The organism is Allomuricauda sp. F6463D (assembly GCF_023015965.1).
Lineage (GTDB): Bacteria > Bacteroidota > Bacteroidia > Flavobacteriales > Flavobacteriaceae > Flagellimonas.
The window spans coordinates 943,502-1,001,172 of record NZ_JALKAN010000001.1 but is presented as its reverse complement, the minus strand read 5'-3'; the positions used below and the strand labels follow the sequence as shown (position 1 = coordinate 1,001,172).

The following is a 57,671-nucleotide window of genomic DNA, read 5'->3' as shown; positions in this document are numbered from 1 at the left end:
AAATATAAAATTTATTTATAGCTGTAAAAGTCTATCCCACTACCTAGCTTTACAAGATATTATTAATTTCTATTCAGTACTTTATATTCTTCATAACAGCTGGAGATAGCATCCAAGATTTGAAGGTCATTGGCTGTTTTAATAAACGATTTGGAGTAATTGCAGTTATTAAGAATATCCTCAATATCCACTTTTTCCAATTGCAAAAGCTCAGTGAGTGTTTCCCTATCAAACTTGGAGGCCAATAAATCCCTAATATTATCATCTTCTTTTATCTGGCGCAACTTACGTAGCTGCCGAGGTTTTTTTCCAAAAAGATTTCGTAACAAGTCGGCTGGGTTGAGAATGGCTCCTAATACTTTGGTTACCGCGCTGGGGCTTTTGTTTCCGGCCTCATAACTGGTGGATAGACCGGAAATACTATATTGGTATGCGTTGTTCACCGGAAGGTTTTTAACATCGATTTCCAAATACCCAGTAAGCTGGTATGGTGTTACAATTACTTCTTCAAGAGCATACGCCAACTCTGTAAGGGCAATCTCAGTGTTTCCGAACCTGAACATATCGTTGGTGACCCTAACTTTCTGGGTCTTAAAACCCAAATAAGACAGGTACAGGGTATCATTTACAGCAGCAGGAATGGAGAATTTACCATTCTGATTGGTAATTGTACCTTTTACCTGATTAAGGTTCACCACGTGCACACTTTCCAAAGGAAATTCCGTCTGGGCGTTGATTACCGTTGCGGTAAACTGCTTTATTTCTTGGGTTTCTTCACCTTCAATTTGAGCAAAACCTAGTGATGATACCAAGGTCAGTAGTAAAAGTAGTAATCTTCTCATGCAACCTTTGTAGCTATAAAAGTACTAAACAAAGAAAAATAAATAGTAGAGGCTTACCATTTAATATAGAATTAACTAATAAAACCCCTGTTTTTTCTTGCCACCTTTTTTTCCATAACTCCCTTTTTTGCCACCTTTATAGGATTTATTACTGCTTCCTCTGTGACCTCCACTTTTTCTGCCGCGACGTTTTTTGCCTCCTTTTCCGCCACCACTACCACCAGGGTTTTTGGAAACTTCAACATTGATAAAACGCCCATCTATCTTAAACTCGGTAAAGGTTTGAAGGATAAACTCGGTTAGTTGTGCATCAGAATTAAAGAAAGAGAACGTGTCTTTTGTGTCAACATTATAAATATCTTCTTTCTCCAGTTTTAAGGTGTCACGTAGAAAATCTTTTAAGGACATCCAATCGTAACCATCTCGCTCACCAACATTGATAAAGTATCTAACAGAACCGTTTGATGGGATATCGCCTTTGGAATTTCCTCGTTCCTTACCGGAATCCTGGCTATTTAGGTCTTTGGTTTTACTATAATAGTTGTAGAACTGTGTAAATTCTACGGAAACAATTTTCTTGATGAGTTCGTCCTTATCAATGCCTTCCAAAACATCGTTTATGGCAGGGAGATAGCTTTCAATCTCGTTGTTTATTTCTGTTTCCTTGATCTTATTGGCCAAATGATATAATTGTATCTCACAGATTTCTATTCCATCTGGAATCTTTTTGGCCAAAAACTCCTGTTGGATCTTCTTTTCTATGGCTTTGATCTTGCGTATTTCAGATCGAGTAACAATAACCATTGAAATTCCAGATTTCCCTGCGCGTCCTGTACGGCCACTTCGGTGCGTATAGGTCTCGATTTCATCTGGCAATTGGTAGTTAATTACGTGAGTGATATCATCCACATCAATACCGCGGGCAGCAACATCGGTGGCCACTAACATTTGAACCTGTTTTTTTCTGAACGAGTTCATGACCAAATCTCTTTGATTCTGGCTTAAATCTCCATGAAGTGCACCTGCATTGTATCCATCTTCAATAAGTTTTTCAGCAACACGTTGGGTATCTCTTTTGGTTCTACAGAACACTACGGAAAAGATTCCAGGATTGGCATCGGCCAAACGTTTAAGTGCTGCATAACGGTCGCGACCACCTACTACATAATACTCATGCTGTACGGTAGATGCTCCTGCGTTTTTGGACCCGACCGTAATTTCGATGGGCTTATCCATGAACTTTTTGGCAATCGTGGCCACTTCTTTGGGCATAGTAGCCGAAAAAAGCCAAGTAAATTTTTCTTTGGGTGTATTGGAAAGAATATCCTTGATGTCTTCAAAGAAGCCCATGTTTAACATTTCATCGGCTTCATCCAGTACACAATAGTCAATTTTAGAGATATCGACCATTCTTCGGCCGATCATATCTTTCATACGACCCGGAGTAGCCACAATAATCTGTGCTCCTCTTTTTATTTGCCGGGCCTGTTCCGTAATGCTGGCGCCACCATAAATGGCGACTACATTCAGTCCTTTTACGTATTTGGAATAGAGTTTTAACTCGTTTGTAATCTGTAAACACAACTCTCGGGTAGGAGAGAGGATCAATCCTTGTGTAGTTCTGCTTTCCGATTGTATTTTTTGGATCATCGGAAAACCAAAGGCAGCGGTTTTACCCGTTCCTGTTTGTGCCAAGGCCACCAAATCGGTTTCTTGGTCCAATAAAATTGGGATTGATTTTTCTTGTACTTCAGAGGGGGATTCAAATCCGAGGTCGGAAATAGCATCCAATAGGGGTTGATCTAACCCCAAGGCTTCAAATTTTGTCATAGCGGTGTATATACCTTAAATCGCAAATATGTTTGTGTCGCACAGAGCGATTTTCGTATAACCCGTTTTAGCCCATCACAACACCTTGCCCATACCGGCGGCGTTAATAAAGCGGCAAAGGTACATTAATTTTATTCGGTAGGAGTTACAACTCTTTATTTTTTAAGAATTCAACCAATTTTGCCATGGCCCTACCTCTATGGCTGATCGTATTTTTAGTGGTTGAGGGCAGTTCACCAAAGGTTTTATCGTATCCGTTGGGTTTAAAAATAGGGTCGTAGCCAAAACCACCATTTCCATGTTCTTCGTGGGTTATGTGGCCCTCGACAATACCATCAAAAGTGTAACTATCTTCCTTTAGGTTTAAATACACAACGGTTTTAAAATGTGCCGACCGATTGTTGGCCCCTTTTAGTTCAGATAATAATTTAACCATATTGTCCTTATCGTTTTTTTGTTCACCTGCATAGCGTGCTGAAAACACCCCTGGAGCCCCGTTCAATGCATCAACGAGCAATCCCGTATCGTCCGAAAAACAATTAAGACCATAGGTCTTGGTTACAAAATCTGCTTTTATTTTAGCATTTTCTTCCAATGTGGTTCCTGTCTCTGGAATTTCATCAAAACAATCAATGTCTTTTAAAGACAATAATTGAATGCTTTTCGGAAGCAATTGCTGGACTTCTTTCAGCTTATGGTCGTTATGGGTGGCAAAAACAAGTTTCAAATCAAAAATGGTTCTAATTTATATTCAAAAATATTAGGGTTCGACTAAAATATGATTTTCCTTGGAAAGGGTCATTGAGCCTAACAGACCGTTTTGTTTTTTGTTTGGGCCATTAGCATGAGAACTTTAGAACAATATCAGTTGTTTATCCGGCGGTTTTGTTGTCAGGTACTCCCAAGTATGGCCAGGGTTTTTCAAGAATTTGAACAGGTCGATGTAGGTCATCAGATGGATCCGTTCCATTGATACCATATGGGGGTATGCCCACCTGCGCCGTGTCCTTCGCTGTACCACCAACATGAGCAACTGTATGATAAGGCCGCACCATATCTGGATTTCGATGGCGTTTTGGTTGTTGCCCAGGAAATACGTAAGCGGAAAGTTCTGTTTGAGCCTCTTGAACATGATCTCTATCTGCCATCTGTGTTTGTAAATGGCAGCTATTTTATCGGGAGAGATCAAAAAGTTGTTACTTATGAACCCAAAGATTTTGTTTTTAGCGGCATCCCAATATGCGATACGTCTCAGTTCAATGTCCCTGCCTCGTTTTTTGAACGCTGATACGCTCATCTTTCAAGACCGCATCACCCGTGGTATCAGATTGGTCAAATTCTTCAATGCCGGTGTAGACCGCATTTTCCTTTTGTCTGGTCACGAAATAGATGTCATCCGCCGTCCATTGCAGGTATTGCCCGTAATCATTGTACGCTTTGTCGAAAACGACAAAGGAACCTTTTTTCAGGTCGAGCTCTTTTAAGAAGGTATGGTCGTGGGTGGCGGCACTGGTAAAGTGAACCAAACAAGGAACATCTTCCAGTGCGTTTATCATCGCATGCATCTTTATGCCGCCCTTTCTTTTTCCATTGATGGGGTTGCGGCCGACCCGTTTCAAGATATCACTGAAAAGGCTTATGGTGATGGAATCAACAATTTTCAGATTTCTTATCGGTAAAGAGAGCGGACTGCTGTCCGATAAAAACGAACGATACCTGTCAAACAACGAATAATAGATCTTGGCGAACACCTCGCTGCTACGGTTCTTGTTGGCATCGGACAATGTACTCCGCTTTGGAAAATGTTTTAGGTTCAAATGCCCAATTCTGCCTTCACAGGCCAATAGTACAGTAGGCGGTTCCCTTAAGGAACTTACCCCGCTCAAGGTCGCATAGGGCATCGTTGCCAAATGATCGTAGGTCTTGAACCGCTTATAGTATCTATCACTGTTGTGAAGGAATTATATTCCAATTATGAGCTTTCGTTGGAATGAAGGATAGTTAGAAACGGGAACAGTGGGGTTTTTATCAATATATTAGGAACTACCCGAGGTGCCAACTGCATGGCAAAGTGGCTCGGAATATCAAGTTTTGGACGCGGACCACATGGATTATGATGTTCCTGAAAAACGACCTGGGTGCCTCTATATTTTCTCGCCCCAACTAAATTAGGTTGAGATAAAACAAGGGGAGTGGAACAGAACACGGAAGGCAAAATAGCATTACAATCTTGGTATTTTGAAACATGGTTCCGTAACATAAAGATTAGGGAGTTGTAATCTATTGTTGAATCCTATGAAATGTTCAGTATGTTCTTGCTACTTTCTTTCCGCACTTGAACAGCTTAGAGATATAAAACGTGTGTATGGTATTGGGGTGTGAGTGGATATACATTGATGTCCATATCAAGACAGTCAATCTACAGCTACGGTACGTTTACAATGGCTCTCAAAAAAGCATACGCCCTTTTAATCTGGGTTTTTACCGTATTGACCGAAATTCCATTCGCTTCGGCAATTTCGGAATAGCTTAGGCCGTTCAAAACGGATGACTTGAATATTTCCTTTCTTTTATCAGGTAAACGATCAAGTAACTTGATAATATCATATTCATTTTGGGCGACCTCGGTAGAGGGATAGGTTATGGTTTCCTCCTCCGAGCGAAGCTTTTGCAGCATGGATTGTTCCCTGTCCATTTTTTTTAAAAATGTGTAGCTCATATTTTTTACCGCACGCACCGCATAAGCTTGGAAAGAAGTCCTTATGGCAATAGACCTTTTTCGATTTATATAATATTCAAAAAAATCCTGAACAATGTCGCGGGCGGTATTTATATCCTTAACAATTGAATATGAGGTAATCAGCAACAATTCATAATTTTCTTTGAATTGAAGTTCAATTTCGGTTCTGGCAATTTTGGATTCTTCTTTCACACTTCAAGAAACATCGGTGATGAAATTAAAAAAAATCTTTAATAAAAATAAAGATCACCAATGAAATGTGTGAAAAAGTTAGTGTGATTGTATGGTTTATTGAATAAAATTCAAAAAAATACAAACAACTGTCACCCGAGGATAAAAGTTTACTTACTTATTAATAGGATAACATTAAAATGGTGAAAAAAGAGAGACTTAGAACTATACTTGAACAGATTGAATCTTCTCAAATTATTGAGCCAGAATTATTTAAAAATCTGACTTATCAGGAAAAAGAGCTGGTAGAAAATCTTTACGAGAAGGGATTGGTGAAAAGCTATTTAGAGGCCACAAAATCGCTCAATGTTGATGAAGAGTGGTTAAAGTTTACAGATGGCTTGGACCATAAACAAACGCCAATTGTTCCTTTATGGAAAAATGTATTTAGATATGCAGCAGCAGTTGTAATACTGATTACAACTGCATTTTTGGTTCAATCACCTCCAACCATAGTGAAGCAGGGACAACAAATTAATGATGGAGAGGTAATTACTTTAAGGAGGGACAATCAAGATGTTCAAATCATAGATGAAGACGGGAATGGGCAATTACGCTCTACTTCTGGGGAAGTCATTGCTGAACAAGATGGAAACAGGCTAAAATACCTTTCAGAGTACAAGTTGGATACAATTGTATATAATGAATTGAGTATTCCCTATGGGCAAGTTTTTGAACTAGAGCTATCGGATGGTACTTTGATTCATTTGAACTCTGGCACAACTATAAAGTACCCCATACAATTTATAGAAGGGAACAAAAGGGAGGTGTACATTGAAGGTGAAGGCTTTTTTAATGTTGCCAAAGATAAGGCCCATCCATTTTTAGTGCGTTCAGATGCAGTCACGGTGGAAGTGCTTGGCACAGAATTCAATGTGTCATCCTATCCCGAAAACCCAGAAATCCAGACGGTTCTTGTGGAAGGTGCGGTTGCAATGCGAAATTCAAAGACAGATGATGGAGACATAATTCTTAAGCCTGGGACCAAAGGGTCATGGAACAAGGCTACACTTTCTTCGGATATATCAGAAGTCGATATAGAGCTTTATACCAGTTGGATAGGTGGTGAATTGGTTTTTCAGGATACCCCGTTTAAAGAAATTTTAGTGATGTTGGAACGGAGATACAATGTTCAAATAAAAAATATGAACCCAGATTTGGACCATAAAAAATTAAATGCCCGGTTCAGCGTCCAAATTGAAACGATAGAGCATGTCCTGAAATCAATGAGAAAAATCCTTTCTTACGATTACCAAATAAATGGAAAAGAAATACTAATTAAATAAAAATGTGATCGAAAAAATAAGAGCTAAACCTAAAATTTAAATTATGCCACTCTTTTTTAGAGAAATATTGTTAGCATAGATTACCAATCAAGATTACTTATAACTAACCTCAAACTCAAATAGCATGAAAGAAAAACTAACTAAGAATTTTATGCCTAAGAATCTTTCTTTTCAAAGGCCAAAAGTACTTCTGTTTTCATTTTTTTTGGTGTTGACTTTTTACCAGCTCCAAGCAAATTATAAACCAGCCAGTGCTCCACTAAGTTTAAATGTAAAAAACGTGACTGTTGAACAGGTATTCAAAAAAATTGAATCCCTGACTAATTATCGGTTTTTATATGAAAGTGATATTGCGTTACTCAATAAAAAAGTCACTGTAAGCATAGACAGTAGCGATATATCAGAAGTTCTCAATACGGTGTTAAAGGGTACCCAATTGACTTATTCAATAGAAGGGAGACAGATTATTGTAAATAAGGCTGTGAAATCTCAAACAGTTGAAGAACCTTCTGTTCGGGATGATATTCAATTACTACAACAAGAAATTAGAGGTGTTGTTTCTGATAATATGGGGGTTCCCTTGCCAGGAGCAAATGTTGTGGAAAAGGGTTCATCAAACGGAACCCAAACGGATTTTGATGGAAATTTCTCGTTGACTGTTCCCCCAGATGCCATATTGGTGATTTCATATTTAGGATTTAAACCCCAGGAAGTTGAGGTGAACAACCGAACCAATATAAATATTACAATGGTTGAGGATTCAGAGCAACTTAAAGAAGTTGTTGTTGTTGGTTATGGTGAGCAGAATCGCGAAACATTGACCAGTAATGTTTCTTCTGTAAAGGCGGAGGAAATTGAGAATCTGCCAGTGGCCAGTTCAGATCAGTTACTACAAGGTCGTGCACCAGGGGTATATGTATCGACTAATTCAGGAGATCCAGGTGGTGGGGTTTTTGTCCGGATTCGTGGTTCTTCTTCCATTAGTGGATCAAGTGACCCTCTCTATGTAGTGGATGGAATTCCAATTCAAAGTGGAAACCTGTCTCAAAATGATGTGGGGGGAGCTACCGTAAGTCCAATAGCTGACATCAATCCTGCAGATATCGAGTCAATAGATATATTAAAGGATGCATCCGCAACTGCTATTTATGGTTCCAGAGCGGCAAACGGAGTAGTATTGATTACCACTAAAAAAGGTACTAGGGACAAGGCAGTTGTCAGTGTTGGAGTTTATGGCGGGTTACAGAGCTTCGTTAAAAAACCTTCTTTGGTGACAGGGGAGCAGTTTGAGATGTTAAAGAATGAAAGTGCCAGAAACAACGGAAATCCTGAGCCCTATTTAAGCCCTGAAAATGCGGTCAATACCGATTGGAATGACCTGGTTGTAAATGACAGCGCACCTATCCGTAATATTGATTTGTCTGTAAAAGGCGGAGGGGAGAAAGCAACATATTATGTTTCTGCCAACAATTATTCTCAAGAAGGATTGATCAAGAACTCTGGATTTGAACGTTTTTCTGGGCGTGTAAACTTGGATTTTCGTGTAAATCCCAAACTCAATATAGGAACAAGTATGCTATATTCTCGTTCCAATAGAGATATAATTCCCAATAGTGACCAAATTGCCGGAGCATTTTCTGGATCATATTTTTATCCATCCAACATGCAGATATATGATGAAGAAGGGAATTATAACCGTATCCCCACAATTGACCATCCTTTGGCAACGATCAATGATGTGGACATAGCTATGGAGACAGGTAGGTTTTTAGGCTCTATATATGCAGAGTATTCAATACTGCCTGGAATGCGCTTAAAGTCATCTTTTAGTGCTGACTATACCAACAACAGAGAGACCGAATATAGAAATACCAATACCAATGAAGGTAGTGCCGTACAGGGAAGTGCAGAGCTCTTTACTCTTGACGACTACAACTGGATACAGGAAAATGTACTGAGCTATCAATTTAATTTGGAGAAGAACTCTTTTAATGTCCTTGTTGGGAATTCCATGCAAAAGTCAATTCGAAGATATGGGTTTGCTAGTGGTACCGGATTTCCCACTAATGATTTTAGGGAAATTCAATCCGCTGCCATATTGGATGCTAGCTCGGGAAGTACTAGTTATGGTCTTGCATCCATATTTTCAAGGGTGAATTATAATTTTGAACAAAAATACTTGGTAACCTTGAATCTTCGGGGAGATGCCTCATCCCGTTTTGGAAAAGACAATCGTTGGGGGGTATTTCCTGCGGTAGGACTGGGATGGGTTATATCAAAGGAAAAATTTCTTAATGAAGTGAAGTTTTTGGATAATTTAAAATTGATGGTTGGATATGGTATTACTGGAAACCAAAGTGGAATCACCAATTTTAATTCCGTTGGATTATGGGAAGGTGCCTCTTATACATCAAATCCTGGTGTGAGTCCGATGCAACTTGAAAACCCAAAACTTAAATGGGAAACTACCAAACAGACAGATATAAGTATGGATATGGCCATGTTTAATAATCGGGTAACTTTCAATGCTGGATATTACTATAAGAAAACAGAAGATTTGTTGTTGGAAGTTCCTGTTCCCACCACTTCAGGGTTTGAATCTGTTATCCAAAATTCCGGAGCTATTCAAAATCAGGGGATAGAAGTAGGGCTAGGCGTGGAAGTTTTCCCTTTAGATAATGACCTTACATGGTATATTAATGGGAATATTTCTGGAAACAGGAATAAGATATTGGATTTGGTAGCTCCTTTTAATGTATATAACAGGGATTTGTTCCGTTATGAAGAAGGTGCTCCTATGTATTCCTATTATATGCATAAGCAACTCGGTGTGGATCCCCAAACGGGTGATGCCATATTTGAAGACCATGATGGCGATGGGGAATTCTCCACTAGCTCCGACAGGTACTTGGTAGGAGATGCTAATCCCGACTTTTTTGGGGGACTTACCAATACTTTGAAGTATAAAGGAATAGACCTTAGTTTTTTCTGGCAATTCTCTTACGGAAACGAGCAGCTGAACTTTACTCGTTTTTTCATGGAACATGGAGGAAGCCGTGGAACCAACTTTACCACTTCTCAGTTGGGAAGATGGCAACAACCGGGTGATATTACCGATATTCCTAGGATGAGTGCGGCCAATTATGCATCGGATTTAAGGCCTTCACGTTTTGTTGAAGATGGATCATATCTTAGGCTTAAGAACATATCATTGGGATATGAGCTTCCCTCGAAAATTACAGAAGCATTAAAAGTGTCTTCCGCTAGAGTATATGTCTCCGGTCAGAACATAATAACCATTACAAATTATACTGGATTGGATCCAGAAGTGACAGCAACGGCAGATACTGCCTTGACCCAAGGTGTGGAGTTTTTTACTACTCCATCGCCTATGACGATTATGGCAGGAATTAATTTGAGCTTTTAATAAGGAAATCCCAATGTTTGGAATAATAAACTTAAAAAATAGAAATCCTATGTATAAGATCTTAATAATGAATGGAAAGAACTTTTCAAAGTTTCTCCCATTTCTTGGATTGTTGATTATAACTGCCTGCGATGACATTCTTGAAAGGACGCCGGAAAACCAGGTAGAAGAAGCAGCTGTGGTAACTGATGAGACAAGTGCAAACGCTGCAGTTAATGGAATGTACAATGAACTACAGAGTTCTGATTACTACGGAGATAACTTTTTGATCATGAGCGATGTATCTTCTGATATTGCCCAAAGTATAGGTACCTGGGATTTTTACAGGGAAATGGACACTTATGAAGTGTCGGCCGCGGGAAATACGGAAAATGACAATTTTTATAAAAGAGCCAATTCCACGATAAACATGGCCAACAATGTTTTAGATAAAGTTGCAGCTTTGGAGGATATACCCGAGGATAGTAAAGATGCCATGTTGGGAGCGGCTTATTTTGTGCGTGCTTTAGCCCTATTTGATTTGAATCGGGTATATGGAGGTGTTCCTGGGGTTGTAGGGACCATGGGGATGCCGGTAATTCGTGAAGCTACCGGATCTATTGAGGATATAACCTACCCGGAAAGACCAGCGCTTTTGGACTCCTATTTGGCCGTTGAAGAGGATCTGTTGAGTGCCGAGGAATTATTGCCGGAAACAGATGACAAGACCGTTGCATCAAAAGGAGCTGCGAGAGCTTTATTGTCCCGTTTGTACCTTTATTTGGGATATTATGAGGATGTGATTACCTATTCATCAGATGTTATAACTGATTCAAACTATACTTTAAACCCAGATTTCTTTGATATTTTCGATACAAAATCAAATCAAGAATCAATTTTTGAATTGGATTTTAATTCTTCAGATCAAAGTGGTATCAGAAACTGGTACAACCCTAATGGCGGTAGGGGTGATTTAACCTCGCATGAAGCTTTTTATTTGGAAGCTACTGCAGATCCTTTGGATGTGAGGGGACAACTTTTTGGGTTTTCAGAATCTAATGGACATTTTCAAACTAAATACCAAAAAGCAGGAGGTCTGGACAATATATATATCATACGTATTGCTGAAATGTACCTTAACAGGGCAGAAGCCTTGGCTCAAATGGAGGAACTTGACGATGCAATAGATGATTTGAACGAGGTGCGTACACGAGCAGGAGTTGATGAAATAACCACAACTCCAAGTACCAAGGAAGAAGTATTGGAACTTATTTGGAACGAACGTAAATTGGAATTCGCTTTTGAAGGTCATCGCTTTTTTGATTTGGCCCGTACAGGACAAATTATGGATGTATTGCAAAATATTGATCGGATGAACGGACCCGCTGTAAGCATTCCTGAAATAGGCAGGGCAGTTTTCCCTATTCCAAGGTTCGAGCTTGATGCCAATCCGAACATGGAACAAAACGAAGCCTATCGTTAATTCAATAACCTTAAAGTCAATAATTATGAACCAAATTAAATATATGAAAAACTATGCAGTTGCTCTTTTGAGTATGTGTATATCACTTTTCGTTTCTGATCTATCAGCACAGAGCGAACCGGTGGATACTACACTTTTTAAATCAATGGAATACAGGCTTGTGGGGCCTTATAGAGGTGGTCGTTCGATAGCTGTTGCCGGCCACAAGGATAGAGTTAATGAATATTATTTCGGAGCCACCGGTGGAGGACTCTGGAAAACTACAGATGGGGGAAATACCTGGGATCCCGTAACCGATGGGCAGATAAATTCATCTTCTGTGGGTGCCGTGGATGTTGCGGACAGTAATCCGGACATAGTCTATATTGGCACGGGGGAATCCCAGTTCAGAGGCAATATTATGCAAGGCGATGGAGTCTATAAATCAACAGACGCCGGAAAAACTTGGAAACATGCTGGATTGAAAAATTCCCAGACTGTTGCACGTATACGTGTTCATCCTACGAATCCCGATATTGTATACGCTGCTGTTTTGGGACATCCTTTTGGTCCTAATGAAGATAGAGGGGTTTACAAAACAACAGATGGAGGCGATACTTGGAAAAAAATTCTGTACAAAGGTCCTAAAGCAGGAGCTGTAGACCTGATTATTGATCCATCAGACCACAATACTATTTATGCTTCCACTTGGGCAGTTTATCGAACTCCATGGAAAATGTGGGGTGGAGGTGGAGCCTCAGGTTTGTTCAAGTCCACTGATGGAGGAGAAAACTGGGAAGAACTGAGCAATCGCCCAGGAATGCCAGAAGCTCCAATTGGAAAAATAGGGGTTACCGTATCCCCAGTAGATTCCAATCGTGTATGGGCCATAATCGAGGCCAACAATGGAGGTGTGTTCCGTTCAGATGATGGCGGAAAGACCTGGGAACAGACCAATAGTGAAAGAAAACTTCGTCAACGGGCATTTTACTATACCCGTATTTATGCTGATCCGAAAGATAAGGAGGCTGTTTATGTTTTAAATGTGAATTTCTGGAAATCGACGGATGGCGGGAAGAAATTTGATACGGAAATCAAAGTTCCCCATGGTGATAATCATGATTTATGGATAGACCCAAGCAATCCGATGCGTATGGCAGAGGCTAACGATGGTGGGGGGACTATTTCTGTGAACGGAGGTAAGACCTGGACGGACGAAAATTTCCCGACGGCACAGCTTTACCATATCACAGCAACCAATGATTTTCCTTATTTTGTGGCAGGTGCCCAACAAGATAATAGTACTATTGCCGTTCCAAGTGAAGGTTGGAACTTTCTAACGGCAAGGACCAATACCTTAAAAAAATCAACGCCTCAATATGCTGTTGGAGGTGGTGAGAGCGGATATATTGCCCAAGACCCTAAAGATTTAGATATCTTCTATGCAGGGAGTTATTCAGGAGTGTTGACCCGTTACAACAGAAGAACAGGAGAAAGTAGAAGAATAGAGCCGTATCCTCGATATTTTATGGGAGAGCCCGCCGAAACACTTCCAGAACGAGTGCATTGGACTTACCCAATCGTGTTCTCTCCAGTTGACAGTGATAGGCTGTATGTTACGTCACAACATGTATGGACATCCAATGATCGGGGACAGTCATGGACGAAAATCAGTCCAGACCTTACCTATGCAGATCCTGAGACCATGGGTGAGAGCGGTGGCGTTATCACATTGGATATGAGTGGTCCGGAATTGTATGCAACTGTATATGCCTTGGCTCCATCACACCATGATGTAAACACTATTTGGGCAGGTTCAGACGATGGATTGATCCATATTACCAGAAACCATGGAGAATCGTGGGAAAATATAACCCCGCCAGATGTTCCGAAGCATTCTAGGATAAGTATTATCGATGTTTCAAGACATCATGCAGGAACGGCTTATGTCGCCATTAAGCGTTATCAAATGAACGACCGGGCTCCGTATATTTATAAAACAGATGATTACGGCAAGACCTGGAAAAAAATAATCAATGGAATTCCCCATGGTCATTATGTGCACGCTATTCGTGAGGATGTCAAAGTGCCTGGGTTGCTTTATGCTGGAACCGAGCATGGCATGTATGTATCCTTTAATGAGGGAGAAAATTGGAAATCATTCCAATTGAATTTACCTGATGTGGCAATTCGTGATTTGGTGGTTAACGAAAAAGATATCGCCATTGCTACACATGGAAGGTCTATGTGGATTTTGGATGATATTTCTCCAATTCGTGAATACAAAGAAGATATTGCACAAAAGGATTTGCACCTATATACACCATATTACGCAGTAAGACGTGTGCAGGATGCTGTTTTTCAGTATTATTTAGGAAAAGAATCTGACAATGTGACCATAGAGATCATGGATTCTTCCGGAAATACGATAAGGAAATTTGTCTACGAAGAACCTACGGAAGAAGAGACATCGGAAGAAGAGGCATCGGAAGAAGAGAAGGATAAAAAGGAAAAGGATAAAGATGTGCCATCCAATCATGTTGGCTTAAACACCTTTACTTGGGACCTTCGTTATCCTGGTGCTACGGTCTTTGATAAAATGATCTTATGGTCTGCCCGTCCCAAAAGAGGACCTATGGTGCTTCCAGGTGAATATCAGGTTAAGGTAACTGCTAACGGTAAAAGTGAGACCCGTGAGTTTGAAGTAAAAATGGACCCAAGAGTACAGGGTGTGACCCTGGCTGATTTGGAAAAACAATTCGACCTTTTGTTGAATCTAAGAGACAAATTTAGTGAAGCAAATGAGGCTGTCATCAGTATTAGGGAGTATAAGCAAGAAAAGGGTGATAAAATCAGGAAATCTATTCTGAAAAAACTGAATGCCATTGAAAGCGAACTATATCAGGTTAAAAATGAGAGTCGTCAAGATCCTTTGAATTATCCTATAAAGCTTAATAACAAACTTGCCAGTTTAAGCTTGATTGTTGATAGTGCCGAAGCAAGACCAACGGATGGTGCATACCAAGTCTATGAAGAATTAAGTCAAGAGCTTGGTAAATTAATGGACCAGCTCAATAGCTTGATTTTAAGTGATAAGAAAGGCAAGAGGATTAAAGGTTAAAATTGAATTAGCGTTATAGTATTTTGAAAACCTTGTTGAAGAGACAAAATATGACCTTTTATTTATTATTTAGCTAATGCCTATTGTATAATCCCCCTTTGTATCTTTACTGAGGGGGATTTGCTTTTATCAAGAATGATATGTTCTTGGTGTTAAAAGATGCCCCAACAAAAACAACAACGCAGTAAGCTTGAAGAGAACATACACTGCTATACTTTTATTATTTTCCCTCATAGCTCCTATTGGGGGTAGTTTTCTATTGCTCCATTTCCAAAAGCAACACCTACGCAAAGAAATCAGAAAAACAATCAATCAAGCAGTTGAGGAAGGTGAGTTTGTTGTGCTGGAATTCACAATGGAGCAAATCAAGACGGAACTTCGTTGGGAGCATTCCATGGAATTTGAATACAAAGGGCAGATGTATGATGTTATTGAAAAAGAAAACAAGGGTGGTTATATGGTACTCAAGTGTTGGTGGGATAAAGAGGAAACCGCACTGAACCAAGAAATGGACGAGTTACTTGCTAGGGCATTGGGTGCCGACCCGCTCCGCAAGGACAAACATACCAGACTGTTCGATTTTTTTAAGAAACTATTTTATCAACATCATAAACCTGACGTGGGCCAAGAGGAATTTTACCGTAAACTACTTTTCGCTCAGTGCCAGGAATGTTTTGATAGTTTATTCTTCAAACCCCTATTTCCCCCTCCCCGTATCTGCTGATTGTCCTTTCACTGATTTAAGTCCGTCATACATGTATTACGGACATACATTATATACAACCAATTCAAAAAAATCCAATGGAACACATTTTTGTGTTTCCAGTTTGGGCTCATAATTATGTTCTCTTTCTAAACTGTATTGGGATTTGATTGGTAAACAAATAAAACTTCAAACTTTTTGGCTTATTACAGGACCTTCTTGAGCTCTTGTGATGGGTCATATGATAAATATGAACAGAAAAAAACAAGCTTCTATTTTAAGAAGTACAAGAAACATACATAGAAAGACAGGGATTCTACTCTTTTTCTTTTTTATAATAGTTGGAATGACGGGAGCCTTTTTAGGCTGGAAAAAACATGTCGATGTGTTGCAATATCCCACAAAAAAAGGAATTTCTCAAAATGCACATGAATGGTTGTCCATGGATTCAATTATGACCATTTCGACCTCCGAAATCCAGGCTTGGAAGGGACCGGAATATTCATCTGAAATTGATAAAATTGATGTGCGTCCGGATAAAGGAATTGTAAAGATTATTTATAAAGAGCATTATTATAGCCTACAATTGGATGCTACCTCGGGTAAAGTGCTATCACATGAATATAGAGCTTCAGATCTTATGGAGCATTTACATGATGGAGCAATTGTAGACCGGCTTTTTGGGATTCCGGGCGAAATGTTCAAATTGGTTTATTCCTCCATTTTAGGCATTGCGCTGGTTGTTTTTTCAATTACTGGATTTTGGCTTTGGTACGGACCAAAAAGAATGAAGAGAAAATGATGATTCTTTAAATATTATCACTAGTGTGCAAAAAACGGTCATGGTATACCACTCGAAACGGGAAAAAGTGAGCATGATAAAATCACAAATAAGTGATTGATCCAGATTTGATTATTGCTAAAATTAAGGTGGTTCAATTTTTCCTTTTTTAGTGGTTCCAATTATCCGTCCCATCCAGGCTCAATGACCCTTTCCAAGGAAAACCATCTTTTAGTCAGACACTAATGATTCAAAAATAGTAATTTCGAGTTTTAAGCCGTCTTTATGAAAGTAAAAGTACCACCAGTTTTAGTAATGTTGATTTTTGGAGGGTTGATGTATATTTTAGATCGATTTCTGCCGGTAGGGGAGTTCGATTTTTTCGGAAGAAATGAACTGGCTGGGATACTTTTTGGCCTTGGCATATTGATTGGAGCCATATCGGTAATACAATTCTTATCGAACAAAACCACATTAGATCCATTGCATCCTCAAAAAACGACAAAATTAATAACCAAAGGCGTTTATAATTACAGCCGAAACCCAATGTATTTGGGACTTCTATTGGTTTTGCTAGCGTTGGGATTAATGCTGGGCAATGCTTTTAACACGCTCATAGCAGCTGGTTTTGTGTCGTATATGAACAAATTTCAGATTAAACCTGAAGAAGCGATGCTTTTGGAAAAGTTTGGAAAGGAGTACAGTATTTATTGTAAGTTGACCAGACGTTGGTTTTAATGGGTGGAATTCACCCTAATTATTGGTTTTAACATGCTAAATCCCATAGCTACCACCAGACACCTTATGGTTTCTGCTCATATTTTACATTTAGTACTGTTATTTGGAAATTCATAGACGGAAATGATTCGTGTATGATTGCAAAAAGATCGGTTTTAGGTGGCATTTGAAACAAATTGTAATGGATTTTTGATTTATCCGTAAATGTGTAACGTTTTTTAAAAGTTACGATTCCAAGGATGGAATTAATGTTTAATTTTATGCCTTAATTTTTTTGAAGCGAATCATGGTGGAAACAGGACGCAAATATGTGTTCGATTTTGATAGCACGCTTACAAGGGTGGAAGCGTTGGATGTTTTAGCGGAAATGACCCTGCAGAACAATCCAAAAAGAGATGAAATTGTAAGCGAAATCCAAAACATCACCAATTTGGGGATTGACGGGGATATTTCATTTACTGAATCCTTGGAACGTAGAATTAAGTTGTTGAGTGCCAACAAAAGTGATTTGGATGATCTAGTGGTCGAACTTCGTCAAAAAATATCCAAATCAATCGAGGCGAACAAAGACTTCTTTCATGAGTTCTCAGATCATATCTATGTGATTTCCTGTGGCTTCAAGGAATTTATTGATCCAATTGTTGAAGAGTACAACATTCCTTCTGAGCGCGTTTATGCCAACACATTTAAGTTTGATGAGGACGGAAATATAAATGGTTTTGACGAGACGAATGTACTGGCCACACATAATGGGAAAATAGAATGTTTAAAAAATTTGGACTTGGAAGGCGAAGTCCAAGTTATTGGCGACGGTTATAGCGATTATGTAATGCGCGAGGCCGGTATAGCCCATAAATTTTTTGCCTACACTGAAAATGTGCATCGTGAAAAAGCTACAGATAATGCTGACCACGTAGCACCAAACCTAGATGAATTTTTATTTGTGAACGATTTACCAAGAAACTTATCATATCCAAAGAACAGAATTAAAATCCTATTACTGGAAAATGTGCACCCTGCAGCTTTCAAAAATCTTTCCGAGGAAGGATTTTCCGTAGAGTTGATAAAGACAAGCCTTTCCGAGGAGGAACTTATAGAACGTATAAAAGGAGTTCACGTACTGGGGATACGCTCCAAAACGCAGGTAACCCAGAAAGTGTTGGATGCCGCTGATAAATTATTGGTGGTAGGGGCGTTTTGCATTGGAACCACCCAGATAGATTTAGAATATAGTAAAAATAAAGGAGTGGTTGTTTTCAATGCTCCATATAGCAACACACGTTCCGTTGTTGAGCTGGCTATTGGACAGATAATTATGCTGATGCGTAGTATTTTCCCCAGAAGTACAGAAATCCATAAAGGAGAATGGAACAAAACCGCCATTGGATCACAAGAAGTGCGAGGTAAAAATCTTGGAATCGTGGGTTATGGCAATATCGGTAAACAGATGTCTGTATTGGCAGAAGCTATGGGGATGAAAGTGTATTATTATGATGTAAATGACCAATTAGCTCTTGGAAATGCAGTAAAATGCGATACTTTGGAAAATTTGCTCAATGTTTCCGATGTAGTCACTCTGCATGTGGATGATAATAAATCCAATAAAAACTTTATCGGAGACCGTGAAATCAACCAGATGAAAGATGGTGCCAAACTCATTAACCTTTCCAGAGGATTTGTAGTCGATATTGACGCCTTGGCCAGTGCCCTTAAAAGTGGAAAATTGGGAGGTGCCGCTATAGATGTATATCCTTCTGAACCACGAAGCAACGGAGGTTTTGAAACGCCTTTGCAAGGTCTGTCCAACGTTATCCTAACGCCACATATTGGTGGGAGTACGGAGGAAGCACAACGGGACATTGCCGATTTTGTTCCCAATAAAATCATGGACTATATCAATTCTGGAAACACGGTCGATGCCGTTAATTTCCCAAATATTAGGTTGCCCAAACAAAACAAGGCACATAGATTTTTGCATATTCATAGAAATGTTCCTGGCATCATGGCAAAGATTAATGAGGTGTTGGCGCAATATGGCCTTAATATTTCAGGGCAATTTCTTTCTACCGATAGTGAGGTGGGCTATGTAATCACTGATTTGGACAAGGAATACAATAAGGATGTGATCAAGGCTCTCAAGAAAATCGAGAATACCATTAAGTTTAGGGTGCTTTATTAATTATTGGTGATGATAGGGTTCATTTCTTAGAATGGTATATCCGCGATAAATCTGCTCCACAATAAATAAGCGGACCATCTGGTGGGAAAAGGTCATTTTGGAGAGACTTATTTTTCCAGAACTTTTGGCATAAACAGCATCGCTAAAACCGTAAGGGCCACCAATGGCCAGAACCAGATTTTTTGTACCACCGTTCATCTTTTTTTGGAGGAACTGTGCAAAATCGACCGAGGTATATTGTTTTCCTTTTTCATCCAACAGTATAAGTGTATCGGTAGGCTTTAATTGTGCCAAGATCAATTCACCTTCTTTATCTTTTTGTTGGGCTTCGGAAAGATTTTTACTATTTTTTATATCGGGAACAATTACCATCCGAAACTTGATATAATGCTTTAGCCGCTTTTCGTAAACGGTTATAAGTTCTTCAAGTTCAGACTTATCGGTTTTTCCAATTGCAATCAAAGTAATTTGCATGCCCAAAAATAATCGATTCCATGTAAAATTAAGCATGTACAAGGCATGGACTTGGAACAATGTTTTTACTATTTTCGTTAAAACCACAATTGGATGATATCCGAAGAAAAATTTATAAACGAACTGGATTTGATTATTGCCAACGCTGTTAGGGAAGATGTTGGTGATGGTGACCATAGCTCCTTGGCCTGCATTCCAGCAGAAGCACAGGGAAAGGCAAAACTCCTCGTAAAGGACGAGGGTATTATTGCTGGTGTAGATTTTGCCAAAAAGGTGTTTAACTACGTTGACCCAGATTTGAAAATTGAAACTTTATTGGAAGATGGAGTTTCGGTAAAATACGGTGACATTGTTTTTTATGTGGAAGGAAGTTCGCAAAGTATCTTAAAAGCAGAACGATTAGTGCTCAATGCTATGCAACGAATGAGTGCTATTGCCACTAAAACACAAAGCTTTGTATCCATTTTGGATGGTACCGATACCAAGATATTGGATACACGAAAGACCACTCCCGGCATTAGGGCCCTTGAAAAATGGGCCGTAAAAATTGGGGGCGGTGAAAATCATAGATTTGCGTTGTACGATATGGTCATGTTGAAAGACAATCATATTGATTTTGCAGGCGGGATTACCAAAGCCATCCAAAAAACCCAGGAATATCTAAAAGAAAAGAAAAAAGACCTTAAGATTATTGTTGAAGCCAGGGATTTGAATGAAGTTGACGAAATTTTGAAATCAGATGGGGTATACCGTATCTTACTGGATAATTTTGATTACGAACAAACCCGCGAAGCTGTGAATAGAATAGGCGATAAGTGTCTCACCGAATCTTCTGGAGGAATTACGGAGGACACAATAAGAAAATATGCCGAATGTGGTGTGGACTATATCTCATCTGGAGCATTGACACACTCTGTTTATAATATGGACCTAAGTTTAAAAGCCGTTTAAATGTCCGTAGCCATAGAAGAGCAGTTGGAGAAAATACCCGTGGTCAATTGGATTGTACGGTTATTGAAAAAAATTAAGCTAAAAGCTTTTGAAGGACTCTCTTTTTATGATTTGATCGAAATGTATTTGGTGGGAATTGTGAAAGGCACCTTGTCTTCTAGAGCCAGCTCCATTGCCTTCAGTATTTTTTTAGCCTTGTTCCCTTTACTTATTTTTTTGGTCACCATGATTCCATTTATAATTCCATACGTAAGTGTGGGCAATGAGAATTTTGATGCCCAATTTTTGGATTTTCTGGAGTCTTTCCTTCCATCGGCAACAAGTGATTATTTTGGAGAGATCTATCAGCAGATCAAAGACCAAAAACAAGGAGGGTTGCTGTCCTCTGCTTTTATTCTGTCCATTTTTCTGATGGCCAATGGTGTGAATGCTATTTTTGGTGGATTTGAAAATTCCTATCATGTAGAGCTGACCCGTAATTTTTTTCGTCAGTATGCTTACGCGCTCATGGTTGGACTGGTGCTTTCCGTTTTATTGATCGTCGGTGCGGTCTTCTTTGTCTATTTTGAATTTTATATAGTGGAATATACCAGTGAATATTTGGGAAAAACATTAGGGTATGATGTGGAGAAAGGTGATACCGTAGGAATACAGATAGCCAAAGTGTTATTTTTCCTTTGTCTGTCTTATCTCACTACAGCTATATTATACTATTTTGGAACAGCAGAAGGCAGACAGGTGCGTTTTTTTTCCGCAGGAGCACTTATGACCACCCTATTATTTTTATTGACCTCATATCTTTTCGGAATCTATGTTGAGAAGTTTGCTCGATATAATGAACTTTATGGAGCATTGGGAGGATTATTGATTTTAATGGTGTTTATTTGGTTAAATTCCAATATATTATTATTGGGTTTTGAATTGAATGCAACACTAAATTCATTAAAAAAAAGACATGAAAGACAGAAAAATAGGCTATAAATGGATATATATAATATGTTTTCTGTTGTGTCAGATGACTTGGTCACAAAGCGTTTTTGGCAAGTGGAAAACAATCGATGACCGCAATGGAATCACCAAGGCCATAATCGAAATTTATAAAGAAGGAGATTTAATGCACGCCAAGGTTGTCAAAATATTAGAAGAAGGCAAAAAAGATGCCCTGTGCACAAAATGTAAAGGAGACCTGAAGGATAAGCCCATTCTTGGAATGAAGATCATGGAAGATTTTGAAAAAAACAGTAAAGGCATCTATAAAGGTGATAGACTTTTTGATCCCGAGCAAGCAATGACTTTTAAAGGAAGAGTTTGGCTTGATGAGGAAAACGAGGATCGACTAAAAGTAAGAGGCTATTTGGCATTTTTGTACAGGACCCAAACATGGCACAGGGTAGTAGAGAATTAACGTATGGACTATTTTTTGGATGTTGTTCTTCCCATTCCTTTGGAAAAATTGTTCACGTATAAAATCTCACAAGCAGAAGCTGATTTTATACAGGAAGGCATGCGGGTTGCCGTACCTTTTGGAAAATCCAAGATCTACACAGGACTAGCTTACCGAGTGCATCAAAATGCACCTCAAGCTTATGAATCCAAGGAAATTTATCAAATACTGGATGAAACTCCGGTTGTGACCCAAATACAGTTGAAACACTGGGAATGGGTGGCCAAGTACTATATGTGCACATTGGGGGAAGTCGTAAGAAGTGCACTGCCCAGTGCGTTTATGTTGGAGAGTGAAACCCTGATTTTACCAAATAAAGAATCTGACATAGAGGATAAGATGTTGACCGATGATGAGTTTTTGGTACATGAAGCACTTCAGCATCAAACAGCATTGAAAATTTCCGAGGTCAGCGATATTGTCGACAAAAAAAATGTATTAAAACTGATTAATACATTGGTCAGTAAAGGTGTTGTGCTTCAAAAAGAGGAACTGTACGAGCAGTACAAGCCAAAATTGGTACGTTACGTAAAACTATCAATACAGTATGAAGATGAAGAAAAACTTGCACACCTTCTCAATGAGTTAACAAGAGCGCCCAAACAAAGTCAGGTAGTGCTATCCTTATTTCAGTTGAAAACCAAGGGCACCAAGCCCATACCCATTTCGGAACTGGAAAAGCAGAGTGGTGGTTCACGAGCTGTAATAAAGGCGCTGATCGATAAAAATATTTTAGAAGAATACCATATTCGTAAAGACAGGGTGCAGTTTGATCAACGGTCAGATGAATCCAAAGATATCGCCTTGAATGAGTATCAGAAAAAAGCTTTGGAGGATATCAATAGCGGTTTTAATGAAGAGAAACCGGTATTGTTGCACGGGGTAACATCTTCAGGAAAGACCGAGGTGTATGTAAAATTGATTCAAAAGTGCCTGGACGAAGGCAAACAGGCCCTTTATCTATTGCCAGAAATAGCTTTAACGTCTCAATTGATCAATAGGTTGAGACGCTATTTTGGCCATCGGGTTTCTGTATATCATTCAAAATACAGCATACATGAAAGAGTAGAGGTTTGGAACAATCTTCTAAAAAATGCAGAAAAAGCCCAAATAGTTATCGGTGCACGATCATCACTCTTTCTTCCATTTACAAATTTGGGTTTGGTGGTCGTAGATGAGGAGCACGAGAGTTCTTTTAAACAATTTGACCCCGCTCCTCGCTATCATGCAAGAGACGCAGCCGTGGTTTTGGCATCCTTGCACAAGGCAAATATTGTTTTGGGTTCTGCTACGCCAAGTATAGAAAGCATGTACAATGCCAGGGCAAATAAATATGGTTATGCCTCCATAGCCCATAGATTTGGTGATGTTTTGATGCCCGATATTAATTTGGTGGATATAAAAGAAGCTACCCGTAAACGTAGAATGAAAGGACATTTTTCTGAAATTCTAATAAAGGCCATTGCCGAAGCATTGGAGGAGGGGGAGCAAATCATTCTTTTTCAGAACAGACGAGGATTTGCACCCGTAGTGGAATGCACCACTTGTGGGCATGTGGCCCAATGTCCGAATTGCGACGTTAGTTTAACCTATCATCAACATAGAAATCAGCTGCGTTGCCATTATTGCGGCTATCATATGGCCCTGCAACAAGCTTGTTTGGCCTGTGGCAGCCCTACTTTGGACAATAAAGGTTTTGGTACGGAACAGATTCAGCAAGAATTGGGACAATTGTTCCCAAATGTTCCCGTGGGACGAATGGATTTGGATACGACACGGGGAAAGTACGCCTATGAGAAAATAATATCATCTTTTGAAAACCAAGAAATGGATATTTTGGTGGGTACTCAAATGGTGACAAAAGGGCTCGATTTTAGAAATGTAAGCTTGGTAGGGATTATGAATGCGGATTCCATGCTCAATTTCCCGGATTACCGGGCCCATGAACGGAGTTTCCAAATGTTGACCCAAGTCGCAGGCAGGGCAGGAAGAACCCAAAAACGAGGTAAGGTGCTTGTGCAGACCTACAATCCATATCATCAAATATTGCAGCAGGTTACCACCAACAATTATGATAAAATGTTCGAGGAGCAGTTCTATGAAAGGGAACAGTTCAAGTACCCGCCTTTAGTAAGACTGATAAAAATAACCTTGAAGGATAAAGATTTCAATAAATTGAACGAAGCTTCGGAATGGTTGGCCAGTTCGTTGCGTAATGTTCTCGGGACGAACATTCTGGGGCCGGAGTACCCACCTGTGGCGAGAATTCGTAGGGATTACCTAAAAAACATAATGATCAAAATTCCCCGCAAACAACCCTTGGCCCAAACAAAAAATAGCATTAAAAGAATTGAAAATTCTTTTAATGCTATTTCAAAGTATAAAAGTATACGATTGGTCTATAATGTAGACCACATATAACTATACGTTGGCCAGCGCTTCTGCAAGCTCGGTCTTTTTATTTCTACTCAATGGAATCTGTCTGCCTCCAACTTCAACATTCTTGCTGTTGAATTTTTCAATCTTTTCCAGATTCACAATATAAGATTTGTGGATACGTAAAAACTTATCAGCAGGTAACTGCTTTTCGAAAGATTTCATGGTTGAAAGAATTACAATATTGGCTTCATCTGTAACCAATTTTATGTAATCTCCCAATGCCTCGATCCATTTAATGTCGTTTAGGATAACCTTACGTTTTTTAAGGTTGCTCTTTACAAAAATGTGTTCTTCATCTTCGTCGACCCTGTTCATTTGCTCGTATTTGGCAACAGCTCTCTTTACGGAGGCTTCAAAACGTGCCAAAGTGATGGGTTTGTGCAAATAATCGGTTACATCGTAATCAAACGCTTTAAGCGCGTAATCAGGTTTTCCCGTGATCAGAATAACCTGTGGTGGGTTCTCTAAAGCCTCTAAAAGGTCAAATCCACTTATTATCGGCATTTCAACATCTAAAAAAATCAAATCGATTTCGTGGTTTTTCAGGCCGTTCTTAGCTTCAATTGCATTGCTGTACTCCGCAACCAAAGCAAGATGTGGATGATTGTTGACCAACTTTGCAACAGCCATGCGTTGCATCGAGGAGTCGTCTACAATTATACTTTTTAATTTCATAGAATGGGGTGATTTGTAGGGTTTTAAATCATCGGCAAATTACATAAAAAAGACGTCTAACTGCAACAAAAGATGTAAACATGGTCTATTTTGTTGTGTAAATTACCATATGTGTTATTTAGGTTTATTGGGTTCGTCATTGTTGATAACTCTTGTACTTTAACGAAGTTTTTTTAGTTTTCTTGCAGGGTGAAAGAAATATTGTTAATTTTGCGCTCCTTTAAAAATATATTATAATGAACCATTACGAAACTGTTTTCATTTTGAATCCCGTTCTGTCTGAAACGCAGATAGAGGAAACAGTCAAGAAATTTGAAGATTTCTTGATTAAGAATGGTGCCAAAATGGTCTCCAAAGAAAATTGGGGACTTAAAAAATTGGCCTATCCCATTCAGCACAAGAAAAGTGGGTTTTACCACTTGTTCGAATTCCAAGCTCCAGGTGAGGCCATTGGTCCCTATGAGTTGGAATTTAGAAGAGATGAGCGCATTATGCGTTTTTTAACCGTTAAATTGGACAAGCATGCAATTGCTTGGGCGGAAAGAAGAAGAGACAAACTAAAAGCAAAGGCATAAGGGTATGGCATCTATTGAGCAACAAGCAAAATCAAAAAAAGATGGGGAAATCAGATATTTGACCCCACTTAACATTGAGACCAGCAAGCAAAAGAAGTATTGTAGGTTCAAGAAATCAGGTATCAAGTACATTGATTACAAAGACCCGGATTTCTTGATGAAATTGGTGAACGAGCAAGGTAAATTGCTTCCAAGAAGACTTACAGGTACTTCCTTGAAATACCAAAGAAAAGTGGCACAGGCCGTAAAACGAGCCCGTCACCTAGCGTTAATGCCGTATGTTGGCGATATGTTGAAATAAAAAACACCAAAGAATGGAACTTATTCTAAAAGAAGATGTACAGGATTTGGGATTTAAGGATGATATCGTTTCCGTAAAGAACGGTTACGGCAGAAACTTCCTAATCCCACAAGGTTTGGCCGATTTGGCTACGCCTTCTGCCAAAAAAGTGTTGGCAGAAAACCTTAAGCAAAGAGCTCACAAGGAGAAAAAGGTTGTTGATGAGGCTACAAAGATTGCCGATGCATTGAAGCAGTTGGAAATCAGAATAACCGCTAAAGTTGGTGCAGGTGACAAATTGTTTGGATCTGTTACCAATATCGACCTTGCGAGTGCTTTGGATAAAGAAGGACACCAAATAGATAGAAAATTCATCAATATTAAAGGTGGAGCTATCAAACGAGTGGGACCTTACGAAGCAATTATTAGATTACACAGGGAGGTTATCGTTGATTTCCCATTTGAAGTGGTTGCGGAAGCAAAATAAACTTCAGACACTTTGTTATATAAAAAAATCCCGAACCATTGGCTCGGGATTTTTTATTTGTAGTATATACTTTTTATTGCGGTTGCTCTTCCAATATGGCTCTTAAGCGACCTTGAAGCTCTGTATCACTTTGCAAAGCCATCGCTATGGTTTGGTATCTTTCTATACTCATACCTTCATTGCTGATTATTTCTTCAATTTTCTCGGTAAAGCCAACTTGCATTTGTTGTATTTCGCCCATAACCTTTCCAAAACGATCTTTTTCCTCATCACTGGCATCAACTGTTTGTTCTGCGGATGCAGAGGCTTGGTAAAGTTCATTGAACCTATTGGCATCAAATCCGCTTTCCTCAACCTTTTGCATTACTTGTTGTTGAGCTTCCATATTCACTTTTTGGATACCTTGGAACGCAGAGGCAATTTTATTCAGTTCGGCATTGGTGACCTCCATCTGCTCTTGCGCATTGACTTGCGAAAAAGCACTTGCGCCCATGGCTGCTATGCAGACTACTAAAGTTTTAATAGATTTTAAAAATCTCATTCTATATGTGTTTTATTAAAAATGTTAGGTTCCGAAACTACAATAAATAAAAGCGCTTGCCAAAAATCAGTGAAATTATGGGTGTTAATCTAAACTTAAAAAAAGTGTATGGAATTTAAGTATTTGATGTTTTTCTTGACCTTTAAAAGTCGTTGTTTTGAACAGCCTTTTATATTTTTGCAATATGAAATACAAACGACTGACCAAGGAACAATTGGAGGAACTTCATCCTGAATTTATCAACTTTTTGGCAACGCAATCCATTACAGCCGAAGAGTGGAGTGCCTTAAAACAGGAAAAACCTGATGTTGCCGAAGATGAAATAGATGTTTTTTGTGATTTGATATGGGAAGGGGTGTTGAGCAAAGTGGAGTATTTGGAGAATATTTCCGAACGCCATATGCATTTGTTCCATGCAGCAGAAAAGGAAATGAAACTCCTTTCAGTGCAAGTAAAGAATCCGGAAATTGACCTAAGGACCGAAGTGGGGTTCGGTTGGTTCAAACGGAATTTTCAATCCGATTTTGTGGAATACCTTACCGCTTCAAAGGCTTATGGTGATGATAAGAACGTAGACAAGTTCGAAATTATAAAACAAGGAGGGGTAATCACTAAAGGAGAATTGTATCAATGGTTTGAGCAGATTGTTAACACTGATTAGAGATTATTAAATTAAAACCCAACTGTTTGTCATTCGGTAAGAGGGAAACGATTGAAGAATGAATTGAATACGGGGTGAGTCAGATTTCTTTTGTCTTACATACAAGATATTGCAAAAGAAAATATTACGGGATTATCAATGAGTTTGATAATCCCGCATGCAATTAAGGTGCTTAAATAAAATTACAGAAGCCTATTTTATTCCAATCCATAGTATTGCATTACCTCATGGTAATTTGCAATATCTATTCCTACGCTTTTTAGGTCCTGAGCAACTGAATTTTTACCAGCCATGGCATCTGGGTTTACTTCAACCATGGTAATATGTAAAATAACAGTGTAATCATTTGGTATTTGCGGCCATAATCCATCAGTACCATCAGCATTGTAAAACCGAAGAGCCAAAAGTTCTTCAGTATATTCAATGCCGAAATTCAGATTTAAAGTTTGTAACCTTCCAGGCAGAAGCACATAGAAATGTGTGTCAACTCCATTAAAGAATTCCATATGAGCGATCAATGAATTGTTTTGCAAGGCCACCGCTGTAAACTCAGGCACATTAAACTCAATAGAACTCTCTCCTGCAGGCAATAAACTAAGGTCCCACTCGAGTTTCTTTACATTGGCATTCCCTTCTTGTCCGACCTCCCCTTGAGGTCCTTTTTCACCCTGAATCCCTTGTTCTCCTTGTTTTCCTTTAATACCTTGTTCGCCATCTTCACCGGAACAGGAAATGATTAAAGAGCTAATAATCATGCAGGTAAAAAATAAAACTTTTGAAGTTTTCATAATATAGGGTTTAACAGTTAAGCCACAAATAGAGTACTTATATTCTACATTTGTTTTGGTCAATTAATGAATGCGCATTTTGAGTTGATGTATGGTTTATATTAATTCATGTGTATTATTGACTTTGTGTTTTTTCTAGTCTATTCTCACTAACACCTCGATTTAAATTAAATGTTTTATCACCGTATATTTGCACGAGAATTTAAGACCACATGGCAAAGAAACCATCTATACCTAAAGGAACTCGAGACTTTTCACCTGCAGAGGTGGCCAAGCGCAACTATATCATCCAAACCATTAAAAAACATTTCGAAACCTATGGTTTTCAGCCGATAGAGACCCCGTCTTTTGAGAATTCAGAAACTTTAATGGGTAAATATGGGGATGAAGGCGACCGTTTGATATTTAAAATATTGAATTCGGGTGATTTTATTTCCAAGGTGGATGATGTCACCTACAGTTCAAAGAATTCAGCCTCGTTGACGCCGAAAATTTCAGAAAAAGCACTTCGCTACGACCTTACAGTACCCTTTGCCCGTTATGTGGTAATGCACCAAAATGAGATTGATTTTCCTTTCAAACGATATCAAATTCAACCAGTATGGCGTGCCGACCGTCCGCAAAAAGGACGTTTTCGTGAGTTTTACCAGTGCGATGCCGATGTGGTGGGTGCCAATTCTTTGCTTCAAGAAGTGGAGTTTGTACAACTATACGATGCTGTTTTTACCGATTTGGGTCTAAAAGGTACCACCATCAAAATCAACAACCGAAAAATACTTTCTGGAATCGCCGAAGTTATAGGCGCCAAAGATTTGTTGGTGGATTTTACCGTAGCCTTGGACAAGTTGGATAAAATAGGAGAGGAGAAGGTGAAATCCGAAATGATGGAAAAAGGCATTTCCGAAGCAGCCATTGCCAAAGCGCAGCCTTTGTTTGATATGTCAGGAACCGCTGCCGAACAATTGGAAAAACTAAAAACCATCTTAGCAGACTCCGAAGTGGGAATGTTGGGTGTTTCCGAGCTGGAAGAAATCATTTCAACGGTTGATACAATCGGGTTGCAATCTGCCATGTTGCAGTTGGATGTAACCTTGGCCAGAGGCCTTAATTATTACACAGGGGCCATTTTTGAAGTTGCGGCACCTGATGGCGTAAAAATGGGTTCCATTGGTGGTGGAGGCCGTTATGATGACCTTACGGGTATTTTTGGACTGAAAGATGTAAGCGGTGTAGGTATTTCATTCGGGTTGGACCGTATTTACTTGGTTTTGGAAGAACTGGAGCTTTTCCCAGACAGTTTGGACACTTCATTGGACATACTTTGTCTCAATTTTGGTAAAAACGAAGGGATGGCAGCATTAGAATTAGTTTCTAGGTTACGCAAATTAGGACTCAGGGCTGATTTATACCCAACGGACACCAAAGTACAGAAACAGTTTAAATATGCCGATAAAAGAAGGGTTCCTTACGTAATTCTTTTGGGTGACAAAGAATTGGTTGAGGGTAAATTTGTGGTTAAAAATATGAAGACCGGGAATCAACTGGATTACACATTGGATTCCATTGAGGAATTTGCAGAAAACATCAAGTCCGACTTTTAATCGCTTTGATGATGGTTTTGTAATACGTGGGACCGTGTGGAACATATTTGCCTACGCTGGCCAAGCCCCAAGTTTCTTCAGCAAATTTAAAAAGAGGAATCAAAGCTAAATCCTCGACTTCACTTTCTTGTTTGGTAAGCTGATTTAAAGATGTATTTAGTTTACACAGAAAAATATGGTGTAGCTCGGCATCAATAAAATCCTCCGAAATTTTATGAATAGCTTTGAATGTGCCAAGGGACTCTAAATCGGTTTCCGTTATGGATAGACCAATTTCCTCGTCAACCTCTCTAATGGCAGCGGCAACAATTTTTTCACCCGCAAATACGTGTCCGGCTACCGAAACATCCCACAATAGGGGGTGGGTAGCTTTGTTTTTACCGCGCTGTTGAAGCAAAACGCGGCCATCGGGTGTATACAGCCAAATGTGTACGGTAGGGTGCAGTAGACCTTTACAGTGTGCATCAGACTTTAAACAGGACTTTCCTGTTGGGTTTCCAAGCTCATCCAATATGTCCACACGCTCCTCCATATCTCATAAAGATAAAAAAAAGTCACCCCGAAAATGTTTCAGGGTGACATAATTTTATTAGCTCAAAGAATGAATAAGCTTAGTTAATCAAAATAACTAAAAGTCTCTCCGTCCTTAATGTTCAATAAAGTTTCATAGATTAGGCGGATAACGTTCTCAACATCATCTTTGTGAACTGTTTCAACCGTAGTATGCATATAGCGCAACGGTAACGAAATCAAAGCAGAGGCCACCCCGCCATTGCTATATGCAAAGGCATCTGTATCAGTCCCAGTATATCGGGACGATGCATTGCGCTGGAACGGGATTTTGTTGGATTCGGCAGTTTCCAAAATGCGTTCACGCAATTTGTTTTGTACCGCGGGCGCATAGGAGATTACAGGTCCGTCGCCAATTTTGGTCTCTCCCTCCGTTTTTTTATTGATCATCGGAGTAGTGGTGTCGTGGCACACGTCAGTTACAATCGCGACATTGGGTTTAATGGTCTGCGTAATCATTTCAGCACCGCGCAATCCTATTTCTTCTTGTACCGAATTGGTGATGTACAGTCCAAAAGGAAGTTCTTTTTTGTTCTCTTTGAGCAAACGCGCCACTTCGGCTATCATAAAGCCACCCATACGGTTGTCCAAAGCTCTACATACAAATTTATCTTTGTTCAAAATGTGGAATTGGTCTGGGTAGGTGATCACACAACCTACATGTACGCCCATTTTTAAAACCTCTTCTTTATCCTTGGCGCCAATATCGATAAATATATTGTCTAATTTTGGCGACTCTTCCTTGGCTTTGTTCCTAGTGTGGATGGCCGGCCATCCAAATACACCTTTTACTATGCCTTTTTTTGTATGGATGTCCACCCATTTAGAGGGTGCTATTTGATGGTCGCTTCCTCCGTTTCTAATCACATATAAAAGCCCTTCATCCGTAATATAGTTCACGTACCAAGAAATTTCATCGGAATGTCCTTCGATAACGACCTTATATTTTGCATCTGGATTGATAACTCCTACTGCAGTACCGTATGTATCGGTAATAAATTCGTCGACATAGGGTTTTATATAGTCCATCCAAATTTTTTGACCTTCCCATTCATAACCTGTAGGTGATGGGTTGTTCAAGTATTTTTCTAAAAACGCAATGGATTTTTCGTTGATTACCTTCTCTTTTGACATGTATCTGATTTAATACACAAACATAAGAATATTCACTTTTATTTAATAGCCAAATTATACCTTTATACTTACTTTTGGCAAGACTATTGAGGAATGAATGTTATGCTTCGTAACTATTATTTTGTTGTTTTACTGACCATTACCACCTTTGGGTTTGCTCAGGAACCACAGAAGGATTCCATTTTAAAGCCCAACGATTTTATAACCAACGACTCCATTGAAGATTACTATGTGCGGTTCGAGGGCGACTCCATATTGATGAGTTCCATTGAGCTTGACGAGGTCTACCTTTTTGGAAAACTGGATTTTGCCAACCGTGAGGATAAGCTACGTTATTATATACTCCGCAGAAAAACTGTTAAGGTGTATCCTTATGCCAAATTGGCTGCGGAACGATTGGTTGAACTTAATGATAGCTTACAACTAATCAAAAAAAGAAGACATCAAAGACGTTATACACGAAAGGTTCAAAAGTATATTGAAGGAGAGTTTTCTGATGAGTTAAAGAAACTGACCCGTACCGAAGGACAAATTTTAGTGAAGTTGATACATAGACAAACGGGTACCACGGCCTTTGATTTAGTTAAGGAACTTAGGAGCGGGTGGCGTGCGTTCTGGTACAGTACCACCGCAAGCTTATTTAAAATTACATTAAAAGAGGAATTTCGTCCAGAAGAAATCCATGAAGATTACTTGATAGAAGATATTTTGCAACGTGCTTTTGCAGCGAGCAGATTGGAGCGTCAAAAATCGGTTTTGGATTACGATTATGCACAGCTTACCAATAAATGGAAGCGCATGCCGCCAAGTACAGATAATTAGTTTTTTGTTTTTTTTCCAAAAATGGCCTCCATCACGATACTTACCGATCTAAACCCTAAATAGATGGCCAAAATGGCGCAGATGATACCTAAAATCAGAACTGGCCAATAAAAAGGGTGTCCTTCATTTTTGAATGCTTGATAAATTATAAAAGGTCCCATAAACATGGCCAGTACAGTAAAACCAAATGATTTTATTGCTTTTACCAAAAGTTCCTTGTTAGTTCGCCTCATGGGACCAAAGTAGGAATATTAGCTTATATTTAGCGGATATTCTACTAAAAATTGTCCATGGAGATACTTGTTCTTGGAGTGGTTGTTCTCTTTATTATCATTGCCACTGTAAAATTTAAGATGCATCCTATTTTCTCATTGACCATTGCAGCTGTTGTCTCTGGGTTTTTATTGGGAATTACACCACAAAATATTATGTCCACCATGGCCGAAGGTTTTGGGAAAACACTTTCTGGCATCGGTTTGGTAATTGCATTTGGGACAGTTATCGGTGTGTATCTGGAGAGAACGGGAAGTACCCAAGTATTGGCAAACAGTGTCTTAAAAATTATTGGATTAAAGCATTCACCATTGGCAATGAATTTAGCTGGTTTTGTAATTTCCATTCCAGTATATTGTGATTCTGGATACATCATACTTTCGTCTTTGAACAAAGCCATTAGTAAGAGGACTGGAATACCAGCCTTGGTTTTTGCCATTGCATTGGCCACGGGCTTATACTCGGCACATGTATTTGTTCCGCCCACACCTGGACCTTTGGCCGCCGCTGCCATTCTAGGTGCTGATTTGGGAATGGTGTTGATTTTTGGTCTTTTGGTTGCTATACCGGTTTCCGTTTCGGGTTATTTTTGGGCACGCTTTATTGGTAAATCACTCAAAGAGACCGAAACCGAGAACCTTGAAAAAGAAACAAGGCAAGAGCAAGAAGTGATTCCAACGACCATCCGACCTTTTCAAGCTTTTTTGCCCTTGCTTGTCCCTATTGTGTTAATAGCGATGAACTCTGTTGTAAATTACCCAACACACCCGTTGGGAGAAGGTTCCTTATATAAAATCTTTGATTTTATAGGCAGCCCTGTAATTGCGCTTTTAATTGGTGTTTTCTTTGCTTTCGCATTGGGAAGAAATGTTCCCTCCAAAACTAGGAAAGACTGGGTGCCCGATGCTTTTAAGCAGGCTGGGGCCATTGTTTTGATTACAGGTGCAGGTGGTGCTTTTGGGGCCATTTTACGTACTATGGATATTGCTTCTATCATTAACTTGGAATCCACTACTGGTGTTGGTGGTCTATTGATTGCTTTTGTGATCGCTACCATACTTAAAACGGCGCAAGGTTCGTCAACTGTTGCCATTATAACTACTTCAGCGATTATTGCACCATTATTGGAAACTTTTGGTTTACTTTCAATTACCGATAAGGCTTTTGCTGTTTTGGCAGTAGGGGCGGGCGCTATGACGGTATCTCATATAAACGATAGTTATTTTTGGGTGGTTTCACAGTTTTCCAATATGAATGTAAAAACTGCTTTGCGAGGGCATACCATGGGTACGCTTGTTCAAGGGATAATCGGAATTTTAATGATTCTCTTACTATATACAATTGTTTAACAATTGATTATTGAATGGTGATTGAACTTGTGTATTCCTGTACCACAGCAAAATAGCCCAGCGCATAATCGTTGGGACGCTCAACATTGTCCAAAATCGTAATATTGTCAAGCCCAGTAATATCAAAAACATTGCCGCGTACGGTTGCTACAGGTGTTTGGAACACACCTCCTGTACTCTGTGTCTGTTCCAGAACCAAATCCATATAATTGTAAAAGTCTTCTGTGGCACCAAGGATACTTACCGTAACGTCGCTATCGGAAGTTAATTCATCATAGAAATATGAGAATTGGAACTGTTGGCCCTGGAAAAATTCATCTTCCACTGTTAAATACTCTGCATTCATAAAATCGAATACATAGAAATTATCATTGATGCCATCATCGGTAAAAGTTACGATTACCTCTGTTTCCTCTTCGTCTATAAATGTGTCCTCTCCCTGCTCTAGATTATCAATTGGTACTGTGGGTGCATACTCGGTTTGTGCGAAGTATTTTTTTCCGTTATGGGTTACCTGTAGAATAAAAACGACCCCAGGTTGGGCTGAAGAGGTACGTATTCTCTGGTCTGTTGTAAAGTTTGGGTCGGGCACGTATACTCCAGTACCTGGTTCTTCCTCTACAAGATTGGAGAAGGATAAACTTTCAAACACCCCTTCCTCTGTTAGTACACCATAGCTGATAACCGGATTCTCTACCTGAGTGGGCTGGTTTTCATCGAAAAAACTACTTGTTTCCCGCATGGTAATCCTAACATCTATAAACGGTTCACTCTTATCTACGCGTAATAGACCATCCACAACCAATCTTGTTTCCAATTCTGGAAGATCCACATCGATGATATCCTCACAAGATGTAATGATAACAGTGATGAAAATATATGTTAGGAATTTCTTCATATCACTAAAATTTAAAATTATAGGTTACCGAGGGTACAATTCCAAAAATAGCAGTACGAACAGCTTCGTTACGGCCAGTGTCCTCATTGTCCCTAAAGTTGATGGATGCCGCGTTTTTCCTATTGTATGCGTTGTAAATACTGAATACCCATTCTGATTGTACCTTTCTTTGGGTGTTTCTCTTTGGAGTTAAAATGGCAGAAATGTCCAATCTATGATAATCGGGTAGTCGCTCTTTGTTCCTCAGTCCATAATATGGAACAGTCACTCCTTCATATTCAAACTGACCAATGGGGTAATTGGTTGGTTGCCCTGTTTGATATACAAAGTTAGCGTTAAAGCTCCATTTTTTATTTAGGTCAAAACTTCCGTATAAGGAAAAGTCGTGTGTTTTGTCGTAAGGGGTATTGTACCAATCTCCCAAATTGATTCCAGTTTCTAAGTTTGAGCGTCCAGAATCAAGATTTAATTCCCTTCCGGGTGTTCTTTGTTCTGACCTTGATAGCGTGTAGGCCAACCAACCCTTAAAGCGTCCTTGGTTCTTTCTAATCAAAAGCTCCAATCCGTATGCCCTTGCTTCACCGTTCAATATGATTTGTTCAATAGCATTATTGGCAATAAGGTTGGCCCCATCTATATAATCTATTCTATTTTGAATATCCTTATAAAACAACTCGGTTTCCAAACTGTATTCCCCATCTTTTATGTTCCTAAAATAACCCACGGCAAATTGATCTAATAATTGGGGTTTTATGAATGGTCCACTAGGGGCCCATACATCCAATGGAGTAGGCGAGCTGGTATTGGAAAGTAAATGGAGGTATTGTGCCAGACGGGTGTAGCTAGCTTTGATAGAATTATTTTCCCTGAAATTATAGGACATGGAAACCCTTGGTTCCAGATTAAAGAAGGTTTTAAGGGTTTGTCCCTTACCAGGGCTAATGGTATCGATTGGGTCTGCTTCACGATAGGTTAATGTAAAGGGGTCGAACTCTACGGGATTGTTGTTTTGATAAACAAAAAACTCGTCTTGCCCAAAACGGTTGAACTGACTTGCCCGTAAACCATATTCAATACTTAGATTATCTGTAATTTGGTGCTCTATATCAATGTAGGCGGCATTTTCATTTGCATATTTTTTAGTCAACTGCTCCTCTACAATACCGGAATCGGGACTGTTGGGCACAATCTTACCGGGGTTGAATACATAATAGATGCTATTTACCCCATAATTAAGTTGAAGTTTATCGTTGAGGTAGTGTTTAAGGTCGTATTTAATATTAAAGTTCTGGATACCAGAGTTCCACTCAAATCCCACAAAATCAAGCTCTAACCCGTAGTAGTAATCGGAATAAATCAATGAAAGGTTGGAGAACAGTTTGTCCGAGAACAGGTGGTTCCATCTAAAATTTCCAACAGCATTGCCATAAACATTCACAAATCGTTCGCTGACATTAAAAAGGTCGCGGCCAAAATAACCCGATAGAAATACACTGTTGTTCTTGTTAATTTTATGGTTGATCTTTGTGTTTAGGTCATAGAAGTATGCCTTACTATTGATATCAAACAAGGGTAAAAACAAATGGGCGTATGATGCTCTCCCACCAATAAGAAATGCTGTTCTATCCTTTTGAATTGGACCTTCGATCAATAATCTGCTAGCAACGGCACCAATACCACCATTTACTTTAAAATCTTTGCTGTTCCCTTCTTTTTGAAAGATTTCCAGTACTGAGGAAACTCTTCCTCCATATCTCGCAGGAATCCCGCCTTTAAAGAGTTTTACATCTTTGATTGCATCTGGGTTGAATACGGAAAAGAATCCAAATAGGTGGGAGGAGTTGAACACGGTTGCCTCGTCTAATAAAATTAGGTTTTGGTCTGCTGCACCGCCCCTGACATTGAACCCTGATGATGCTTCACCTGCATTGGTGACACCTGGAAGTAGAACCAAGGATTTTATTACGTCTGATTCCCCAAGGACAACAGGAATTTGTTTTATGGTATTGGAAGCTAGAGAAGTTACACTCATTTGAGGTTTTCGTATGTCCAGCCGTTCAACATCTTCGGTTACCACAACCCCTTCCAGTTCCTGGGTTTTTTCTACAAGATTAAAGTCTTGCTTTAGATTTTGGTTCAAATTTATGCTTTGCACAATTTCTTGAAAACCAAGATAGCTTATGATTATTTGATATTGTCCTTCCGGTAAGGTGATGGAGTAAAATCCATATTCATTTGTGGTAGTGCCAGTTTTTAATTCAACAATGGCAATGGTTACCCCGATTAGGGATTCATTACTACTTGCTTCTGAAATTGTACCGCTCAGAGTGTATCGCTGTTGCGCTTGAAGCATGTAAAAATGCCCAAACAGGGCAAGCAGTATTGCAAGTAAATGTCTGGGCATTCGAATGGTTTTTTTAAAAATACGCATTTATAGATAAGGGATAAAAAGAAAATTGGGTACCCTGGTTTATTTTAACAAATGATATAAAAACAAAAGGGTAGTCCTTTATAAGACTACCCTTGTTAACTATCTATTTGAGATTTTGATTACCCAATGGTGCTCAAAATTTTGTTCAATGTTTCACTAGGCCTCATGGCTTTGGATGCCATTTCAGGATTTGGAAGGTAATACCCACCAATATCAACTGGGGAACCTTGTGCATCCAATAATTCTTGTCCGATTTTATCCTCGTTGGATGCAAGTTGCTCAAATAATTTGCTGAATATGGACTTTAGCTCTTCATCATTGTTTTGTGCAGCCAATTGCTCTGCCCAGTACAATGCCAAATAGAAGTGGCTTCCTCTTGTGTCCAGTTCGTTTACTTTTCTTGAAGGAGATCTATCTTGATTCAAAAATTCTTCAGTTGCCTTGTCCAAGGCATCTGCTAGGACCAAAGCCTTTTTGTTGTTGTTCTTTTCTCCAAAAAATTCCAAAGAAACCGCAAGTGCTAAAAACTCCCCTAAGGAATCCCATCTTAAATGCCCTTCTTCCAAAAACTGCTCCACATGTTTTGGTGCAGATCCACCAGCACCGGTCTCAAACAATCCACCGCCGTTCATCAATGGAACAATGGAAAGCATTTTCGCACTTGTTCCAACTTCCAAGATGGGAAAGAGATCCGTTAAGTAATCCCTCAATACATTTCCAGATACGGAAATAGTATCTTTTCCTTCTTTCATGCGTTTCAAGGTAAACTTAGTGGCTGCGGTAGGGGATAGGATTCTAATATCCAATCCATCGGTGTCGTGATCTTTTAAGTAATGATTTACTTTTTTGATTAATTCAACATCGTGGGCTCTTTCTTCATCCAACCAAAAAACGGCAGGAATTTTGGTCGCCCTAGCTCGGGAAACGGCCAATTTCACCCAATCTTGAACAGGGGCATCCTTAACTTGGCACATTCTCCAGATATCTCCTGCTTCCACCGAGTGTTCAATCAAGATTTCTCCAGAGGAAATGTCGATCACTTTGACGGCTCCTGTCTTTTCTATTTCGAAAGTTTTGTCGTGGGAACCATATTCTTCTGCCTTTTGCGCCATTAAACCTACATTGGGAACAGTTCCCATGGTTTTTGGGTCGAATGCGCCATGTTCTTTACAAAATTCAATTGTTGCTTGGTATACTCCTGCATAACTACTGTCTGGGATAACGGCCTTGGTATCCTGAAGTTCTCCATTTTTGTCCCACATTTTACCGGAGTTTCTGATCATGGCCGGCATGGAAGCATCAATAATCACATCGCTGGGAACATGGAGGTTGGTGATTCCTTTATCGGAATTTACCATGGCCAGGTCAGGACCGTTCTCTATACTGGCCTTAATAGCCTCTTCAATTTCTTTATGTTGATCTTCGGGAAGTTCTCCAATTTTGTCCAATAGGGTTTCTAGGCCGTCGTTTGGATTGATGCCCAATTTTTCAAAGGTGTCCCCATAGTTTTTAAACAATTCGGAGAAATATACTTCCAATGCATGGCCAAAAATGATGGGGTCCGAAACCTTCATCATGGTTGCCTTAAAGTGCAGTGATAACAAGATATTGTTCTTTCTCGCATCAGCGATTTCCTTGGTAAAGAATTCCACCAAAGCTTTTTTGCTCATTACCGTGGCATCGATCACCTCACCTTTCAATAGAGAAAGTTTTTCCTTTAGGACGGTTGTGCTTCCATCTGCCCCTACCAATTCAATACGGATATCACCAGGGTTATCCAAGGTAAGCGATTTTTCATTGGATTTAAAATCGCCATGCGACATGGTGGCTACATGGGTTTTAGAGTCGGATGACCATTCTCCCATGGTGTGTGGATGCGCCTTGGCATAATTTTTAACGGCCTTAGGAGCGCGTCTGTCCGAGTTTCCTTCTCGTAATACAGGATTTACAGCACTTCCCTTTACTTTGTCATATTTAGCCTTTATGTTTTTTTCTTCGTCTGTTTTCGGCTCATCTGGGTAATTGGGGAGGTTATACCCTTTGTTTTGTAGTTCCTCAATGGCTTCTTTTAACTGTGGAATAGAAGCACTGATGTTAGGAAGCTTAATAATATTAGCTTCTGGGTTTTTGGCAAGTTCACCCAAAATGGCCAAATCGTCCGAGACCTGTTGTTCTTCAGTCAATAATTCTGGAAAAACAGCAGCAATCCTACCGGCCAATGAAATGTCTTTGGTCCTTACGGTAATATTGGCGGTTTTAGTAAACGATTTAACGATGGGTAAGAAAGATAATGTTGCTAAGGCAGGAGCCTCGTCTGTTTTGGTATAATGAAGTTTAGCCATTTATATGAATTTGTTTGAGCGGTTGCAAATATACGATTTATGGATGGTGAAGTACGAATGGAAGTGACTAAAAGTGTACGTTTTTAATACAAATTTGTTAAAAAACAAAAGCCATATCCTCGTTTTACCGAAGGATATGGCTTTCAGATAGAACTTAAGATTTGCTTTGTTGCCAAAACTGCAATCTATTCGACTACATCTTATGCTCTTTCGACGTTTACTCTGCTATGTTTTTAATTTTTCAACTAAATTACACGTTGCAAAGTGTGCTGTTGTATTCCTAAATTTTATCAAAACAGAAAATTGCTCTTCTATTCGCACATAAAACTTATTATTTCTCAAAAAGCATTGCCTAAGCTCCACTTTAATTGAAATTCCTTTTGTGATCAGTAGTGTTACCAATTAAAAGGGAATCCACAGTATTAAAGAACGTCAACTTTAATTCGATATAATTGTGATGGTATCACTATCATATCTTGTACTAAAGTAGAGGGAAAAATTAAGTTTCCCAACTTTTTAAGGCATTAAGAATCAACATGCTATAAACAGTGGTTATTAACAATTGTTCATAAAAAAAGCACCCAATTGGGTGCTTTCCTTAGTTGTATTGGAGCTTGATTACCCCTTAATCTCTTTAATACGGGCCTTCTTACCTGTAAGACCTCTAAAGTAGAAGATTCTGGATCTACGTACTTTACCTTTTTTGTTTACTTCAACCCTTTGCAAAGCAGGCATGTTTACTGGGAAAATTCTTTCCACTCCAACCGTTCCGGACATTTTGCGGATAGTAAAAGTTTCTGTTGCTCCACTTCCTCTACGTTGTATTACTACACCTTTAAAGAACTGGGTACGTGTTTTTTCACCTTCCTTAATTTCGTAATAAACAGTGATGGTGTCACCAGCTGAAAATTTTGGAAATTCTTTTTTTGGAACAAATTCGTTTTCAACAAATTTTATTAAGGATTCCATTTGTATTTTTTTAAAGTGTTTTTCAAGACCAACTTTCACGGATTTCGTCAGAGGTTGATTTTGAGATTGCAAAAGTAATGCAATATTTAGAAATGGCAAGTGGTTTTTTAGGTTTTTGCTAAGGGTTATTCTTCCAAAAGATCCGGCCTTCTTTCTTGGGTACGCTCCAAGGCTTGTTGTTCTCGCCACTTTTCAATCTCGGGAAAGTTACCACTCAATAATATTTGGGGCACTTTTCTGCCTTTATATTCTGCAGGACGAGTATATACGGGAGGTGCCAATAAATTATCTTGAAACGTGTCAGTTAGTGCGGAGGTTTCGTCATTTAATACTCCTGGCAACAACCTGATTATTGCATCGCTCAATATGGCTGCAGCCAATTCACCACCGGACAATACGTAATCACCAATAGAAATCTCACGGGTAACAAACATGTCTCTAACCCTTTGGTCTACCCCCTTGTAATGGCCGCAGAGCACAATAATATTCTTTTTCATGGAAATTTCGTTGGCCATTCCTTGGTTAAGGGTGTTGCCATCAGGTGTCATGTAAATAACCTCATCGTATTCTCTTTCCGATTTGAGTTTTGAGATGCACTTATCGATGGGTTCCAGCATCATAACCATTCCTGCGCCACCGCCAAACTGGTAATCATCCACCTGTTTGTAATTTCCGATGCTAAAATCCCTCAAATTATGAAGATGTACTTCAACCAATCCTTTTTCTATGGCACGTTTTAATATTGATGCTTCAAAAGGACTTTTTAAAAGTTCGGGAAGTACTGTAATAATGTCTATCCGCATGCACGTTGTTGCTTGGAGATTAATTTGTTTCAAATGTAATGATTGCTGACAATAACTACCTTTTAAAAAGAAGGGAGCAGTCTAAAACATCAACACTTTTTATCCTCCTGTACTTTATTTTTTCTGCTTGTTGAGCTCGTCTTGAAGCTGTCGGCTTATTTTTTGTTCCCGTTCCAAGGCACGGCTCCTATGGTTCTGATATTCTTCTTCTAAATCAGCAAGCGCTGATTTGGCCTGTTGTGTTAGGAAATTACTGTTTCTAAAGCGATAAATGAAGAACAATAAAAGAAGAAACAACCCAAAAATAATGGACCACAGAATAAAATTGTAGGCTCCTTTACTGATCATTGCTCCAAAAAAGGAAATACTGTCCTTTTCTTCGGTAACGGAGTTCAGTTTGTTGGTAGTATCCTGCAATTTTTCATTCAGGTCGTCTATCTCGGACTTATTTGCGGCGATGGTTGCGGATAAATCCTTTATGGTTTTATTGGCCGTATCTATGGAATCAAAAATATTATTTTTTGTTTCGTACAGCTCCGAAAGTTTGACTACTTCGTAGCGAATACCATTGGCGCGGTAGTTGCCCGATTTCCTTTCCAACTCTTCAAATTGTCCTCTTAGCGTATTGTCCTCATCACTCGAGGAGTCTTCCTCTTGGGCATGTAAGGTTAGGGATGGAAGGAGTAGGGCTAAGGCAAATAAAATGCGTAAATACTTCATGTTCAATAATGTTCTCGTATTAAATTTAGATTAAGGGTGGGACGAAATTACACCAATAAACCCAATTTCAAAAAAAGAAAATCAGTTCTTTGAACAATTTGTCATCCACTAGTAATACGTATAACGCCTAACTTTTGCTATATATTTCGCCAAACGGACCACTTGGTGCGAATATCCATATTCATTATCATACCAAATATAGAGTACGATATTATTTCCGCCAGATGAAACAATTGTGGCCTTACTATCGTAAATAGACGGTGCTGTGGTACCTACAATATCGGTAGAAACAAGTTCATTGCTCAATGCGTACTTGATCTGCTCTACCAAATCACCTTCCAAGGCATACTTTTTAATTATGGTATCTATGCCTTCCTTGGATGTTTTGTTTTTCACTTCTAGGTTGAGAATGGCTAAAGATCCGTTGGGAACGGGTACCCTGATGGCGTTCGAGGTTAGTTTTCCCTTTAATGAAGGAAGTGCCTTGGCCACTGCGGAGCCCGCTCCAGTTTCAGTAATCACCATATTTAAGGCTGCTGCACGACCTCTACGGTATTTATTGTGCATGTTGTCCACCAAATTTTGGTCGTTGGTGTAGGCATGAATTGTCTCCAAATGACCTTTTTTAATCCCTAGGGAATCCTCAATTACCTTTAAAATAGGGGTAATTGCATTCGTAGTACAGGATGCAGCCGAATAAATATTGGTTTTGTCCGGGTCAAAGTCTGTATGGTTGACCCCATGGACAATATTAGGAACTTCCTTTCCAGGGGCGGTCAGTAATACTTTGTTGGCTCCTTTGGATTTTAAATGTCTCGAAAGCGCGGCATTGTCTCGAAAAGCACCTGTATTATCGATAATCAAGGCATTTTTTATACCATGTTTACTGTAATCAATATCTTCTGGTTGATTGGCGGTGATGAATTTTACTGTTGTTCCATTGATAATTAGGGCTTGTTTGTCAACATCAACGTCCACAGTTCCTGTAAAAGGCCCATGTACCGAATCCGTTTTAAGGAGGGCAGCCCTTTTTTCCAGTACATCCTTATTTAATTCACCACGAATAACAATAGCTCGCAATCTTAACTGGCTTCCACGGCCTGTCTTTGCCATAAGTTCTCGAGCAACCAAACGCCCGATTCTACCAAAACCATAGAGCACTACGTCTTTCGGTTTAATAGCTTTGGATGATTGAGCATCTCTTAGCTTGTCAATAACGAAAGCTTTTGCATTAAGGTTGTTGTTTTGGTCTGAGTGATATTCGTAAGTTAACTTGCCAATGTCCAGTTTGGCAGGAGGAAGATTGAGGTCGTTTATAGCCCTCAGTATTTCGACCGAATCAAATATTGACATGGGTTTTTGAACAAATTCACAAGCGTACTCATGCAGGTTGATGATGTCACTTACATTTTTATCTATTATTTGATTTTTGAACAGTACCACCTCAATCGCTTTGTCGTACCAAAGATCGCTGATGATTTTTATGAATTCTGTTGTGGCTTTTCGTCTATCTGCTTGGAAGGCAAGCTCTTTTTCGTAAGATGTATTGTCGCTCATTAGTGATAGTTACGCTAGTGATATTTAAATTTTCGGCTAAATTAGATATTTCAAACGTTTTCGTAAAACTTATTGGGTATAAAAAAAGCGTCTCTTATCAAAGACGCTTTTTTAATATTTGTTCGATACATTTACTGAAGTATCATATGTTCTTTTTCACCATCTTCGTTGATCATGGTAAAGCTAGTTCTGCCATATCTGGATAATTCACTAAACCGTTCCTTGGCATCCTCAATATTACCGATGGGCTCGCCATCCAACTCAATAATAACCTTGTTTGTTAGACCGTATCTGGAATAGGATTCGGGAACATTGGTAATTTTTACACCTTTTGAGACCCCAAATTTTTTCTCATCTGATTTGGATAAGTTTTTAACCGTAAAACCTGTACCGGGTAAGATAACGCTAAGTTGTTTTTTTAGGACAACATTTTTCACAATATTTTCCCCATCTCTTTCCAATGTGACCGCAACGTTGTCACCAGGTCTTTTAGAGGATAAATAACCGGAAAGCTCCGAAAACTTGTTCACAGTAATATTGTCTATTTGTTTTATTATGTCACCTTCTTGTAAACCGGCCTCATCTGCACCCGATTCTTCCTCCACACTGGCAATGTATACTCCCTCTAGGTCCTCAATTCCCATTTCTGTTGCTACTTCGGGGTTAAGGTCTCCTCCTCGAATGCCCAACAACCCTTTTTGCACATTACCAAACACCATAATATCCTCCACTATTTTTTTTGCAATATTGCTAGGAACTGCAAACGCATAACCCACATAGGAACCTGTTTGTGAGGTAATGGCTGTATTGATACCAATTAGATCCCCATTGGTATTGACCAGTGCACCACCACTATTTCCAGGATTAACGGCTGCATCTGTTTGTATAAAGGATTGTGTTCTTGTGGGCGACAGTGACCTTGCCTTTGCACTCACAATACCGGCAGTTACCGTAGAAGTAAGGTTAAAAGGGTTTCCAACTGCAAGAACCCACTCTCCAATTTTGGCATTATCGGAGTCACCAAAAGCTAAATAGGGGAGTGTACCCTCTGCATTGATTTTTAATAAAGCAATGTCGGAATCTGCATCAGTGCCGATTACTTCAGCTTCGTACGTTTTATTATTGTTCAAGGTAACCTCCAATTGACTGGAATTGGCAATCACGTGGTTATTTGTTACTATATATCCATCAGGAGAAATAATAACGCCTGAACCTGTTCCTACTTGAGGGGTTTGCTGGCGTTCAAATCCATAAAAGAAGTCTGCTATACTGGATGGTCCTTTGCTAATAGTAAGGTTTTTAACGTGCACTACGGAATTGACCGTTTTTTCTGCAGCCAAGGTAAAATCAACCTCGTTGATTCCAGCCCCTTTGGCACTTGTATCCAGATTACTACTTGTTAGAATGGGGGTTGCTTGTTCGCTTGCTACTAATTTGTAGCCCTCTTTTTCAAAAAATAATTTATATGCCCCTAATGTAATTGCTCCTGCAAATACAGATACTAGGAATAAACTTGCTAATTTCTTCATAATTCAATAACTATTTAACATTAAGCTCAGAACAAAATTAAAATAATTCAATTTTAGCCTATGGTTGTTTAACGCTGTTTTAACTGCAAAAAAAAACTTAAAGAATCCCATATCTTTGTTCCTTTGTAAGAATATATATGGATTTACAGTTTTTTAAATATCAAGGAACGGGAAACGATTTTGTGATTATTGACAATCGTCAAGATATTTTTCCCAAAAACAATACCAAACTTGTTGCTGAGCTATGCGATAGAAGGTTTGGCGTAGGTGCAGATGGGTTGATACTTCTGGAGAATGACAATATGTCGGATTTTAAGATGGTTTATTATAATGCAGATGGAGCAGAGAGCACTATGTGTGGTAATGGAGGCCGTTGTTTGGTTGCCTTTGCACACTTCCTGGGCATTGTGGACAAGGAAACAACTTTTAATGCGGTGGATAGCCTACATTATGCAACCATCAAGGATAACATAGTCAACTTGAAGATGATAGATGTTGACAAAATCCATGAAAAACAGAACCATAGGTTTTTGGATACGGGCTCACCACATCATGTGCAAATAGTGGAGGGGTTGGATAAATTCGATGTGCAAAAAGAAGGTAAAAAACTCCGATATGGAATTTATGGCGAATCTGGAAGCAATATTAATTTTGTGGAGCAACAAGGGGACAATACTTTTAATGTGAGAACCTACGAGAGAGGGGTGGAAGGAGAAACCTTATCTTGCGGTACTGGTGTTACAGCAGTAGCCTTGGCCATGCACGAATCTGGTAAAACTAAGGGAGATGAAGTTCATATTCATACTATTGGAGGAGATTTGACCATATCTTTTGAGAAAAAGGAAGAGAAATACACAAATATTTTTTTGAAAGGCCCTGCAATTCAGGTGTATAAAGGAACAATAACATGCTCAATATAAAAGGGGAACAAGTATATCTACGTGCATTGGAGCCAACAGATTTGGATTTTCTATACAGATTGGAAAACGACACTTCGGTTTGGGAGGTGAGCGGCACGCTTAAACCATATTCAAAGAAAGTTTTAAAGTTATACCTGGACAATGCGCATCGGGATATTTATGATGTGAAACAATTGCGACTTTGCATCAGTAATCATCAAGATGATTGTATAGGTTTGATTGATTTGTTCGACTTTGACCCTAAAAACCGAAGGGCAGGTGTTGGGATTATTATTGCTGATTCTAACAAAAGAAATAAAGGTGTGGGAACGGAAGCTTTGTCACTTTTATGTGGTTATGCCTTTTCCACCCTCGACCTCCACCAACTATATGCGAATATTATGGAGGGCAATGAAGCAAGCGTTCATTTATTTGAAAAATTGGGCTTTGTAGAAATTGGAACCAAAAAAGAATGGATTAGAACCAATGAAGGGTTCAAAAATGAAATAATGTACCAAAAGATAAATTCCAATGAATCTTAAAAAAGTACTTTGGGCAACAGCCATACTCGGACTGTTGATCTGTGGTTTTATCGCATATCAAATATATAGTGCCATATTTAGCCCAAATACCCAGTTTAATAATGATGAAGCATACGTTTACATTGCTTCGGACGCCACTTTTTCCGATGTAAAAACTTCATTGGAACCTTTATTGAAAGATTTGTCCACCTTTGAGGCCGTTGCCAAACGTAAAGGATATATTTCCAACATTAAAGCTGGTAAGTATGCTGTAAAGCGGGGGATGAACAATAACGAGTTGATCAATACGCTGCGCAGTGCCAATATTCCGGTGCAAGTATCTTTTAACAATCAAGAATCACTGGCTTTATTGGCTGGGAGGATTTCCGAACAGATTGAGGCTGATAGCCTGTCCTTGCTCCAAGTTTTTAACAATCCCGATTTTTTGGAAGAAACAGGGTTTGATGATGATACTAAATTGGCCATGTATATTCCTAATACCTATGAGTTTTTCTGGAATACCAACGCAGAAAATTTCAGGGACCGAATGCGCAAAGAATATGACCGTTTTTGGAATGATGAACGACTTAAAAAAGCTGAAAATTTAGGTTTGGAACCAAATGAGGTCATTTCTTTGGCTGCTATCGTTCAAAAAGAGACGGCCAAGGTGGATGAACGTCCGCGAGTTGCAGGAGTATACCTAAACCGTATACGTAGAGGTATGTTGTTGCAGGCAGACCCTACCGTTATTTATGCCATAAAAAAGGAAACGGGAAATTATGACACTATAATAAAGAGGGTGCTTTTCCGTGATTTGGAAATGGATTCACCATATAACACTTATAAATATGCAGGGGTTCCGCCAGGCCCTATTACTATGCCCGATATAACTTCAATAGACGCTGTTTTAACTCCTGAAAAGCATGATTACCTCTTTTTTGTGGCTGACGTTTCCAACTTCGGGTATCATATTTTTGCCAAAACTTTGGCGCAACATAACCGAAATAAAGTACAATACACCCGTTGGTTGAACCAACAAAAAGTACTTAGATAATACGCTTTGCCGTTGATATTCATCACTTTAACGGATTTTAAGGCTGATTTAAGAAATCTTTAGGAGCTTTAGGGTACCCGTTAACATATCTCCCCCTATATTTGCCGGCCAATTTGTTTTTTGATACGTATATGTATTGAGAACACTAATATGAACATTATGAAAAGATGGATAGGTTTTATGCTGCATCTTGCCATGATCGTAGTTTTGACAAGTTTTGGTTCTTACACTGTAATGAAGAAAGGGGATGTCGAAATTCCCGAATCATTGAAGGTAAAAACCAATTTGGAATTCTTTGCACCGCAAGATTCCGTTGAGCTTATTGATGAAGACGAGGTAGCACCTCCTTTTTTGGGCAAAGCTTTCAATGGTTTTAAGGAAGCACTTGCTTTTAAAGAATCCCAGGGTAAATACCATAGCGTAAACACATTGGGCTATTTGGGAAAATACCAATTTGGCAGCAGTACCCTGAACCTTATGGGGGTATTCGATATGGTAGAATTTTTGGATGATCCAAAACTTCAGGAAAAGGCTTTTGAAGCCAATATTGCCCGTAACAAATGGATATTGAGAAGGGATATAAAGCGTTTCAACGGAAAAGTTATTGGAGGTAGCAAGATAACCGAATCTGGTATTTTGGCCGCTGCACATTTAGCCGGCGCCGGAAACGTGAAGAAATATCTACGATCTTATGGACAAAACGATGTTACCGATGCTTATGGAAGTAATATCTCGTACTATATGAAAAAATTTGCAGGGTACGATATTTCCATAATTGAGCAAAAGAAAAATGCCAAAGTGTAATAGGTAACGAATAAATTGAATTAAAAGCCCGGAACTTGTTTTCGGGTTTTTTTATGCATGAATAATATAGATGGTCGGCCGCTTATCCAGGTCAATGTCCTTTTCCCCCCACTCATGCACACTTTTGGTCGAAATAAATTCGGTTGGCAATGTGATGTCGCATGCGATACACAACCTTGTGGATTTCTGTAGCGTTCTCAAAAGCTCTGTAAGAAGTTTGTTGTTGCGGTAAGGCGTTTCCATAAAAATCTGTGATTGCCTCTTTTCTCTGGATATTCGCTCTAATCCTTTAATCATTTTTTTACGTTCCGCATTATCAATGGGTAAATATCCATTGAACGCAAAATTCTGACCGTTCATGCCACTGCTCATCATTGCCATCAAAATGGAAGAGGGACCTACCTGCGGAACCACTTGGATTCTTTTTTCGTGGGCTACCTTCACCACATCTGCTCCCGGGTCGGCAATACCGGGGCACCCAGCCTCGGATAATATTCCAATATCAAATCCGTGTATGCATGGGTCTAGGAACGAAGGAATATCTTCAGGATTCGTATACTTGTTCAATAGCTGTAACTGTAGATCTGGTTGGGATTTGTTGGGACTCACTCTTTTAATAAAACGTCTGGCAGTCTTTTCGTTTTCAACGATGTAGTGATTTATTCTTTCAATGTTGCCCTTTACGGAAATAGGTAATACTTCCAATGGAGCATTGTCTCCAAGGGTTGTGGGAATCAAATAAATTTTTCCCACGACTAAACCAGGTTTCTCATCTTCCATGGGCTTAATTTAGCTTTTTCGCAATTGCCTCACAAGCGGTATCGATCATTTGATACACATTTTCAAAACCATCTGTTCCTCCATAATAAGGGTCTGGTACTTCTCGGATGTCCATTTCGGCTTCACTCAACAATAATTTAACCTTATTTGCCTGTTCTTGATTCTCTGCAAGACTTGCGATATCTGAAAAATTGCTCCGGTCCATTACATAGATATGGTCGAACTCAGTAAAATCTTTTTTAGAAAACTTTCTACACTTTTGATTTTTAATATTTAGCCCATATTTCTGTGCCACTGCAATGGATCGTTTATCTGGAGGGTTTCCAATATGATATCCAGCAGTTCCCGCTGAATCCACAAGAACGTCATCTTGATCAACTTTGGATTGTAGAATTCCCTCTGCCAAAGGTGACCTGCAAATGTTTCCTAAGCAAACCATCAACACTTTGGTTTTCATAAATAAGGGATGTACTTTTTATTAGGAGAACTTCTTTGTTAAATCTTCAATGTACTTTCTGAATTGCTTATCGGTTTCGGCCAAATTATCCACAGTTTTACATGCATGAAGTACTGTGGCATGATCACGTTTTCCTATTTGTGACCCAATACTGGCCAAAGATGCTTTCGTGAATTTTTTGGCAAAGAACATGGCTAATTGTCTAGCTTGGACTATATGTCGTTTTCTTGTTTTGGACTGAAGGGTGGCCACATCCATTTCAAAGTAATCAGAAACTACTTTTTGAATGTAATCAATGGAAACTTCGCGTTTTGTATTTTTTACGAATTTTTCAACCACTTGTTGTGCCAATTCCAAAGTAATCTCACGTTTGTTAAAGGAAGATTGAGCAATCAACGAGATAATGGCGCCTTCCAACTCACGGATATTGGTCTTTATATTTTTGGCTACATGGTCAATGATTTCCTCTGGCATTTCAACCCCGTCCCGGTACAATTTATTTTTCAGGATTGATACCCGTGTTTCATAGTCCGGATTCTGCAACTCTGCGGACAATCCCCATTTAAATCTGGAAAGCAAGCGTTGTTCTATATCTTGCATGTCCACCGGCGCTTTGTCCGATGTTAATATCACCTGTTTGCCATTTTGGTGTAAATGATTGAATATGTGGAAGAAAACATCCTGTGTTCCAGATTTACCTGATAGGAATTGTACATCATCAATAATAAGTACATCTATCAACTGGTAAAAGTGGATAAAATCGTTACGGGTATTCTTTTTTACAGACTCTATATATTGTTGGGTGAATTTTTCAGCAGAAATATAGAGAACCGTTTTTTCTGGATACTTATCTTTGATTTCTACCCCAATGGCATGTGCTAAGTGGGTTTTACCTAGGCCCACACCCCCAAAGACCAATAAAGGGTTAAACGAAGTGCCTCCCGGTTTGTTGGCTACAGCCATACCGGCAGATCTTGCCAATCTGTTGGAGTCACCTTCCAGAAAGTTATCAAAATTATAGTTGGGATTTAACTGAGATTCTATTTTAATATTTCGAATACCAGGAATCACAAATGGATTTTTCAGCTCTGGACTTTTAGAAGTAATCGGCACATCCAGTTCCTGAGGTCCCACAGCAGTACGGTTGGAACTTGGGATTTGTTCCGTAAATGGTTCCTTGTTTCCGTACTTGTTCTCCATCTTTATCACATAAATCAGCTTTGCGTTGTTTCCCAATTCGCGGGTCATGGCAACTTTTAAAAGCTTTACGTAGTGTTCTTCAAGCCATTCGTAGAAAAACTTACTGGGCACTTGTATGCTAAGCGCCTTATCAGTTAGTTTAATAGGTTTGATAGGCTCAAACCATGTTTTGAATGCCTGCGGTTGGATATTATCTTGGATAAAAGCCAAACAGTTGTTCCATACGGAATTAGCAGTAGCACTCATAGAAGTTTTTCCTTGTTTTAATGGTTAGTTTTACTATTTAAGAGCAAACATCTATAGGGTTAATCAGATGCTTATTGGATGCGACAAATATGTGAACAATTCTTTTAAAAAAAAAATCAATTTGTCATTGATAGTTCTGTTTTTTTTTCGCATGTTGCTCTAAAAATAATCAACCTTCTAAATATATAATTTTTCATTTAAAAATGGGTCTAAATTCATATTCTTTTCGGGTACGGTATGCAGAAACCGACCAAATGGGGGTTGTGTACCATGGTAATTATACACAGTATTTTGAAATGGGTAGAGTGGAGTGGTTAAGGGCCATGGGAATTACTTACAAAAGCATGGAAGATAATGGCATAATGTTACCTGTAATTTCCTTACATATTGATTATAAAAAGTCTGCGTTGTACGATGATTTGTTAACCGTACATACGCATCTCAAATCCAAACCTATGGTCAAAATCGAATTTGACTACACTTTAACAAATGAGTCCGGAGAATTATTGGCCACGGCAAACATTGTTTTGGCCTTTATGGATAAAAAAACAGGAAGACCCATTAAATGCCCCGATTATATTTTGGAAAAACTGGACACTTAATCTACTAGGGTAGTTTTTACATGTTGCATTTCATCGAAAATTTGAAATATTTCTTCTGATTCACTCAATCTCACCGAAATGATCAGTTCACAATCCAATTCCATTTTTTGAGATACAACGTTGAGATTTTTTTGTTTGATGATTCGCATCACCTTATCCATTTCTGGATACTCGAATTTTAGTCGAAATTGGGACTTTATGATTTTTGTTGCAATCTTGGCATTTTCCAAGGCCATTTGTGCAGCAGTTTTGTAGGCTTGAATCAAACCACCAACTCCAAGTTTGGTGCCTCCAAAAATACGGGTCACGGTAATCAATACATTGGTGACATCAAATGACTGTATTTGACCATAAATGGGCATGCCTGCAGAATTGTTGGGTTCGCCATCATCATTTGCCCTATAACTAGGGTCGGAGGTTCCCAACTGCCATGCATAGCATACGTGGTTGGCGGTATGATATTTTTTTCGGAGACCATCCACAATAGGTTTTACATCCTCTTCAGTAGCTATTGGATGAACAATAGCATAGAATTTACTTTTCTTGTCCTTATATAATATCTCCGGCGAAGGTTGGTCAACTGTCCTGTAAACGTCTTCTTTTTTCTCCATCAGAACAAAGCTACCAATATTATGCTGAGTACCGCCAAGGCAACTCCACTCCAGTTTTTAGAACTCAATTTCTCCTTAAATAACAGTATGCCCAAGATGGTGGAGAACATTACAATCGCTACATTGTTCAGTGTAAATATGGCGGCACTTCCCAATATATCCGAACGTAATGCTTGGATTAAAAAGAAGATGGAGAAATAATTGGGTACTCCAAGGGCTATTCCACCCAAAATATTTTTGATGTTGACCCTCAGAGGGGTTTTAACCGCTCTGATTCCTATGAAAATAAAACCTGTTAAGGCGGCAAACCCAAAGATCATGGATGAGAAAACTGGTATTTCTTGATTGGTAAGGTGCATTTCCTCAAAATATTGAATGCTCGTATCAATAACACCAGACCCCAAAAACACTAATAAAGGAAGAATCAATGCCTTTTTACTTATTACAATGTTTTTCTCTTTTATGGAGGCCAAATAAACGGCCACCAACGCTAAAACAATCCCGATAATTTGCAATAAACTCAAATGTTCATCATACAACAAAACGCCCATTACCACAGGAATGGCCAATGACATTTTTGTAGCAACCGACGCAACCGAAACACCGGAAACTTGAGCTGTTTTGGCCATTAGGTTAAAAATCACAATAAAGAGAACACCCAACAAAACTGGGCCAATAAACCAGGATTTACCAGTTAAATCACTTACGCCGACAGGGCCATCATACAATAAAAGGCCAACGGAACATGCGACGACGTAATTGGTGATAATGGCATAGAGCGTTTGAATCTTATAAACATCAAACAGTTTAAAGACTACAAAGATTAAGGTGGAACTCAAAATGCTCAGGGCAAGGTAGATCATCTATAGTTTCGATTTTAATTGGGTAACATCCTCTTTGCCAACAATAAGGTTCCAGACATTGATGCCTAATCGAGCTGCGGAATCGGTGTTTTCCGGAACATCATCCACAAAAATAGTTTCATGGGCATTGAGCTTATTTTCTTTTAAGACAAACTCAAAAATTTCGGAATCTGGTTTTCGCATACCCATTTCGTAGCTCAAATAAAACACATCAAAGACATTTTTGAACCTATTGAACCGTTCCATGCCCATTTGTTCTTTTACACATTCCATGTGCAGGTCGTTGGTGTTGCTCAATAAAAGTAGTTTGTACCTATTTTCTTGGGCGAGTTGTTCTATAAATTGTAATCGTTCCTCGGGAAAATCCAATAAAATGGAATTCCATGCTTGTATCAAATCTTCCCCATCAACTTTAGGGAAATGCCTTGACACTTCGTCCAAAAAATCTTGGGAGCCTATTTTTCCTTTTTCGTAAATCTGAAATAAACGTTCCAAGTCTGGGGTGATTTCCGTAAAACCATGTTGCACCATAGCCTTTGCTGTAGCAGGTTTGTCCAGGTTGATGAGCACATCGCCAAAATCGAGAATAATGTTCTTAATCATTTATATATAAGGATAGGGTGTCTGTCAAAATATGTTGTTGCTCAGCTGGGGCTTTTGTAAGTTTTGGAGCGACCAGTCCTTTATCAAATCGAATAGAACCTTTGAAAATTCGAGCTTCGTCCCATAGGTTCTCATCAATAAAAGTTTGAAGTGTTCTTGCCCCACCTTCAATAATAACACTTGTAATATGCTGTTGGTAGAGCACATTGCATATTTGTTTGGCCAGTGGTTTGGAAAAATCAATCTCCACATAAATCACACCTTCTATACATTTTGAAGCATCGTTATGCTGTGTGAGCACAATAGTTTTTACTGATCTATCAAATACATGAAAGTTTGAATCAATTTTCAAATCCTTGTCCAGGACGACACGGGTAGGGTTTTTACCTGTCCAGTTGCGAGTCGTCAATTTTGGATTGTCCTCCAAAACGGTTTTAGTACCTACCAAAATGGCTTGTTCTTGGCTACGCCATTGGTGCACCAACTGTTTGGAGTAAGCATTGGTAATCCAAAATGGTTCTGGATTGTTACTTCGTAGTGATGGGTCGGGTGCCAAAAAGCCATCTTGCGATTCGGCCCATTTTAATATGATATAAGGGCGTTGATGTTCCTGAAAGCTTAAAAATCGTTTGTGATGCTTTCGGCACGCTTCCTCGAGAATTCCAACCGTGACAATACAGCCTGCATCCTGCAATTTTTTGATGCCTTTTCCTGCTACTTTATCGTAGGGGTCCTGTAAACCGATGTACACCTCTTTTATTTTATGCTTTGCGATTAAATCGGCACATGGCGGGGTTTTGCCAAAATGTGAGCAAGGCTCCAAGGTAACATACAAGGAAGACTCGCTCAATATACTTTTGTCTTTCACCGAGTTTATGGCGTTTACCTCTGCGTGCGGACCACCGTAGGGGTCGGTAAAACATTCACCAATAATTTTATTATCGTGTACAATTACACATCCCACCATGGGGTTGGGAGCTGTGGTTCCGAGGCCTTTTTTGCCAAGTTGAATGCAGCGAAGGATGTATTTTTGATGTATATTCACCCCACAAAAATAGAACAATAAAAACACAATATGGGAGAGACGGTGATTCGTGAAATTAAGCCGGAAGATAACGCACAGGTAGCCCAAGTAATACGAAAAGTTTTTGAGGATATGGGTGTTCCCAAAGTAGGTACGGCCTATGAAGATAAAGCTTTGGATGATATGTATGCCCACTACAATAAACCAAAGGCTACTTATTTCGTGGTGGAGCACCATGGTCGGATTATTGGTTGTGCCGGTGTGGCTAAATTGGATAATTTCGATGGAAATGTTTGTGAACTTCAGAAAATGTACTTTTTGGAAGAAGCCAGGGGCAAGGGTATAGGCGCCAAAATGATTGCTGTTTGTTTGGAAAAAGCCAAAGCGTTTGGTTTTGAAGCATGCTATCTGGAAACCATGCCCTATATGGAAGCTGCCCAAAAACTATATAAAAAGAACGGATTTGATTATATAGATGCCCCAATGGGCAATACCGGGCATTATTCCTGTCCCGTTTGGATGCTTAAAAAACTATAATGCTTCTAAAAGAAATCAAAGATATTTTCCATAAAGAATTGGGCAAGCTGTACCCCAAAGAAGAAATTGATTCTTTTTTTTATCGGTGCATTGAGCATTATCTAAAGTTGGAACGGTTTATATTGGCCATTCAACCAGGGTATACCTTGACCAAAGATGAAGAGCAACCTCTTTTTGAAGCGTTGGCCCAACTTAAGTTGGAAAAACCGCTACAATATATTTTGGAGACGGCCCATTTTATGGATTTGGAGCTTCAGGTAAACGAAAATGTATTGATTCCCAGGCCCGAGACCGAGGAGTTGGTGCAATGGATTTTGGATGATATTAGAGATGAGAAGTCAGAAGTCAGAAATCAGAAATCAGAAAGGAGTGATGGGAACTTACACCCTTCACCTTTCACCATTTTAGATATCGGAACGGGTAGTGGATGCATTGCCATTGCTTTGGCTAAGAACCTTCCCAAGGCCAAAATTTATGCATTGGATGTTTCAGAAGGAGCTTTAAACGTGGCAAAGAAAAATGCCCTGGCAAATGGAGTTGAAATCACATTTATACATCAGGATATACTGGATGCCGAACTTGAATTTGAACCTGAACTTACTTTTGATGTCATCGTATCCAACCCGCCCTATGTCAGGGAGTTGGAAAAGAATGAAATCCATAAAAATGTAAAGGATTTTGAACCTGGCACCGCGCTGTTTGTGCCCGATGAAGATCCATTGTTGTTCTATAAAACTATCATCAGCTTTTCGGAAAAAAACCTATTGAAAAAAGGAAGTTTGTATTTTGAAATAAACCAATATTTGGGCGCGGAAACCAAGGCGCTTTTCAATGCCCGTAATTTTTCGGAAATTGAACTGCGAAAAGACATTTTTGGCAACGATAGAATGCTAAAAGGAAAAATCAATCAATGAAAAGTATTTCGGTTTTTTGTGGCAGTAGTGAAGGAAACGACAAGGTAGTTGTTGAAATGTCTTATCAGTTAGGTAAAATACTTGCGCAAAAAAATATTGCCCTGGTATATGGTGGCTCCAGACTGGGTCTAATGGGGCAAGTTGCAAACGGGGCTTTGGACCACCAAGGAAAAGTAATTGGAATAATTCCAGATTTCTTGAAATCTAAGGAAATATGTCATATGGAGATTTCAGAATTAATTACCGTGAAGAACATGCATCAGCGGAAAATGCAAATGCACGAACTTTCGGATGGCATTATTGCCCTTCCAGGTGGTTTTGGTACTTTGGAGGAACTCTTCGAGATGATTACATGGGCGCAATTGGGATTGCATCAAAAACCAATTGGAATTTTAAATGCCAATGGTTTTTATAATGACCTATTGATTTTTTTGGATTCCATGGTGGATAAAGGACTTCTAAAGTTTGAAAATCGAAATATGCTTCTGGTGGACGATACTTGTATGGGACTTTTGACCCAAATGGAATCATATCAACCTATTTTGACACCAAAATGGATTAAAAAAGAACAAACATAGATGACTGATATCCAACAAAAAATAAACTCCCTTCGCAATGAACTAAGGGAACACAATTATAAATACTACGTGCTCGATGAGCCATCCATATCCGATTTTGAATTTGATATGAAACTCAAAGAGCTTCAAAAGCTGGAAACGGAGCATCCTGAATTTTATGACCCAACGTCACCCACCCTACGGGTAGGAGGGATGGTGACCAAAAATTTTGAGACCGTGCCCCATGAATACCGCATGTATTCCTTGGATAATTCCTATTCCAAAGAAGATCTGGAAGATTGGGAAAAACGCATTCAGCGAATATTGGGCGATGTGGACGTTGAGTTTACTTGTGAACTGAAATATG

The 57,671-nt window shown here is 39.2% G+C and carries 56 protein-coding genes (1 of these 56 cut by a window edge); 28 read left to right on the top strand and 28 right to left on the bottom strand.

Going from position 1 to position 57,671, the window contains the following annotated elements; all coding sequences use genetic code 11:
• Nucleotides 1–62: 62 nt before the first annotated feature.
• From MWU56_RS04370 to MWU56_RS04350, 6 genes are all read right to left on the bottom strand, one after another.
• On the bottom strand, nucleotides 63–842 hold the full coding sequence (locus MWU56_RS04370; protein WP_247042603.1) for a carboxypeptidase-like regulatory domain-containing protein: 780 nt from the start codon (nucleotides 840–842) through the stop codon (nucleotides 63–65).
• A 75-nt stretch (nucleotides 843–917) separates the two neighbouring features.
• On the bottom strand, nucleotides 918–2,672 hold the full coding sequence (locus tag MWU56_RS04365) for a DEAD/DEAH box helicase (protein WP_247042602.1): 1,755 nt from the start codon (nucleotides 2,670–2,672) through the stop codon (nucleotides 918–920).
• A 145-nt stretch (nucleotides 2,673–2,817) separates the two neighbouring features.
• Nucleotides 2,818–3,399, bottom strand: a complete 582-nt coding sequence (locus tag MWU56_RS04360) for a non-canonical purine NTP diphosphatase (protein ID WP_247042601.1) — start codon at nucleotides 3,397–3,399, stop codon at nucleotides 2,818–2,820.
• Nucleotides 3,400–3,525: 126 nt separating this feature from the next.
• Entirely contained in the window at nucleotides 3,526–3,969 is a 444-nt protein-coding gene (locus tag MWU56_RS16520; RefSeq protein ID WP_262917776.1) for a transposase, read from the bottom strand.
• A complete protein-coding gene (locus MWU56_RS16515) occupies nucleotides 3,929–4,573 on the bottom strand; it encodes a transposase (RefSeq protein ID WP_262917799.1) in 645 nt (214 codons plus the stop codon). The genes MWU56_RS16520 and MWU56_RS16515 overlap by 41 nt, the downstream gene beginning before the upstream one ends.
• Nucleotides 4,574–5,097: 524 nt before the next feature.
• A complete protein-coding gene (locus tag MWU56_RS04350; protein WP_247042600.1) occupies nucleotides 5,098–5,604 on the bottom strand; it encodes a sigma-70 family RNA polymerase sigma factor in 507 nt (168 codons plus the stop codon).
• Nucleotides 5,605–5,783: 179 nt separating this feature from the next.
• Between MWU56_RS04350 and MWU56_RS04345 the strand changes: the two genes are divergently transcribed.
• The 8 genes from MWU56_RS04345 (at nucleotide 5,784) to serA (ending at nucleotide 19,319) form a co-directional block, all read left to right on the top strand.
• Nucleotides 5,784–6,929: a FecR family protein gene (locus MWU56_RS04345; protein ID WP_247042599.1), complete on the top strand. Its 1,146-nt coding sequence runs from the start codon at nucleotides 5,784–5,786 to the stop codon at nucleotides 6,927–6,929.
• A gap of 124 nt (nucleotides 6,930–7,053) precedes the next feature.
• Nucleotides 7,054–10,356, top strand: a complete 3,303-nt coding sequence (locus MWU56_RS04340) for a TonB-dependent receptor (RefSeq protein ID WP_247042597.1) — start codon at nucleotides 7,054–7,056, stop codon at nucleotides 10,354–10,356.
• A gap of 49 nt (nucleotides 10,357–10,405) precedes the next feature.
• Nucleotides 10,406–11,818 carry a RagB/SusD family nutrient uptake outer membrane protein gene (locus MWU56_RS04335; RefSeq protein WP_247042595.1) on the top strand — a complete coding sequence of 471 codons (1,413 nt, stop codon included), beginning with the start codon at nucleotides 10,406–10,408 and terminating at the stop codon, nucleotides 11,816–11,818.
• A gap of 43 nt (nucleotides 11,819–11,861) precedes the next feature.
• Entirely contained in the window at nucleotides 11,862–14,918 is a 3,057-nt protein-coding gene (locus tag MWU56_RS04330) for a VPS10 domain-containing protein (protein WP_247042593.1), read from the top strand.
• A gap of 190 nt (nucleotides 14,919–15,108) precedes the next feature.
• On the top strand, nucleotides 15,109–15,642 hold the full coding sequence (locus MWU56_RS04325) for a hypothetical protein (protein WP_247042591.1): 534 nt from the start codon (nucleotides 15,109–15,111) through the stop codon (nucleotides 15,640–15,642).
• A 229-nt stretch (nucleotides 15,643–15,871) separates the two neighbouring features.
• Nucleotides 15,872–16,423 carry a PepSY-associated TM helix domain-containing protein gene (locus MWU56_RS04320; protein WP_247042589.1) on the top strand — a complete coding sequence of 184 codons (552 nt, stop codon included), beginning with the start codon at nucleotides 15,872–15,874 and terminating at the stop codon, nucleotides 16,421–16,423.
• A 264-nt stretch (nucleotides 16,424–16,687) separates the two neighbouring features.
• Nucleotides 16,688–17,140, top strand: a complete 453-nt coding sequence (locus MWU56_RS04315; RefSeq protein WP_247042588.1) for a methyltransferase family protein — start codon at nucleotides 16,688–16,690, stop codon at nucleotides 17,138–17,140.
• Between the two features lie 286 nt (nucleotides 17,141–17,426).
• Nucleotides 17,427–19,319, top strand: coding sequence for a phosphoglycerate dehydrogenase (serA, locus tag MWU56_RS04310; RefSeq protein ID WP_247043701.1), 1,893 nt, complete (start codon nucleotides 17,427–17,429; stop codon nucleotides 19,317–19,319).
• Here the strand turns inward: serA and rlmH are convergent, their stop codons facing one another.
• Entirely contained in the window at nucleotides 19,320–19,793 is a 474-nt protein-coding gene (rlmH, locus tag MWU56_RS04305; protein ID WP_247043700.1) for a 23S rRNA (pseudouridine(1915)-N(3))-methyltransferase RlmH, read from the bottom strand.
• Between the two features lie 93 nt (nucleotides 19,794–19,886).
• Between rlmH and nadC the strand changes: the two genes are divergently transcribed.
• Genes nadC through priA form a run of 4 tightly spaced genes read left to right on the top strand, consistent with a single transcriptional unit; the run spans nucleotide 19,887 to nucleotide 24,609 of the window.
• Nucleotides 19,887–20,744, top strand: a complete 858-nt coding sequence (nadC, locus tag MWU56_RS04300) for a carboxylating nicotinate-nucleotide diphosphorylase (protein ID WP_247042587.1) — start codon at nucleotides 19,887–19,889, stop codon at nucleotides 20,742–20,744.
• Nucleotides 20,745–21,725, top strand: a complete 981-nt coding sequence (locus MWU56_RS04295; RefSeq protein WP_247042586.1) for a YihY/virulence factor BrkB family protein — start codon at nucleotides 20,745–20,747, stop codon at nucleotides 21,723–21,725.
• Complete coding sequence (locus tag MWU56_RS04290) at nucleotides 21,700–22,149, top strand: DUF2147 domain-containing protein (RefSeq protein ID WP_247042585.1); 450 nt, start codon at nucleotides 21,700–21,702, stop codon at nucleotides 22,147–22,149. The genes MWU56_RS04295 and MWU56_RS04290 overlap by 26 nt, the downstream gene beginning before the upstream one ends.
• 3 nt (nucleotides 22,150–22,152) lie before the next feature.
• A complete protein-coding gene (gene priA, locus MWU56_RS04285; protein WP_247042584.1) occupies nucleotides 22,153–24,609 on the top strand; it encodes a primosomal protein N' in 2,457 nt (818 codons plus the stop codon).
• Here priA and MWU56_RS04280 read toward each other — a convergent pair whose 3' ends face one another.
• Nucleotides 24,610–25,302: a LytR/AlgR family response regulator transcription factor gene (locus MWU56_RS04280; protein WP_247042583.1), complete on the bottom strand. Its 693-nt coding sequence runs from the start codon at nucleotides 25,300–25,302 to the stop codon at nucleotides 24,610–24,612. It abuts the gene before it with no gap.
• 236 nt (nucleotides 25,303–25,538) lie between these two features.
• On the opposite strand from MWU56_RS04280, the gene rpsF reads away from it, so the two are divergent.
• The 3 genes from rpsF to rplI are packed head-to-tail and all read left to right on the top strand — an operon-like array spanning nucleotide 25,539 to nucleotide 26,644.
• A complete protein-coding gene (gene rpsF / locus MWU56_RS04275; protein WP_247042582.1) occupies nucleotides 25,539–25,877 on the top strand; it encodes a 30S ribosomal protein S6 in 339 nt (112 codons plus the stop codon).
• Between the two features lie 4 nt (nucleotides 25,878–25,881).
• Nucleotides 25,882–26,178 (top strand): 30S ribosomal protein S18, encoded by a 297-nt coding sequence (gene rpsR / locus MWU56_RS04270; protein ID WP_014031368.1) that lies wholly within the window; start codon nucleotides 25,882–25,884, stop codon nucleotides 26,176–26,178.
• 13 nt (nucleotides 26,179–26,191) lie between these two features.
• Nucleotides 26,192–26,644 carry a 50S ribosomal protein L9 gene (gene rplI / locus MWU56_RS04265; RefSeq protein ID WP_247042580.1) on the top strand — a complete coding sequence of 151 codons (453 nt, stop codon included), beginning with the start codon at nucleotides 26,192–26,194 and terminating at the stop codon, nucleotides 26,642–26,644.
• 73 nt (nucleotides 26,645–26,717) lie between these two features.
• On the opposite strand, the gene MWU56_RS04260 is transcribed toward rplI, so the two are convergent.
• Nucleotides 26,718–27,185, bottom strand: a complete 468-nt coding sequence (locus MWU56_RS04260; RefSeq protein ID WP_247042578.1) for a DUF4168 domain-containing protein — start codon at nucleotides 27,183–27,185, stop codon at nucleotides 26,718–26,720.
• 184 nt (nucleotides 27,186–27,369) lie between these two features.
• Here MWU56_RS04260 and MWU56_RS04255 point away from each other — a divergent pair, with 184 nt between their 5' ends.
• Nucleotides 27,370–27,846, top strand: coding sequence for a DUF6495 family protein (locus tag MWU56_RS04255; protein WP_247042577.1), 477 nt, complete (start codon nucleotides 27,370–27,372; stop codon nucleotides 27,844–27,846).
• 197 nt (nucleotides 27,847–28,043) lie between these two features.
• Here MWU56_RS04255 and MWU56_RS04250 read toward each other — a convergent pair whose 3' ends face one another.
• Nucleotides 28,044–28,634: a collagen-like protein gene (locus MWU56_RS04250; RefSeq protein WP_247042576.1), complete on the bottom strand. Its 591-nt coding sequence runs from the start codon at nucleotides 28,632–28,634 to the stop codon at nucleotides 28,044–28,046.
• Nucleotides 28,635–28,846: 212 nt separating this feature from the next.
• Between MWU56_RS04250 and hisS the strand changes: the two genes are divergently transcribed.
• Nucleotides 28,847–30,235 carry a histidine--tRNA ligase gene (hisS, locus tag MWU56_RS04245; protein WP_247042575.1) on the top strand — a complete coding sequence of 463 codons (1,389 nt, stop codon included), beginning with the start codon at nucleotides 28,847–28,849 and terminating at the stop codon, nucleotides 30,233–30,235.
• Here hisS and MWU56_RS04240 read toward each other — a convergent pair.
• Both MWU56_RS04240 and MWU56_RS04235 read right to left on the bottom strand, forming a co-directional pair.
• On the bottom strand, nucleotides 30,219–30,767 hold the full coding sequence (locus tag MWU56_RS04240; protein WP_247042570.1) for an NUDIX hydrolase: 549 nt from the start codon (nucleotides 30,765–30,767) through the stop codon (nucleotides 30,219–30,221). The genes hisS and MWU56_RS04240 overlap by 17 nt on opposite strands.
• An 83-nt stretch (nucleotides 30,768–30,850) precedes the next feature.
• On the bottom strand, nucleotides 30,851–31,939 hold the full coding sequence (locus tag MWU56_RS04235; protein WP_247042569.1) for a M42 family metallopeptidase: 1,089 nt from the start codon (nucleotides 31,937–31,939) through the stop codon (nucleotides 30,851–30,853).
• 102 nt (nucleotides 31,940–32,041) lie between these two features.
• Between MWU56_RS04235 and MWU56_RS04230 the strand changes: the two genes are divergently transcribed.
• Entirely contained in the window at nucleotides 32,042–32,761 is a 720-nt protein-coding gene (locus tag MWU56_RS04230) for a DUF4294 domain-containing protein (RefSeq protein WP_247043699.1), read from the top strand.
• On the opposite strand, the gene MWU56_RS04225 is transcribed toward MWU56_RS04230, so the two are convergent.
• The gene (locus tag MWU56_RS04225; RefSeq protein WP_247042568.1) at nucleotides 32,758–32,994 is read right to left on the bottom strand and encodes a DUF6095 family protein; all 237 of its coding nucleotides are present in this window, start codon (nucleotides 32,992–32,994) and stop codon (nucleotides 32,758–32,760) included. The two genes, MWU56_RS04230 and MWU56_RS04225, sit on opposite strands and share 4 nt — an antisense overlap.
• Nucleotides 32,995–33,051: 57 nt before the next feature.
• On the opposite strand from MWU56_RS04225, the gene MWU56_RS04220 reads away from it, so the two are divergent.
• Entirely contained in the window at nucleotides 33,052–34,383 is a 1,332-nt protein-coding gene (locus MWU56_RS04220) for a GntP family permease (protein WP_247042566.1), read from the top strand.
• A gap of 7 nt (nucleotides 34,384–34,390) precedes the next feature.
• Here the strand turns inward: MWU56_RS04220 and MWU56_RS04215 are convergent, their stop codons facing one another.
• From MWU56_RS04215 to MWU56_RS04180, 8 genes are all read right to left on the bottom strand, one after another.
• Nucleotides 34,391–35,281 (bottom strand): DUF4249 family protein, encoded by an 891-nt coding sequence (locus MWU56_RS04215; protein ID WP_247042564.1) that lies wholly within the window; start codon nucleotides 35,279–35,281, stop codon nucleotides 34,391–34,393.
• Nucleotides 35,282–35,285: 4 nt separating this feature from the next.
• On the bottom strand, nucleotides 35,286–37,685 hold the full coding sequence (locus MWU56_RS04210; protein ID WP_247042563.1) for a TonB-dependent receptor: 2,400 nt from the start codon (nucleotides 37,683–37,685) through the stop codon (nucleotides 35,286–35,288).
• A gap of 146 nt (nucleotides 37,686–37,831) precedes the next feature.
• Nucleotides 37,832–40,054: an NADP-dependent isocitrate dehydrogenase gene (locus MWU56_RS04205; RefSeq protein WP_247042562.1), complete on the bottom strand. Its 2,223-nt coding sequence runs from the start codon at nucleotides 40,052–40,054 to the stop codon at nucleotides 37,832–37,834.
• Between the two features lie 618 nt (nucleotides 40,055–40,672).
• Nucleotides 40,673–41,023 carry a 50S ribosomal protein L19 gene (gene rplS, locus MWU56_RS04200; protein WP_247042561.1) on the bottom strand — a complete coding sequence of 117 codons (351 nt, stop codon included), beginning with the start codon at nucleotides 41,021–41,023 and terminating at the stop codon, nucleotides 40,673–40,675.
• A 125-nt stretch (nucleotides 41,024–41,148) separates the two neighbouring features.
• Complete coding sequence (gene trmD / locus MWU56_RS04195; protein ID WP_247042560.1) at nucleotides 41,149–41,826, bottom strand: tRNA (guanosine(37)-N1)-methyltransferase TrmD; 678 nt, start codon at nucleotides 41,824–41,826, stop codon at nucleotides 41,149–41,151.
• Between the two features lie 114 nt (nucleotides 41,827–41,940).
• Complete coding sequence (locus MWU56_RS04190) at nucleotides 41,941–42,546, bottom strand: tRNA (guanine-N1)-methyltransferase (RefSeq protein ID WP_247042558.1); 606 nt, start codon at nucleotides 42,544–42,546, stop codon at nucleotides 41,941–41,943.
• Between the two features lie 108 nt (nucleotides 42,547–42,654).
• Nucleotides 42,655–44,103: a glyceraldehyde-3-phosphate dehydrogenase gene (locus tag MWU56_RS04185; RefSeq protein WP_247042557.1), complete on the bottom strand. Its 1,449-nt coding sequence runs from the start codon at nucleotides 44,101–44,103 to the stop codon at nucleotides 42,655–42,657.
• Nucleotides 44,104–44,234: 131 nt separating this feature from the next.
• Nucleotides 44,235–45,632, bottom strand: a complete 1,398-nt coding sequence (locus tag MWU56_RS04180; protein ID WP_247042556.1) for a S1C family serine protease — start codon at nucleotides 45,630–45,632, stop codon at nucleotides 44,235–44,237.
• Nucleotides 45,633–45,769: 137 nt separating this feature from the next.
• On the opposite strand from MWU56_RS04180, the gene dapF reads away from it, so the two are divergent.
• The 4 genes from dapF (at nucleotide 45,770) to MWU56_RS04160 (ending at nucleotide 48,910) form a co-directional block, all read left to right on the top strand.
• Nucleotides 45,770–46,552 (top strand): diaminopimelate epimerase, encoded by a 783-nt coding sequence (gene dapF / locus MWU56_RS04175; protein ID WP_247042555.1) that lies wholly within the window; start codon nucleotides 45,770–45,772, stop codon nucleotides 46,550–46,552.
• Nucleotides 46,540–47,073 (top strand): GNAT family N-acetyltransferase, encoded by a 534-nt coding sequence (locus MWU56_RS04170; RefSeq protein WP_247042554.1) that lies wholly within the window; start codon nucleotides 46,540–46,542, stop codon nucleotides 47,071–47,073. The genes dapF and MWU56_RS04170 overlap by 13 nt, the downstream gene beginning before the upstream one ends.
• Entirely contained in the window at nucleotides 47,063–48,106 is a 1,044-nt protein-coding gene (gene mltG, locus MWU56_RS04165; RefSeq protein ID WP_247042553.1) for an endolytic transglycosylase MltG, read from the top strand. The genes MWU56_RS04170 and mltG overlap by 11 nt, the downstream gene beginning before the upstream one ends.
• Before the next feature lie 159 nt (nucleotides 48,107–48,265).
• Nucleotides 48,266–48,910 (top strand): hypothetical protein, encoded by a 645-nt coding sequence (locus MWU56_RS04160; RefSeq protein WP_247042552.1) that lies wholly within the window; start codon nucleotides 48,266–48,268, stop codon nucleotides 48,908–48,910.
• A gap of 51 nt (nucleotides 48,911–48,961) precedes the next feature.
• On the opposite strand, the gene MWU56_RS04155 is transcribed toward MWU56_RS04160, so the two are convergent.
• From MWU56_RS04155 to dnaA, 3 genes are read right to left on the bottom strand one after another with little or no spacing between them, the layout of a single operon-like run.
• On the bottom strand, nucleotides 48,962–49,690 hold the full coding sequence (locus MWU56_RS04155; RefSeq protein ID WP_247042550.1) for an SAM-dependent methyltransferase: 729 nt from the start codon (nucleotides 49,688–49,690) through the stop codon (nucleotides 48,962–48,964).
• Between the two features lie 4 nt (nucleotides 49,691–49,694).
• Nucleotides 49,695–50,147 carry a low molecular weight protein-tyrosine-phosphatase gene (locus MWU56_RS04150; RefSeq protein ID WP_247042546.1) on the bottom strand — a complete coding sequence of 151 codons (453 nt, stop codon included), beginning with the start codon at nucleotides 50,145–50,147 and terminating at the stop codon, nucleotides 49,695–49,697.
• A gap of 21 nt (nucleotides 50,148–50,168) precedes the next feature.
• A complete protein-coding gene (gene dnaA, locus MWU56_RS04145; RefSeq protein WP_247042544.1) occupies nucleotides 50,169–51,593 on the bottom strand; it encodes a chromosomal replication initiator protein DnaA in 1,425 nt (474 codons plus the stop codon).
• Nucleotides 51,594–51,796: 203 nt separating this feature from the next.
• Between dnaA and MWU56_RS04140 the strand changes: the two genes are divergently transcribed.
• The gene (locus MWU56_RS04140; RefSeq protein WP_247042542.1) at nucleotides 51,797–52,195 is read left to right on the top strand and encodes an acyl-CoA thioesterase; all 399 of its coding nucleotides are present in this window, start codon (nucleotides 51,797–51,799) and stop codon (nucleotides 52,193–52,195) included.
• Here the strand turns inward: MWU56_RS04140 and MWU56_RS04135 are convergent.
• From MWU56_RS04135 to ribD, 4 genes are read right to left on the bottom strand one after another with little or no spacing between them, the layout of a single operon-like run.
• Nucleotides 52,192–52,806, bottom strand: coding sequence for an IMPACT family protein (locus MWU56_RS04135; RefSeq protein ID WP_247042540.1), 615 nt, complete (start codon nucleotides 52,804–52,806; stop codon nucleotides 52,192–52,194). The two genes, MWU56_RS04140 and MWU56_RS04135, sit on opposite strands and share 4 nt — an antisense overlap.
• Nucleotides 52,806–53,669 carry an EamA family transporter gene (locus MWU56_RS04130; RefSeq protein ID WP_247042538.1) on the bottom strand — a complete coding sequence of 288 codons (864 nt, stop codon included), beginning with the start codon at nucleotides 53,667–53,669 and terminating at the stop codon, nucleotides 52,806–52,808. The genes MWU56_RS04135 and MWU56_RS04130 overlap by 1 nt, the downstream gene beginning before the upstream one ends.
• Nucleotides 53,670–54,272, bottom strand: coding sequence for an HAD family hydrolase (locus MWU56_RS04125; RefSeq protein ID WP_247042536.1), 603 nt, complete (start codon nucleotides 54,270–54,272; stop codon nucleotides 53,670–53,672).
• Nucleotides 54,265–55,317 carry a bifunctional diaminohydroxyphosphoribosylaminopyrimidine deaminase/5-amino-6-(5-phosphoribosylamino)uracil reductase RibD gene (ribD, locus tag MWU56_RS04120; protein ID WP_247042530.1) on the bottom strand — a complete coding sequence of 351 codons (1,053 nt, stop codon included), beginning with the start codon at nucleotides 55,315–55,317 and terminating at the stop codon, nucleotides 54,265–54,267. The genes MWU56_RS04125 and ribD overlap by 8 nt, the downstream gene beginning before the upstream one ends.
• Nucleotides 55,318–55,347: 30 nt before the next feature.
• On the opposite strand from ribD, the gene MWU56_RS04115 reads away from it, so the two are divergent.
• The 4 genes in view from MWU56_RS04115 to ligA are tightly spaced (each overlapping or abutting the next) and all read left to right on the top strand, a layout consistent with a single transcriptional unit that may run on beyond the window.
• Nucleotides 55,348–55,833 carry a GNAT family N-acetyltransferase gene (locus tag MWU56_RS04115; protein ID WP_247042529.1) on the top strand — a complete coding sequence of 162 codons (486 nt, stop codon included), beginning with the start codon at nucleotides 55,348–55,350 and terminating at the stop codon, nucleotides 55,831–55,833.
• The gene (gene prmC / locus MWU56_RS04110) at nucleotides 55,833–56,747 is read left to right on the top strand and encodes a peptide chain release factor N(5)-glutamine methyltransferase (protein ID WP_247042528.1); all 915 of its coding nucleotides are present in this window, start codon (nucleotides 55,833–55,835) and stop codon (nucleotides 56,745–56,747) included. The genes MWU56_RS04115 and prmC overlap by 1 nt, the downstream gene beginning before the upstream one ends.
• Nucleotides 56,744–57,325, top strand: a complete 582-nt coding sequence (locus MWU56_RS04105) for a TIGR00730 family Rossman fold protein (protein ID WP_247042527.1) — start codon at nucleotides 56,744–56,746, stop codon at nucleotides 57,323–57,325. The genes prmC and MWU56_RS04105 overlap by 4 nt, the downstream gene beginning before the upstream one ends.
• Nucleotides 57,326–57,671, top strand: partial view of an NAD-dependent DNA ligase LigA gene (gene ligA, locus MWU56_RS04100; RefSeq protein WP_247042526.1) — the 5' portion only. Its footprint extends 1,658 nt past the window's final position; only the first 346 of its 2,004 coding nucleotides appear in the window; the start codon lies at nucleotides 57,326–57,328; the stop codon falls past the right edge of the window. It abuts the gene before it with no gap.

Coding starts and splice junctions, on each gene's coding strand:
- MWU56_RS04370 (WP_247042603.1), bottom strand. CDS start 842: ATGAGAAGATTACTACTTTTACTACTGACCTTGGTATCATCACTAGGT.
- MWU56_RS04365 (WP_247042602.1), bottom strand. CDS start 2,672: ATGACAAAATTTGAAGCCTTGGGGTTAGATCAACCCCTATTGGATGCT.
- MWU56_RS16520 (WP_262917776.1), bottom strand. CDS start 3,969: ATGAGCGTATCAGCGTTCAAAAAACGAGGCAGGGACATTGAACTGAGA.
- MWU56_RS16515 (WP_262917799.1), bottom strand. CDS start 4,573: ATGCCCTATGCGACCTTGAGCGGGGTAAGTTCCTTAAGGGAACCGCCT.
- MWU56_RS04345 (WP_247042599.1), top strand. CDS start 5,784: ATGGTGAAAAAAGAGAGACTTAGAACTATACTTGAACAGATTGAATCT.
- MWU56_RS04340 (WP_247042597.1), top strand. CDS start 7,054: ATGAAAGAAAAACTAACTAAGAATTTTATGCCTAAGAATCTTTCTTTT.
- MWU56_RS04335 (WP_247042595.1), top strand. CDS start 10,406: ATGTATAAGATCTTAATAATGAATGGAAAGAACTTTTCAAAGTTTCTC.
- MWU56_RS04330 (WP_247042593.1), top strand. CDS start 11,862: ATGAAAAACTATGCAGTTGCTCTTTTGAGTATGTGTATATCACTTTTC.
- MWU56_RS04320 (WP_247042589.1), top strand. CDS start 15,872: ATGAACAGAAAAAAACAAGCTTCTATTTTAAGAAGTACAAGAAACATA.
- MWU56_RS04315 (WP_247042588.1), top strand. CDS start 16,688: ATGAAAGTAAAAGTACCACCAGTTTTAGTAATGTTGATTTTTGGAGGG.
- serA (WP_247043701.1), top strand. CDS start 17,427: ATGGTGGAAACAGGACGCAAATATGTGTTCGATTTTGATAGCACGCTT.
- rlmH (WP_247043700.1), bottom strand. CDS start 19,793: ATGCAAATTACTTTGATTGCAATTGGAAAAACCGATAAGTCTGAACTT.
- nadC (WP_247042587.1), top strand. CDS start 19,887: ATGATATCCGAAGAAAAATTTATAAACGAACTGGATTTGATTATTGCC.
- MWU56_RS04295 (WP_247042586.1), top strand. CDS start 20,745: ATGTCCGTAGCCATAGAAGAGCAGTTGGAGAAAATACCCGTGGTCAAT.
- MWU56_RS04290 (WP_247042585.1), top strand. CDS start 21,700: ATGAAAGACAGAAAAATAGGCTATAAATGGATATATATAATATGTTTT.
- priA (WP_247042584.1), top strand. CDS start 22,153: ATGGACTATTTTTTGGATGTTGTTCTTCCCATTCCTTTGGAAAAATTG.
- MWU56_RS04280 (WP_247042583.1), bottom strand. CDS start 25,302: ATGAAATTAAAAAGTATAATTGTAGACGACTCCTCGATGCAACGCATG.
- rpsF (WP_247042582.1), top strand. CDS start 25,539: ATGAACCATTACGAAACTGTTTTCATTTTGAATCCCGTTCTGTCTGAA.
- rpsR (WP_014031368.1), top strand. CDS start 25,882: ATGGCATCTATTGAGCAACAAGCAAAATCAAAAAAAGATGGGGAAATC.
- rplI (WP_247042580.1), top strand. CDS start 26,192: ATGGAACTTATTCTAAAAGAAGATGTACAGGATTTGGGATTTAAGGAT.
- MWU56_RS04260 (WP_247042578.1), bottom strand. CDS start 27,185: ATGAGATTTTTAAAATCTATTAAAACTTTAGTAGTCTGCATAGCAGCC.
- MWU56_RS04255 (WP_247042577.1), top strand. CDS start 27,370: ATGAAATACAAACGACTGACCAAGGAACAATTGGAGGAACTTCATCCT.
- MWU56_RS04250 (WP_247042576.1), bottom strand. CDS start 28,634: ATGAAAACTTCAAAAGTTTTATTTTTTACCTGCATGATTATTAGCTCT.
- hisS (WP_247042575.1), top strand. CDS start 28,847: ATGGCAAAGAAACCATCTATACCTAAAGGAACTCGAGACTTTTCACCT.
- MWU56_RS04240 (WP_247042570.1), bottom strand. CDS start 30,767: ATGGAGGAGCGTGTGGACATATTGGATGAGCTTGGAAACCCAACAGGA.
- MWU56_RS04235 (WP_247042569.1), bottom strand. CDS start 31,939: ATGTCAAAAGAGAAGGTAATCAACGAAAAATCCATTGCGTTTTTAGAA.
- MWU56_RS04230 (WP_247043699.1), top strand. CDS start 32,042: ATGCTTCGTAACTATTATTTTGTTGTTTTACTGACCATTACCACCTTT.
- MWU56_RS04225 (WP_247042568.1), bottom strand. CDS start 32,994: ATGAGGCGAACTAACAAGGAACTTTTGGTAAAAGCAATAAAATCATTT.
- MWU56_RS04220 (WP_247042566.1), top strand. CDS start 33,052: ATGGAGATACTTGTTCTTGGAGTGGTTGTTCTCTTTATTATCATTGCC.
- MWU56_RS04215 (WP_247042564.1), bottom strand. CDS start 35,281: ATGAAGAAATTCCTAACATATATTTTCATCACTGTTATCATTACATCT.
- MWU56_RS04210 (WP_247042563.1), bottom strand. CDS start 37,685: ATGCCCAGACATTTACTTGCAATACTGCTTGCCCTGTTTGGGCATTTT.
- MWU56_RS04205 (WP_247042562.1), bottom strand. CDS start 40,054: ATGGCTAAACTTCATTATACCAAAACAGACGAGGCTCCTGCCTTAGCA.
- rplS (WP_247042561.1), bottom strand. CDS start 41,023: ATGGAATCCTTAATAAAATTTGTTGAAAACGAATTTGTTCCAAAAAAA.
- trmD (WP_247042560.1), bottom strand. CDS start 41,826: ATGCGGATAGACATTATTACAGTACTTCCCGAACTTTTAAAAAGTCCT.
- MWU56_RS04190 (WP_247042558.1), bottom strand. CDS start 42,546: ATGAAGTATTTACGCATTTTATTTGCCTTAGCCCTACTCCTTCCATCC.
- MWU56_RS04185 (WP_247042557.1), bottom strand. CDS start 44,103: ATGAGCGACAATACATCTTACGAAAAAGAGCTTGCCTTCCAAGCAGAT.
- MWU56_RS04180 (WP_247042556.1), bottom strand. CDS start 45,632: ATGAAGAAATTAGCAAGTTTATTCCTAGTATCTGTATTTGCAGGAGCA.
- dapF (WP_247042555.1), top strand. CDS start 45,770: ATGGATTTACAGTTTTTTAAATATCAAGGAACGGGAAACGATTTTGTG.
- MWU56_RS04170 (WP_247042554.1), top strand. CDS start 46,540: ATGCTCAATATAAAAGGGGAACAAGTATATCTACGTGCATTGGAGCCA.
- mltG (WP_247042553.1), top strand. CDS start 47,063: ATGAATCTTAAAAAAGTACTTTGGGCAACAGCCATACTCGGACTGTTG.
- MWU56_RS04160 (WP_247042552.1), top strand. CDS start 48,266: ATGAAAAGATGGATAGGTTTTATGCTGCATCTTGCCATGATCGTAGTT.
- MWU56_RS04155 (WP_247042550.1), bottom strand. CDS start 49,690: ATGGAAGATGAGAAACCTGGTTTAGTCGTGGGAAAAATTTATTTGATT.
- MWU56_RS04150 (WP_247042546.1), bottom strand. CDS start 50,147: ATGAAAACCAAAGTGTTGATGGTTTGCTTAGGAAACATTTGCAGGTCA.
- dnaA (WP_247042544.1), bottom strand. CDS start 51,593: ATGAGTGCTACTGCTAATTCCGTATGGAACAACTGTTTGGCTTTTATC.
- MWU56_RS04140 (WP_247042542.1), top strand. CDS start 51,797: ATGGGTCTAAATTCATATTCTTTTCGGGTACGGTATGCAGAAACCGAC.
- MWU56_RS04135 (WP_247042540.1), bottom strand. CDS start 52,806: ATGGAGAAAAAAGAAGACGTTTACAGGACAGTTGACCAACCTTCGCCG.
- MWU56_RS04130 (WP_247042538.1), bottom strand. CDS start 53,669: ATGATCTACCTTGCCCTGAGCATTTTGAGTTCCACCTTAATCTTTGTA.
- MWU56_RS04125 (WP_247042536.1), bottom strand. CDS start 54,272: ATGATTAAGAACATTATTCTCGATTTTGGCGATGTGCTCATCAACCTG.
- MWU56_RS04115 (WP_247042529.1), top strand. CDS start 55,348: ATGGGAGAGACGGTGATTCGTGAAATTAAGCCGGAAGATAACGCACAG.
- prmC (WP_247042528.1), top strand. CDS start 55,833: ATGCTTCTAAAAGAAATCAAAGATATTTTCCATAAAGAATTGGGCAAG.
- MWU56_RS04105 (WP_247042527.1), top strand. CDS start 56,744: ATGAAAAGTATTTCGGTTTTTTGTGGCAGTAGTGAAGGAAACGACAAG.